We start from the raw sequence: 57,671 nt of genomic DNA on the forward strand, positions 1-57,671 counted from the left end.
GCGCGGATGCCGGCGAGCGGCAGCTTCTCGACGGGTTTGCCGAGCAGACAGCCGGCGGCCCGGCCGAGCCAGGCGGCGTGCAGACGCTCGGGCCCGAGGGACACGGCCCGGGTGCGGGGCGCCGGCCAGCGTGGGCAGGCGGCCCGGATCGCGGACAGGGCGGTCGGCTCGTCGCCCGCCAACGGGCTCTCCCGTCCGCCCAGTTCGTCGAGCAACTGCCCGGCGAGCACGCGCAGCCCGCGCGGCGCGGGAGGCCGGGAAGCGCCCGCGCGCTCCGGGGCGGGGGCGCCGCCGGCCGCGTACCAGCGCCGCTCGATGTCCCCGGCGTCCCGGCCGTCCTGCGCCGCCTGCCGCAGTTCGTGCCCCACCAGGTCCTCGGGCTGGACCCATGTCAGCCGTACGGTCACCGCTCGCCCGCCAGCGAGGCGAACGCCGCTTCGTGCGAGCGGCGCCGGGCCGTGTCCCGTGCGAAGATCTCGCGGGCGACCTCCGTCAGCGTCCGCGCCGGGGCGTGCAGGTCGAGCCGGCTGGCCTCGGCCACCGTCTTCGCCCAGGCCTCGGGGATCGCCTGCTCCCCGTGGAGGGCGCCCGCGAGGGCGCCGCTCATCGTGGCGATCGAGTCGCAGTCGCGCCCGTAGTTGACCGAACCGAGCACCGAGAGCCGGTAGTCGCCCCCGCCGACGAGCAGCATGCCGAGCGCGATCGGCAGCTCCTCGACGGAGTGCAGCCGGGACGGGCGGCGGGCGCCGAGCGAGGGGTCGCGGTAGTGCGGGCCGACGGTGTCGAACGGGGCCACGGCGGCGCGCAGCGGGGCCAGCGCCGACTCGAAGTCCGAGTAGCGCCCCGCCGTCTCGCACACCGCCTCGATCGCCGAGCGGGTGCCGTCCTTGGCGAGCGCCAGGCAGGTCCCGACGACGGAGGCGGGTGTGGCACCCGGGGCGCAGGCGGCGGCGACGCCCGCGGCGAGCACCCCGGCCGCCTCCCGTCCGTACGAGGACTGATGGGCCCCCGCCACGTCCAGTGCCTCCGCGTACGCGGCCTCGGGGTGGGCGGCGTTCACCAGGCCCACCGGGGCCATGTACATCGCCGCCCCGCAGTTGACGATGTTCCCGGACCCCGCCTCACGGGGATCGGCGTGCCCGTAGTGCAGGCGCGTGACGATCCACTTCTCGGCGAGGAAGATCCGCTGCAGGGGGAGCGCCTCCGCCTCCAGCTCGGGGATCCAGCGGGGACGGGACATCAGGTCCGGTACGAGGTGGTCCGCCACGGAGTACGCGTCGAGGTGGTCGCGGACCGCGCCGTAGACCCGGACCAGCGCGTGCGTCATGAGGGTGTCGTCGGTGACGTGCCCGTCGCCCTTGTGGTACGGGGCGATGGGGCGCGCGGTCCGCCAGTCGTCCCCGTGCCAGGGGCCGACGACGCCGGTCACCCGGCCGCCGTGGCGCTCGGCGATCTGCTCCGGGGTCCAGCCTTCGACGGGTCCGCCGAGCGCGTCACCGACGGCCGCGCCGACGAGCGCGCCGGTGATGCGGTCATCGAGAGTGAGTGCCGTGGTGGTCGTGCCTGCCGTGGACGATGCGGGCGGTTTGGGTGTCATGACGGAATTGTCCACCCGGAGTGGCCGGTTCCGTGGCTGCCAGAAGCCCGGCGAGTTCCATGAGATCGGTGCCGGCGAACCGGGGCAGCGCGCATCCCGCCAACGTGCGGCAGGCCTCCCGCCAGCCCGCGGGGACGGTGTCGATCCCACCCAGCGCGCCGGTCAGCGCCCCGGCGAGTGCGGGTGCGGAGTCGGCGACCCGGGACAGGCAGGCCGCCGCGGGGACGGCCTGGGCGATGTCGCCCCGCGCGGCGGTGGCCAGCGCGAGGGCGACCGGCACGGTCTCCGCGGCGGCGATGCCGTAGCTGTAGACGTGGTCGACGATCTGGTGCTCCAGCACGGGGACGAGGGCGAACGCGCCCGCCGCCTCGTCCCCGAACTCCCGTGCCAGACGCACCGCGTGCACGGCGTTGCGGGCGATCTCGGTGCCGTCGGGGAGCCGGTCGAGCGCCGCGTTCACCATGGTGTCGATGTCCGCCCCGGCCAGGGCCACGGCGATCGCGGCGGCGACGGCGCGGGCGCCGTGCACGCCGTCGCCGTCCTGGGTGTACCGGGCGTCGAACTCGGCGAGCCCGGCGGCGGCCGTGGGATCACCGGGGTGCGTGACCGCGAGGACGGCTGCCCTGACGCAGGCCGCGTCGTCGAAGTAGTGCGGATTGTCGTGCCCGGTGGCCGGAGGACGCAGCCCGGCCGCCAGATTTCCGAGCCCGGCCCGCACGGAGATCCGGGCCCGGAGCGGCAGGACGGCGGACTCCACCTCGGGAGCCCGGGCGCTGGCGGCGGCGACCTCGGCGGCCAGGGCGTTCCACGAACGGTCGATCGCGTCCCGCATCCGGTGGCCTGGGGAGAGCCCGGGCGCGTGGTCGGCGGCGGCGGCCAGCACGGTCCGGGCGGCGAACGCGGCCCACTCGGCGTCGTCGGACGGGCCGAGCCGCAGCGGCTCGGGCGGCTGGTTGAGGGCGATGGGCACGGGGAGCGTGGTCGTCGCGTTCTGCTCCGCGAAGGTGTCCAGTTCCCGGGTCAGCCGCCGGGTCCACTCGGGCATCCGCGCCGCCCGGTGCCGGGCGGCGGGCCAGCCGGCGGCGTCCCCGGCCGCCAGCCCGAGCAGCAACCCCTCGATCCGCGCCTGCCGGCCGGGGGAGGGGCGCCGCCGTCCACCGGGTGCGGCCTCCGTCCCGCGCTCCGTCCCGGCCGTGCGGCCGGGCGGGGGGCGGTCGGCCGGTTCGGCGGTGATGCGGAGACCGAGGGGGGTGGGAGCGGCGCCCGGTGAGCCGGTGGAGCGGGTGAGGGGGGCCTCCGGGGCGGGAGACGGGCGGCCGGCGGGCCGGGGGGCCGCGGTCATCGTGCGGTCTCCCGGTCGCCGGCGGCCGGCCCGCCGGCTGGCATGGCGGACGGCGGGACCCCGGGCCTCCGCCGGGGCGGGCCGCCCTCGCCGCCCGGCGGCTCGTACCGGACGAAGGAGAGAGCCGGCCGCCCTTCCGGCATGCCGGCCGGTGAGGGCGGCCTCCGCGACGGTTCCTCCCCGGCGGACTCCCGTGCGCCGGCTTCCCCCGGACCGGGCCCTGCCGTGCCGGACTCCCCGGTGCCGGGCCTCTCCCCGTCCTGGGACGTGACGGCGGAGGGGTCGCCGGACCGGGGCGGGGCCCCCGGTGGCGGCTCGGTGTCGTCCGGAGTCAGCAGTTCCGCGATGTCCAGCACGTGGTGGCCCCGCATGGACGGCAGACAGCTGCCCCGGACCGGGCCGATCGCCGACGCCCATGCGCGCGGGATGGCCGACGCCCCGTGCAGGGCGCCGGCCAGCGCGCCGGCCACCGCGGCCGTGGTGTCGGCGTCCCGCCCCATGTTCACGGCCGTCAGCACCGCCGCGCGGAAGTCGCCGCGCGCCGCCGTGAAGGCCCCGAAGGCCAGGCCCACCGCCTCCGGGGCCAGGTCCGTCCACGGATAGCCGCCGATCACCACCGCGGAGCGCACCGCCCGCTCCGCCGTCAGCCGGTCCGGGTACGAGCGCTGCGCGGCCGTCACCGCCCGCCGCAGCGAGCGGGCCGTCCACGAGTCCATCGGTACGACCGAGAGCGCGGCGGCGATCACCGACGCCGGCCCGGCCCCCACCATCGCGGCGGCCACCCCCGCCGCGACCGCCTGACCTCCGTAGATGCCCTCGCCCTCATGGCTGACCCGCCCGTCGACGGCCACCAGCCGGGCCGCCTCCGCGGGCCGGCCCGCAGCGAAGACGCCGAACGGTGCGGCCCGCATCGCGAGCCCGTCGCTCCACGCGTGCCGGTGCTGCGCCGAGATCGGTGCGGCCAGGCCCCTGCGCAGGTTCTCCAGCGTGCCGCGCTCGCTGAAACCCGCCCCCCGGAACGGGCCCTCGTCCAGGTCGGCGATCCAGTGGTGCCAGGCCCGCTCCACGTGGGAGACCGTCAGAGCCGAACCGTGCCGCGCCAGCAGCAGCCCCGAGAAGATCGCGTACTCGGTGTCGTCCGTCCCCGCCGGGTCGTCGCTGACGAAGCCCTCGATCCGGCCCCACCGGCGGCGGATCTCGGACGGGCGCAGGTTCTCCGCCGGGGCGCCGAGCGCGTCCCCCACCGCGAGCCCCAGCAGAGCGCCCCGCGCCCGGTCGGCCCTGCCACCCGGCCCGCTGCCCGTCGGTGGCTCCACCGGACTGCCCGCCCTCAGCTCCATCGCGTCGACCCTTCGCTCGCACCGGGCGGTTCACCGCCTGTGCGATCCGTTCCACGCGAGGCCCCGCGCGAGCCGGTTCCGGCGAGAAAGCGGCCACACGGCTGACGCGGCCCGGGCAGCTCCCGAGGCAGGTAAGTACGGCCTTCCTTGCTGGCGGGAGGCGTTTTTCGTGCGTACTTTCGAGGGTGTTGAACGGGGGCGGAACGTCGAAAGCCCGTTCCGGAGAATGGGGAGAGCTGTGGCCATCATCGAGACCGACGCCGTACTGCACGAGGCGCACCGGGACAATCACACCCACCGTGACGTGAACGGCGGCTGGCTGCGGCCCGCGGTCTTCGGTGCCATGGACGGCCTGGTCTCCAACCTCGCCCTGATGACCGGCGTCGCCGGCGGAGCTGTCTCCCACCAGACCATCGTCATCACGGGCCTGGCGGGTCTGGCCGCGGGCGCGTTCTCCATGGCGGCGGGCGAGTACACCTCCGTCGCCTCGCAGCGCGAACTCGTCGAGGCCGAGCTCGACATCGAGCGGCGCGAGCTGCGCAAGCACCCCAAGGACGAGATGCGGGAGCTCGCCGCACTGTACGAGTCCCGCGGGGTCGAGCCCGCGCTCGCGCAGGAAGTCGCGCGGCAGCTGTCGAAGGATCCCGAGCAGGCGCTGGAGATCCACGCCCGCGAGGAACTCGGCATCGACCCCGGCGACCTGCCCTCCCCGCTCGTCGCCGCCGTGTCGTCCTTCGGCGCCTTCGCGCTGGGCGCCCTGCTGCCCGTACTGCCGTACCTGCTCGGGGCCACCGCACTGTGGCCCGCCGTGCTGCTCGCGCTGATCGGCCTGTTCGCCTGCGGTGCGGTGGTGTCCAGGGTGACGGCGCGCAGCTGGTGGTTCAGCGGACTGCGCCAGCTCGTGCTCGGCGGGGCTGCCGCGGCGCTCACCTACGGCCTGGGCACCCTCTTCGGTGTCGCGGTGGGAAGCTGAGGACGTTCCCGGTTGTTCAACCGCTTGTGGTGTCCGCCCGCCCGGGTCCTCATCCGGGTGTGACGTACGTCTTGGCGCAGGTCCCTGGGCGGATCGGCCGCTGCGGCCGTAAAATGAGACACTATGCAGTGCTACACATAAGTAGCCGTTACTCGGCGGTTTCAATTCCATGACCGCGGGGCAATAGCCGTAGACCGCAGGCAACGACGCCTGCTCTCTGCGGTTTCTCCGGACTGTGATCCGTACGGGTCCTTCCGATCGCGACCACCGACGCCACGGCTCCGTGGTGTCCGCATGTTGGAACGACCTATCCGCTTTTTGAGAAGCGTTCCATCATGTAACCTGCACGAAATTTCGCAGAGGGCCAACGTCGTCCCTCGGCACAGCACATGCCACGACGACGACGGGAGAGCCGATGCGTTCCGACGCCTGGTCGCCCATGGACGGTCGCCCCGTTCAGCAGGGGATGTACGACCCCCGTAACGAGCACGACGCCTGTGGCGTCGGGTTCGTGGCCACTCTGACCGGTGTGGCCAGCCATGAGCTGGTCGAGCAGGCGCTGACCGTACTGCGCAACCTCGAACACCGCGGCGCCACCGGATCCGAGATCGACTCGGGTGACGGCGCCGGCATCCTTCTTCAGGTTCCGGACGCCTTCCTGCGCGAAGCGGTCACGTTCGAGCTCCCCGAGGCCGGCACGTACGCCGTCGGCATCGCCTTCCTGCCCGCGGACGAGTCGACCCAGTCCGTCCGGCAGATCGAGAAGATCGCCGCCGAAGAGGGCCTCGACGTCCTCGGCTGGCGTCAGGTCCCGGTCACCCCGGACATCCTCGGCAACGGCGCCCGCGCCACCATGCCCGAGTTCCGCCAGCTCGTCGTCGCCGACGGCACGAGCAGCGGCATCGCGCTGGACCGCAAGGCGTTCGTCCTGCGCAAGCGCGCCGAGCGTGAGGCCGGGGTGTACTTCCCGTCGCTCTCCGCGCGCACGATCGTCTACAAGGGCATGCTCACCACCGGGCAGCTGGAGCCGTTCTTCCCGGACCTCTCCGACCCCCGTTTCGCCACCACGGTCGCGCTGGTCCACTCCCGCTTCTCCACCAACACCTTCCCGAGCTGGCCGCTCGCACACCCGTACCGCTTCGTCGCGCACAACGGCGAGATCAACACGGTCAAGGGCAACCGCAACTGGATGAAGGCCCGGGAGTCCCAGCTCGCCTCGAGCCTCTTCGGCGAGGCGCAGCTCGACCGGATCTTCCCGGTCTGCACCCCGGACGCCTCGGACTCGGCCTCCTTCGACGAGGTACTGGAACTGCTCCACCTCGGCGGGCGCTCCCTTCCGCACTCGGTGCTGATGATGGTGCCAGAGGCCTGGGAGAACCACGCCTCCATGGACCCGGCCCGGCGCGCCTTCTACCAGTACCACTCCACGATGATGGAGCCCTGGGACGGCCCGGCCTGCGTCACCTTCACCGACGGCACCCAGGTCGGCGCGGTCCTCGACCGCAACGGCCTGCGCCCCGGCCGCTACTGGGTCACCGACGACGGCCTCGTCGTCCTCTCCTCCGAGGTCGGCGTCCTGGACATCGACCCGGCCAAGGTCGTCCGCAAGGGACGCCTCCAGCCCGGCAAGATGTTCCTCGTCGACACCGCCGAGCACCGCATCATCGAGGACGACGAGATCAAGGCGTCCCTGGCCGCCGAGAACCCGTACGAGGAGTGGCTGGAAACCGGCGAGATCGAACTCGAGGACCTCCCCGAGCGCGAGCACATCGTCCACACCCACGCCTCCGTCACGCGCCGCCAGCAGACCTTCGGATACACCGAGGAAGAGCTCCGCGTCCTCGTCGCCCCGATGGCCCGCACCGCCGGCGAGCCCCTCGGCTCCATGGGCACCGACTCACCGATCGCCGCGCTCTCCGAGCGCCCCCGGCTGCTCTTCGACTACTTCACCCAGCTGTTCGCCCAGGTCACCAACCCGCCGCTGGACGCCATCCGCGAGGAGCTCGTCACCTCGCTGCGCTCCACGCTCGGCCCCCAGGGCAACATCCTGGAGCCGACCGCGGCGACCTGCCGCAACGTCGCGCTGCCCTTCCCGGTCATCGACAACGACGAGCTGGCCAAGCTCATACACATCAACGCCGACGGCGACATGCCGGGCATGAAGGCCGCCACCCTGGCCGGCCTCTACCGGGTCGGCGGCGGCGGTGAGGCCCTGGCCGCCCGCATCGAGCAGATCTGCACCGAGGTCGACGCCGCCATAGAGGACGGCGCCCGCCTGATCGTGCTGTCCGACCGGCACTCCGACGCCGAGCACGCGCCGATCCCCTCGCTGCTGCTCACCTCGGCCGTCCACCACCACCTCATCCGCACCAAGCAGCGCACCCAGGTGGGCCTGCTGGTCGAGGCCGGTGACGTCCGCGAGGTCCACCACGTCGCCCTGCTCATCGGCTACGGCGCCGCCGCCGTCAACCCGTACCTGGCGATGGAGTCCGTCGAGGACCTCGTCCGCGCCGGCACGTTCATCGAGGGCATCGAGCCCGAGCAGGCCATCCGCAACCTCATCTACGCCCTCGGCAAGGGCGTCCTGAAGGTCATGTCCAAGATGGGCATCTCGACCGTCGCCTCCTACCGCGGCGCCCAGGTCTTCGAGGCCGTCGGCCTGGACGAGGCCTTCGTCGCGCAGTACTTCAACGGCACCGCCACCAAGATCGGCGGCGCCGGACTCGACGTCGTCGCCAAGGAGGTCGCCGCCCGTCACGCCAAGGCGTACCCCGCCTCCGGGATCTCCGCATCGCACCGCGCGCTGGAGATCGGCGGCGAGTACCAGTGGCGTCGCGAGGGCGAGCCGCACCTGTTCGACCCCGAGACGGTCTTCCGGCTCCAGCACGCCACCCGCAACCGCCGGTACGACATCTTCAAGAAGTACACCGGCCGGGTGAACGAGCAGTCCGAGCGCCTCATGACGCTCCGCGGTCTGTTCGGCTTCAGGTCGGGCCGCGAGCCGATCTCCATCGACGAGGTCGAGTCCGTCTCCGACATCGTCAAGCGCTTCTCCACCGGCGCCATGTCGTACGGCTCCATCTCCCAGGAGGCGCACGAGACCCTCGCCATCGCCATGAACCAGCTGGGCGGCAAGTCCAACACCGGTGAGGGCGGCGAGGACGCGGACCGGCTGTACGACCCGGCACGCCGCTCCTCCATCAAGCAGGTCGCCTCCGGCCGCTTCGGTGTGACCAGCGAGTACCTGGTCAACGCGGACGACATCCAGATCAAGATGGCGCAGGGCGCCAAGCCCGGCGAGGGCGGCCAGCTGCCCGGCCACAAGGTCTACCCGTGGGTCGCCAAGACCCGGCACTCCACCCCGGGTGTCGGCCTGATCTCGCCCCCGCCGCACCACGACATCTACTCCATCGAGGACCTGGCTCAGCTGATCCACGACCTCAAGAACGCCAACCCGGCGGCCCGCATCCACGTGAAGCTGGTCTCCGAGGTCGGCGTCGGAACGGTCGCCGCGGGCGTCTCCAAGGCCCACGCGGACGTCGTCCTCATCTCCGGCCACGACGGCGGCACGGGCGCGTCCCCGCTCACCTCGCTCAAGCACGCGGGCGGCCCCTGGGAGCTCGGCCTCGCCGAGACCCAGCAGACCCTGCTGCTCAACGGCCTGCGTGACCGGATCGTCGTCCAGACCGACGGCCAGCTCAAGACCGGCCGCGACGTCGTCATCGCCGCGCTGCTGGGCGCCGAGGAGTTCGGTTTCGCGACCGCGCCGCTCGTCGTCTCCGGCTGCGTCATGATGCGCGTCTGCCACCTCGACACCTGCCCGGTCGGCATCGCCACCCAGAACCCGGTCCTGCGCGACCGGTTCTCCGGCAAGGCCGAATACATCGTCAACTTCTTCGAGTTCATCGCCGAAGAGGTCCGCGAGATCCTCGCCGAGCTCGGCTTCCGCACCATCGAGGAGGCCGTCGGCCACGCCGAACTCCTCGACACGGACCGGGCCATCACGCACTGGAAGGCACAGGGCCTCGACCTCGCGCCCCTCTTCCACGTGCCCGAGCTGGCCGAGGGCGCGGTGCGCCACCAGATCGCCGAACAGGACCACGGCCTGGCCAAGGCCCTCGACAACGAGCTGATCAAGCTCGCCGCCGACGCCCTCGGCGCCGACAGCGCCGAGACCGCCCAGCCCGTCCGGGCCCAGATCGCGATCCGCAACATCAACCGCACCGTCGGCACCATGCTCGGCCACGAGGTGACCAAGAAGTTCGGTGGTGCGGGCCTGCCCGACGACACCATCGACATCACCTTCACGGGCTCCGCGGGCCAGTCCTTCGGAGCGTTCCTACCGCGCGGTGTCACCCTGCGCCTGGAGGGTGACGCCAACGACTACGTCGGCAAGGGCCTGTCCGGCGGCCGTGTCGTCGTCCGCCCGGACCGCGGGGCCGACCACCTCGCCGAGTACTCCACCATCGCGGGCAACACCATCGCCTACGGTGCGACCGGCGGCGAGCTCTTCCTCCGCGGCCGGACCGGAGAGCGCTTCTGCGTCCGCAACTCCGGTGCCACCGTCGTCTCCGAGGGCGTGGGCGACCACGGCTGCGAATACATGACCGGCGGTCACGCGGTCGTCCTCGGCGAGACCGGACGCAACTTCGCCGCAGGCATGTCGGGGGGCATCGCGTACGTCATCGACCTGGACCCCGACAACGTCAACACCGGCAACCTCGGTGCCGTCGAGGCGCTCGACGAGGTCGACGAGCAGTGGCTGCACGACGTCGTGCGCCGCCACCAGGAGGAGACCGGTTCCACGGTCGCCGAGAAGCTGCTTGCCGACTGGGACACCGCGGTGGCCCGGTTCCGCAAGATCATCCCGTCCACCTACAAGGCAGTGCTCGCCGCCAAGGACGCCGCTGAGCTCGCCGGTCTCTCCGAGCAGGAGACCACCGAGAAGATGATGGAGGCGGCGACCAATGGCTGACCCCAAGGGCTTCCTGACCACCGGACGCGAGGTCGCCAGGACCCGTCCCGTCGGCGAGCGCGTCAAGGACTGGAACGAGGTCTACGTTCCCGGTTCGCTGCTGCCGATCATCAGCAAGCAGGCCGGCCGCTGCATGGACTGCGGCATCCCGTTCTGCCACAACGGCTGTCCGCTCGGAAACCTCATCCCCGAGTGGAACGACTACGCCTACCGCGAGGACTGGTCCGCCGCGTCCGAGCGCCTGCACGCCACGAACAACTTCCCGGAGTTCACCGGGCGGCTGTGCCCGGCTCCCTGCGAGTCGGCGTGCGTGCTCGGCATCAACCAGCCGGCCGTCACCATCAAGAACGTCGAAGTCTCCATCATCGACAAGGCCTGGGACAGCGGCGACGTCACCCCGCAGCCGCCCGAGCGCCTCTCCGGCAAGACCGTCGCCGTCATCGGCTCCGGCCCGGCCGGACTGGCCGCCGCCCAGCAGCTGACCCGGGCCGGCCACACGGTCGTCGTCTACGAGCGTGCCGACCGCATCGGCGGCCTGCTGCGCTACGGGATCCCCGAGTTCAAGATGGAGAAGTCGCACATCAACCGCCGCATCGAGCAGATGCGCGCGGAAGGCACCAAGTTCCGCACGGAGACCGAGATCGGCCGTGACATCGACGCCGCGAAGCTGCGCCGCCGTTACGACTCGATCGTCATCGCCGCCGGAGCCACCGTCTCCCGCGACCTGCCCGTCCCGGGCCGCGAGCTGAACGGCGTGCACTTCGCGATGGAGTACCTCCCGCTCGCCAACAAGGTGCAGGAGGGCGACCTGACGGTCTCCCCGATCACCGCCGAGGGCAAGCACGTCGTCGTCATCGGCGGCGGCGACACCGGTGCCGACTGCGTCGGCACCGCCCACCGGCAGGGAGCGGCCTCCGTCACCCAGCTGGAGATCATGCCGAAGCCGGGCGAGGACCGTAACGCCAACCAGCCCTGGCCGACCTTCCCCATGCTCTACAAGGTCACCTCCGCGCACGAGGAGGGCGGCGAGCGGCTCTACTCCGTCTCGACCACCCACTTCGAGGGGGACGAGGACGGCAACGTCCAGTCGCTGCACCTGATCGAGGTGGAGTTCAAGGACGGCAAGCTGGAGCAGAAGGCCGGCACCGAGCGCGTCATCCCGGCGCAGCTCGTCACCCTGGCCATGGGCTTCACCGGCACCGACCAGGCCAACGGCCTCGTCCAGCAGTTCGGCCTCGAACTCGACGAGCGCGGTAACATCGCCCGTGACGAGGACTACGCGACCAACGTCGACGGCGTCTACGTCGCCGGTGACGCGGGCCGTGGCCAGTCCCTCATCGTGTGGGCCATCGCCGAGGGCCGCTCCGCGGCACGTGGCGTGGACCGCTTCCTCACCGGAGCCAGCGCGCTGCCGGCCCCGATCCGCCCGACGGACCGTTCACTGATGGTCTGATCACGGCACACGGACGTCCCGTACAACGGCGTACGGAACTGAACACGGCGCCCGCCCAGTCCCCGACCGGACCAGGGCGGGCGCTGTGGCGTGTCCGCGGTGGCCTCGGAGCCCCGGCCCGGTGCGGTCGGGCGTCCCTCAGGCGGCACCGGTCAGGGACGCCGTCCGCATGACCACCACCACGGCCAGCAGCCCGACCAGGACCGCCCCGCCGGCCAGCTGCATCGCGGAGGTCCGCAGCCTCGCCGGGGCGTAGGCGAGCCCGTAGGTCACCAGGCCACCCGTCAGGAGGCCGCCGAGGTGGCCCTCCCACGAGGTGAACGCGGCGGAGAGGACCATCCAGAGCAGGAAGCCGGCCATGAAGCGGTTGACCGCCTGCATGTCCCGGCCCAGGCGCCGGTTGATGACGTAGAAGGAAGCGGCCATCCCGAAGACCGCCCCGGACGCCCCGACCGCGGTGGTCTCCGGCGAGACCAGGTAGACCAGCACCGAACCGCCCACCGCGGACAGCAGGTACAGCGCCAGGTAACGCGCCCGGCCGAGTTGGCCCTCGACGACGCGGCCCACGTTCCACAGGGCGAGCATGTTGAAGACGAGATGCATCACCCCGAACGACGAGTCGGGCGGCAGATGCAGGAAGGCACCGGTCACCAGCCTGTACCACTCGCCGCCGGCCACCCCGATCAGGTCGAAGCCGGGGAACGTCTCCCCCTGGTAGTAGTACTGCCCGCCCGCCGGATCGACCAGCACCGCACCGAGCATCCCGAACCGGTCCACCGTTTCGGACCGCACCACCTCGACGACGTACGCGAGGACGTTGAGCGCCATCAGCGCGTACGTGACCACGGGGGCCGCGGCCATCGGCACCGCGCCGCCGAACAGGGAGCGGGCCTGACGGACCGAACGGTGCCCCTCCCGCACGCACTCCACGCAGTGATGGCCGACCGCGGCCTCGCGCATGCAGTCCGGGCAGATGTAGCGGTCGCAGCGCGTGCAGCGCACGTACGTCTCGTACGACGGGTGGCGGAAACAGGCGGTAGGGGCGGCCTCCATGGCCGGCTCCTTCGTTCGTGGACGGAGAGGAGGGGCCGCCGGGGCGGCGGCGCTCAAGATAGCGAACGTCCGGGGGGAGCCGGGCTCCGGGGGCCACAGGTGCCTTAAGCTCTGAAGTCCCGCCACCGGGGACGCAGTCGACGGCACGCCCGGCGACGAGGTGACCCGCCCCGCCGAGAACGCCCCGGATCGGAGACCGTCATGGCCGGCACGCCCGCCACCCCAGGTCCGGCCATCAGCCTGCGCAAGGTGCGGGAGACGGCGCCCGCGCTCGTCAGCCTGTACAAGAGGGCGCAGGACTCGCTGGAGAAGCACGGGATGAGCGGCGGACGGGCCGCCGTCTACCTCGTGCTCGACTACTCCGGCTCGATGCGGGAGTACTACAAGGACGGCAGCGTCCAGGCGCTGGCCGACCGGGTGCTGGGACTGTCGGCCCACCTCGACGACGACGGCCGGGTGCCCGTGATCTTCTTCTCCACCGGGATCGACGCCGTCACCGACATCGCCCTGGACGACCACCAGGGACGCATCGACACGATCGTGGCGGGCCTCGGGCACATGGGGAGGACCAGCTACCACGTGGCCATGGACGCCGTCATCGACCACTACCTCGACAGCGACCCGACCGCGCCCGCCCTCGTCGTCTTCCAGACGGACGGCGGGCCGATCAGCAAGCACGCGGCGGAACGCCATCTCTGCAAGGCGGCGAAACTGCCGCTGTTCTGGCAGTTCATCGGCTTCGGCGACAAGCGGAGCTCCCAGTTCGACTTCCTGCGCAAGCTCGACGAACTCGCCGTACCGGCCGAGCGCCCCGTCGACAACGCCGGCTTCTTCCACGCGGGACCGGACCCGCGCCGCGTCGGGGACCGTGAGCTGTACGACCGGCTGGTCGGCGAGTTCCCGCACTGGCTGGCGGCGGCGACGGCCCAGGGCATCGTCCGGTGACCGCGCGCGTACTGCGGGCGGCCGACCGCGGGGCCACGCCCTGGCGCAACGGCGGCGGAGTCACCCGGGACATCGCGGTTGCCCCCGAAGGGGCGGCGGCCGGGGCCTTCGACTGGCGCATCAGCCTGGCCGAGGTGGCCGGCGACGGCCCGTTCTCCCTCTTCCCCGGTATCGACCGCACCCTGACCGTCGTCGAGGGCGAGGGCATGGACCTCCTGGTCGGCGGCGAACACCACATCGTCGACGAGCCGCTGTGGCCCCACGACTTCCCGGGCGACAGGGAGACCCACGGCCGCCTCCTCCACGGCCCGGTCGTCAACCTCAACGTGATGTACCGCAGGGACCGCGTGCCGGCCTCGACCGCCGTCGTCCGGGGCTCGGTCCGGCTGATCCCGCCGGACGGAGGCACGGTGGTGGCCGTCGCACTGGAGGACGGCGCGGTGTTCGAGGGCGCGGCACCCGAGGGGGCGCCCGGCGGCGGTACGGACCTCCGGCTGCTCCGCCACGACGCCGTACTGGTCACCGGCGCTCCGGCGGGCGTCCTGCGCACGCACGGCTACGCGGCGGTGGTCACCCTCCCCGGCCGGTGACCCGTCACGCCGCTCCCGGCAGCCAGTGGTTGTGGACCGGCGACACGGCGGGACGCCCGGACGCCTGCGGCAGCCCCAGCCTCTCGGCGACCGGCATCATGCGCGTACCGAACGCGTCCATGGCCTCCTCGGACTCCCAGAGGTCGTAGATCTCCAGGCCCGTGTCCGTCCGCACACACACATGGGCTAGGCATCCGGCGAACGTGTCACCGGGAAGGGCGTGCAACTCGGCGTTGAGAGCGTCGTACTGCTCGGGAGTGGTACCGGACAGGACTGCGTGCATGAAGACTGCCATCTGAATCTCCTCGGGCGGGGGCCCTCCCGGCCGCCGGGGCGACGGCCTGCCCCCTCCAGCACACCACGCGCGCGAGCGGACGGCATCCGATCCGGTGACACCGCCCCGGCGCCCGGGATACACGACAGAGGGTGTCGTGATTACAGGGTTCCATGGCACCCATGACACCGAGTTCGTGGCACGCCTTCCACGCGGCGGAACCGGCTTTCGCCGATGCCGTGCAGAAACGCTTCCAGCAGTACAAGCACCATGTCCTGGCCACCGTCCGCGCGGACGGCTCACCCCGCGTCACCGGCCTGGAGGTGGAGTTCCGGCTCGACCACCTGTGGTTCGGCATGATGCCGAACTCCCGCAAGGCCCTGGACCTGCGGCGCGATCCACGCTTCGCCATCCAGGCCAACCCCGGTCCCGACGCGACCATGGCCGACGCGGACGTCCGGATCTCCGGCACCGCCGTGGAGGTGACCGACGCCGGCGTCCGGGCCCGCTTCGCCGAGCAGGTCACGCCTCCTGAACCGTTCCTCCTCTTCAGTGCCGAGCCGGCCGAGGTGGTCCGCACCGGACTGGACGGCGACGACCTCGTCATCCAGGTCTGGCGCCCCGGCCACCCGCTGCGCACCCTGCGCCGGACCGGCGACGACAGCCCGCCCCGCGAGTCGTGAGGTCCTGGCGGCCCCGGCAGCCATGCGGCCGGGGCCGCCCGCGGGACCGCCCGTCCGGCGCAGTGGTGTGCCCGGGATACTGCGGTTCCGCCACCCGCCGGTGGCCCAGGACCCACGCATGCGGCATTCCGGCGGGCGCCCGCTCGCCGAACATCCCGGACGGCCGCGATTCGCCATGCGGCGAAAGGCTCACAACCCTTGGGAGAACTGCGCGGGACGCCCTGCGGAACCTTTGCGGAACCCGCCGGGAACGGCCTCGCCGACCGCGCTGGTCAGCCGACTCCGCCACGCCGCGCGGAGGCGGACCTGCCGTTCGCCGACAGAACGTGCTACGGTTGCCGAGTTGCAGTTTTGGTACCCATGAACTTTATGTGCGCCTGACGGGAACCCTCCTCAGGCGCATTATTGTTTTCCGGCTTTCTCCGGATGGGGCTCAATGCGGCGACTTGGAATTCGTAAAGTGCGGATTCTCGGCACTGCACCTCTTTTAGGAGAATGACATGGCTACTGGAACCGTGAAGTGGTTCAACTCGGAAAAGGGCTTCGGCTTCATCGAGCAGGACGGCGGCGGCGCCGACGTCTTCGCCCACTACTCCAACATCGCCACCCAGGGCTTCCGTGAGCTCCAGGAGGGCCAGAAGGTCTCCTTCGACGTCACGCAGGGCCAGAAGGGCCCGCAGGCGGAGAACATCGTCCCGGCCTAATCGCCGGACGCGTACCTCGCAGCCGGGGCCCGCACCGTGAAGGTGCGGGCCCCGGTTTGTGCTGTCTCCGGCTCATCCTCCCGGTTCGTTCCGTTTCCGGGACACCTGCTCTGTGCTTGCATCCTGGGGCGCACATCAAGCAGTCCGCAGCAGTCGGCAGTAACCCCAGGAATCCCCCAGGAGGGCAATTCCGTATGACCCGCTCCGAACGCCAGGACCGACCGACCCGCAACCGCCCCACACGGGGGCGCGGACCGGACCGGGCACAGGCGACGAACACCCGCGGGGCCGGCAAGGCACCGGCCCGGCGCAAGCCCGCACCGCAGCAGGGCGGCGAATTCGCCCTGCCGGAAACCATGACTCCCGCACTGCCCGGCGTCGAGGCGTTCGCCGACCTGGACATGCCCGCCGCACTGCTGAAGACCCTCGCCGCGCAGGGTGTGACCGACCCGTTCCCGATCCAGGGCGCCACCCTGCCGAACTCGCTGGCCGGCCGGGACATCCTCGGCCGCGGGCGCACCGGCTCCGGCAAGACCCTGGCTTTCGGCCTGGCACTGCTGGCGCGTACCGCCGGCCGGCGCTCCGAGCCGCACGCCCCGCTGGCCCTGGTCCTCGTACCCACCCGTGAGCTCGCCCAGCAGGTGACCGACGCGCTGACGCCGTATGCGACGTCCGTGAACCTCCGGGTCGCCACGGTCGTGGGCGGCATGTCGATCAGCAGGCAGTCCGGGGCCCTGCGCCGCGGCGCCGAGGTGCTCGTCGCCACCCCGGGACGGCTCAAGGACCTCATCGAGCGCGGTGACTGCCGGCTCGACGAGGTCGCGATCACCGTCCTGGACGAGGCCGACCAGATGGCCGACATGGGCTTCATGCCGCAGGTCGTCGCCCTGCTCAAGCAGGTCGAGCCGGACGGGCAGCGGATGCTGTTCTCCGCGACCCTGGACAAGAACATCGACCGGCTGGTCAAGATGTTCCTCACCGATCCGGTCGTCCACTCCGTCGACCCGTCCGCCGGTGCCGTCACGACGATGGAGCACCACGTGCTGCACGTGGCGGACGAGACGGACAAGAAGGCCGTGGCCACCCGCATCGCCGCCCGCGAGGGCCGGGTGATCATGTTCGTGGACACCAAGCGCGCGGCCGACCGTTTCGCCAAGCGGCTCCTGGCCAGCGGCGTGCGGGCCGCCGCCCTGCACGGCGGCCGGTCCCAGCCGCAGCGCAACCGGACGCTGGACCAGTTCAAGACCGGGGAGGTCACCGCCCTGGTCGCGACGAACGTGGCGGCCCGCGGTATCCATGTCGACGACCTCGACCTGGTCGTCAACGTGGACCCGCCCACCGACCACAAGGACTACCTCCACCGCGGCGGGCGTACGGCCCGCGCCGGTGAGTCCGGCAGCGTCGTCACGCTGGTGCTGCCCGAGGAGAAGCGGGAGATGACCCGGCTGATGGCCGACGCGGGCATCGCTCCCCACACCACCCGGATCAAGTCCAGTGACGAGGAACTCACCCGGATCACGGGTGCCCGCGAGCCGTCCGGCATAGCGGTCGTCATCGAGGTGCCGCAGCCGGTACAGCCCAAGCCGCGTACGCGCGCCGGGGGTTCGGCTTCCGGCACGGGCGGTCCCGTCCGCTCGGGCAGCCGGGGCCGCGGCCGACGCGGTGGTTCGGGTGCCGGTGCGGGCGCGGGTGCCGCGCAGGGCGGCGGCACGGCGCGGGGTGACGCCGGACGCGGTGGCGCCGGACGCGGTGGCGCCGGCGGCGCGGGCGCTTCCGGCCGCGGGGCCGGAGCCGGCCGGGCCGGTGGCACCGGGCGCGGCAGTGCGCCCGGGCGGGGACGCCGGGCCGCCTGACCCGCATCGACGGGGTGCGCCGGCCGGTCACGGCCGGCGCACCCCGTCGGCGGGCCGGCACACCCGGTCGACCGGCCGCCGCACTCCGTCGGCGGGCCCGCACAGTCTGGCGGCACGCCCTAGATGTCCCCGTTCCCGGTCGGGTCCGACGGGCCCTCGTACTGACCGAGAGCCCACGTCGCGCGGCTGACGAGCCGCGAGTCCACCCGCGCGTCCAAGGGCTCGTGCACCGACCGGGGTCCCGGCACACCCACCGGCGCCCGCGCCAGCTCCCGCAGCAGCGGCACGGCCCGCGCGGCGAACGGCTTGGCACCGCCACGGAAGCCGAGCCGCGCCAGCACCTCCACACCGAGGAGCTGCCGCAGCGGATCGTCGCCGGCCGCCCAGGCGGCCGCCGCCTGAAACGTTTCCTCGTCGCCGCGCTCCCGCAACGCCCCGACGACCACGCGCCAGTTCTCCAGGCCGGGGCCCCCGTCGCGCAGCGCCCGTGCCGCCAGCTCCCCGAAGGGCGCCCGCAGGCCCAGCCCGGCCTCCAGGAGCGTCGCGATCGCGCCGTGTCCCGTCTGCCGGTCCAGCGACGCGTACGGCTCTCCGTCCCGCACCAGTTCGACGGTGACCGTCTCCGCGCCGTCCACCTGCGAACGGCGCACCCTGGCGTCGTCGTCGACGCCGTCCCCGTACATGGCGCGCAGGTCGTCGCGCAGTTCCCGCTCCACGTCCGGCGCCTGCGTGCGCCGTGCCTCCTCCAGCGCCCGCGCCAGATCGCCCGCGCCGTGCCGGAGCAGCGTCCGCACGGTGGCCACCGACCCCCGCCGGGCCGCGACCACCAGCGGGGACTCGCCCTGCGGGCCCGGCAGATCCGGGTCCGCGCCGTGCGCGAGCAGGATCTCCGCGACCCGCGCGTGGCCGAGCCCGACCGCCCAGCGCAACGCGGTGAAACCGAACTCCTCGCGCAGGTCGGGTCCGGCCCCCGCGGCCAGGAGCGCCTCGACGACGTCGCCATGGCCCCCGCACGCCGCCCCGCACAGCGGCAGGTCGCCCGCCTGCGGGCCACTCGCCCGGTCCGGATCCGCCCCGGCCGCGAGCAGCAACCGGACCGTGCCGGGCAGGTCCTCCACGGACGCCAGGTACAGCGCGGTGGTCCCCTCCTCGTCGCACGACTCGGCGGACGCACCCGCGCGCAGCGCCCGTACGACGGCGTTGTCACCGTCGTACAGCGCCGTGAAGAGGCTCCTCGCGCCCCCGGCCGGCTCGTCCGTCATGGTTCGACCCTACGACGGCCCCGGAGCCCGCCCGCATCAGGTGTCGCACTCCAGTACCGTGCCGCACAGCCCGCACCGGGCGCGTACCCGGCCCCGGACGGGAACCCGGATGCGCTGGTGACAGGTGGGACAGGCGAAGGAGACCCGCAGCCCGGCGGCTTCGCTCTCGAACCCGTACGGAACGGCCGGGTCCCGGTGTGCGCCCGGGTGTTCCCGGGCGTGCCGCCGGTCCTTCGCGTAACGACGGCGTCCCGCCCACCCCGCGGCCGTCAGCGGCGGCCGCCGCAGGTCGAGCAGGGCCCGCTCCCGGCCACGGACGTACGCCGTGTACGCCTGGGGGCTGGTGAACCAGACGGCCGGGTCCTCGTCGAAGAGCAGGGCCCGCTTGGCGAGGACGTATCCGAACTCCTCCGGTGTGAGGTAGCCCAGCTTCTGGCTGGAGTCCGCGTCCTGGCGGAAGGCGTCCAGCAGGAGCCAGCCCGCGCCGAGATAGGCCGTCACCGTGTCGGTGAGGATCTCGTTGTCCCGGGTCCCGGGGAACTCCAGGCCCAGCCGGTGCAGCAGGACATGGGTGATCTCGTGCGACAGGGCGGCCCCGATGTCCCTGCGGTGCGTACGGAAGCGGTCGTTGAGCTCGATGAAGTACTCGGGGCCCGCGGTCAGTTCGACGCCGGCGGCGTGCTCCATCGGCCGGAAACCGACGATGATCCGGGCCTCCGGCAGACGCAGGTGCCGCACCAGCGCGTGGGCGACCCGCTGCGCGCCGAGGTGCAGGTCGTCGACGTCGGAGAAGGCGGCGTCGGCCGGGACGAGGCTGGTGGCGTACCGGCCCACCCCGTCGGGGGAGATCCGCCGGTAGAGGGCGGTGATCGCGGACCGGACGGTGTCCAGGTGCGGGAACCCGTGGACGACGGGACCGCCGCCACCCGGGCTGTCCGCGCCGCCCGCGGCGCCGTTCACGCCGTTCACGTCGTTCACGTCCGGACCCCCATCTGTGACGCCCAAGGACCTTCACTGTAGGGGGACCCGTGGGGGAGCGGGCCGGTTGACCGGCCGGGGATCTTGGCCGGAAAGCCTGCCTTGTGTCATCGGTGATCGCTTCCCGATAATCGGACCGTTCTTGTCGGGAGCATGCCGAAAACCCTCGTGGTGGTGCCCGACCCGGACCCGCACGCCCGCACGCCTGCACCGACACCCCCCGTTCCCCACACGAAAGCAGGCAGTCAGTTGAAGCAGCTTCTGCGCGCGCTCAAGAGATGTTCCGTCATAGCCGCGGTGGCCCTCGCCACCATCAGCCTCCAGCCCTCCGGCGCCTCGGCGGCCCCCGCCCCCGTCGTCGGCGGCACCCGCGCCGCCCAAGGCGAATTCCCCTTCATGGTCCGGCTCTCCATGGGCTGCGGCGGCGCACTCTACGCCCCGAACATCGTGCTCACCGCCGCGCACTGCGTGAACGGGTCCGGTAACAACACCTCCATCACCGCCACGGCCGGCGTCGTCGACCTCCAGTCGTCCAGTGCCGTCAAGGTCCGGTCCACCAAGGTCCTCCGGGCCCCCGGCTACAACGGCTCGGGCAAGGACTGGGCCCTGATCAAGCTCGCCCAGCCGATCAGCCAGCCCACCCTGAAGATCGCTACCACCACCGCGTACGACACGGGCACCTTCACGATCGCGGGCTGGGGCTCGGCCACCGAGGGCGGAGCCCAGCAGCGCTACCTGCTGAAGGCGACCGTGCCCTACGTCTCCGACTCCGTCTGCCAGCAGTCCTACGGCAGCGACCTCGTCCCCAGCGACGAGATCTGCGCCGGATACGTCAGCACGGGCGGCGTGGACACCTGCCAGGGTGACTCCGGCGGCCCCATGTTCCGCAAGGACAACGCCGGAGCGTGGGTCCAGGTCGGCATCGTCAGCTGGGGCGAGGGCTGCGCACGCGCCGGCTACCCCGGCGTCTACACCCAGGTCTCGACGTTCGCCTCCGCCATCGCGTCCGCGGCAGCGACCCTATGACCCCCGCCCGGCCCGTCTGACCTGACCCGCCTGACCCGGCTCGCCCGACCCGGATCACCCCCGCGCATCCCCGGGGACACCCGTCCTGACGGGCGTCCCCGGGCCCAGCTCCACGAACGGGGCCCCGGCCTCCTCCAGCTCCAGCACCCACACCTCGTTGACACCCTCACGGAGCACCGGCCCCGGGACGTACAGCGTCCGCTGCGGTCCCGCCGACCAGTAGCGACCCAGACAGAACCCGTTCACCCAGACGAACCCCCGCACCCAGCCGGGCAGTTCCAGACCCGCGTGATCCGCCTCGGCCTCACCCCCCAGGCCGAAGGACCCCCGGAACAGACCCGTCGGCCCCGCCTCCCCGACACCTCCGAACCGCATCCCCGCCACCGCCCCCGGCACCTCGAAGGCATCCAGCCGCAACCCCCGGGCCCGCACCCCGTGCAGGAACTGCCGCTCGTGCAGCACCCCGCCCGTGATGCCCTTCGGCTCGCCCAGCCGCGGCCCGTAGTTCACCCGGCCCAGCGACTCCACCCACAGCTCCACCTGCGCCGGGCCCGCGACCGGCACGTCCAGCGTGTGGTCCTCCTCGGTCAGCACACCCGCCCGCACCCCGTCCACGTACACCACCGCCCGGTCCCGCAGCCCCGCGGCGCGCAGGGGGTACGGCTGCCGCGGACCGGGTACGTCCACCCGGTAGCGCACCACACCCCGGTCCACCCCCAGCTCCTCGAACGTGGGCGGCACACCGGACACCGGGCCCTCCGCATCGCCCAACGCCTCCAGCACACCCGCCAGCGGCACGCCCTGCGTCAACTCCACCCGCACCGTCCGCCCCAGCCCCACCGGCTCCGGCGGCAGCCCGGGCAACGGGCCCCGCGCGTACTCGGCCAGCACCTTCCGCATCTGCCAGAACTTCTCCGTGGGCCGCCCGTACTCGTCCACGGGCGCGTCGTAGTCGTACGACGTCACCGTCGCCGCCAGCGCCTGGTCCTGCAGCGGACCGCTCCGGTTCGCCCCAGCCCAGCCGGCGAAATTGGTTCCCCCGTGCGCCATGTACAGATTCACCGAAGCCCCGCACTCCAGCACCTCCCGCAACGCGTCCGCCGCCTCCGCCGGATCGCGTACGACAGGCCCGGCCCCCCAGTGCTCGAACCAGCCGCACCAGAACTCCATGCACATCAACGGCCCACGCGGCCGGTGACGGCGCACCACCTGGAACGCCTCGCGTGCGCCCGACCCGAAATTCACCGTGGCCAGCACACCGGGCACCGAACCGCCCGACAGCATGTGATCCTCCGGACCGTCGGAGGTGAAGAGCGGAACCGTCACCCCGCACCGGCGCAGCAACCCCGCCAGGTCCTCCAGGTGCACCGGATCGGAGCCGTAACTCCCGTACTCGTTCTCCACCTGCACCATGACCACCGGGCCGCCCGTGCCGACCTGGCGCCGCACCACCTGCGGAAGCAGCTCACCGAACCAGCGCTCCACCGCCGCCGTGTAGCCCGCGTCCCGCGTCCGCACCCGGCGGCCGAACCGCCCCGTCACCCACGCGGGCAGCCCCCCGTTCTCCCACTCCGCGCAGATGTACGGCCCCGGCCGCACGATCGCCATCAGCCCGGCACGCTCCGCCGCGTCCAGGAAACGGCCGAGCGCCCCCACGTCCCGGAACCCGCCCTCGAGAGGCTCGTGCCAGTTCCACGGCACGTACGTCTCCACACAGTTCAGGCCCATCGCACGCAGCATCGACAGCCGGTGGTCCCACTGCTCCTCATGCACCCGGAAGTAGTGCAGCGCCCCCGACAGCAGGCGCACAGGGCTGCCGTCCAGCCGGAAATCGTCGTCCCCCACGGTGAAGTCAGCCATCGCCCCGTACGCTCCTCTGCGCGAATCCATCGACTGACATCAGCCTCGCCCCCTGGTGCCAGGCCCGTCCATGGAGAAAGATCACTCCTGCTTGGACGCAGCACCCGACAGGAGGTGGGAAGCCGATGTACCACACCTGGATGCGCTTCTTCACACCCGGCGCGCACCACCACCGACTCGGACTGGCCTGCCTCGGGGTCGGTCTCCAGCACGGCGCCCTGCCCACCGTCGGACCGCGCACCCTCGACCATCACGTCGCCGTACTCGTCAACGCGGGCAGCGGCTGGTTCAGCGGAACCGACGGCCGCCGGACCGCCGTCACCGCCCCCAGCCTCATCTGGCTCACCCCCGGCACCCCCCACCACTACGGCGCCGACCCCACCGGCTGGGACGAGAGCTTCGTCGACTTCACCGGGCCCGCCGTCACCACCTACACCGAACTCGGCTACATCGAACCCGACCGCCCCCTCGTCCCCCTCACCGACACCTCCGGGCCACGCGCCGCCATCAGCCGCATCGTGCGCGCCGCACACCGCGGAAACCCCCTCCTGGACGTCGAAGCGGGCGCCGCCGTCCACGAACTGCTCGTATCGCTGCGCCGGGCACGCGCCGACACCGGCCCCGACGGCGACCCCGTACTCAAAGCCCTGGCACGCGACGCCTGCCGGCCCCTGTCCGTCGCCGAGCACGCCGCCCGCCACGGCATGACACCCGCGGAACTGCGCACCGCGGTGCGGCGCGGAGCCGGCTGCAGCCCCAAGGACTACCTCCTCGGCATCAGACTCGGCCGCGCCAAGGAACTCCTCGCCGCCACCGACCTGCCCGTCGCCGCCGTCGCCCGCCGCGTCGGCTACGACGACCCCGCCTACTTCTCCCGGCTGTTCGCCCGCCGCGTGGGCACGGCACCGGTCCGCTTCCGCGAACAACAGGGGCGCAGCGTCCCCGGCGGCTGGAGCGACCGTGTCCCGGACCCCGACCACCCACCGATGATCGCGCCCGGCTGATCAGGCTCTAAGCTCGCTGACCATGACCACGAGCGACATGGACGCGTCCGTCACCGCCGAGCTGAACCGACTGCGTGAGAGCATCGACAACATCGACGCCGCAGTCGTCCACATGCTCGCCGAGCGGTTCAAGGCCACCCAGCAGGTGGGCCACCTCAAGGCCGCCCACCACCTCCCGCCGGCCGACCCCGGCCCGCGAAGGCCGCCAGATCGCCCGGCTGAGGCAGCTCGCCGAGAGCGCCAAGCTGGACCCCGCCTTCGCCGAGAAGCTGCTCAACTTCATCGTGGCCGAGGTCATCCGCCACCACGAGCGCATCGCCGAGGAGTCCACCGGGGACGGCCCGGCCTCCGGCGCCTGACCTCCGCGGGGCCCGCGCCGAACCCCGGGCGCGTGCCCGCATCCCGGGCCCGTGACCCGAACCCTGGGCCCCGCGCCGCGACCGGTGTCCCGCGGCCCGGGCCGGTGTCCGCGGCCCGGACCGCGGAGCCCGCCGCACGGCCGGGCCCACGCCGTCAGCCCTGCGAGAAGTCACTGCACAGTTTCCGGCCCGTACGGCAGCATGGGCGCCATGTCCGTACTGACGCGCAACGAAGCGCAGACCCGTGCCCAGCTCCTCGACGTACACCGGTACACGATCGACCTCGATCTGACCACGGGGGAGGGCACCTTCGACTCCCGCACCGTCATCGGGTTCACCGCGACGGCGTCCGGTGACACGTTCGTCGAACTCAAGCCGGAAACACTGCGCTCCATCAGCCTCGACGGACAGCCCCTCGACCCCGCAGGCCTCGCCGGGAACCGTTACCCGCTCACCGGGCTCACCGCCGGCCCCCACGAACTACGCGTCGACGCCGCCATGCGCTACTCCCGCACCGGCGAGGGCATGCACCGCTTCACCGACCCCGCCGACGGTCACACCTACGTCTACACCCAGCTCTTCATGGACGACGTCCAGCGCGTCTTCGCCGCCTTCGACCAGCCAGACCTCAAGTCCGTCTTCGACCTCACCGTCACCGCACCCGAAGGCTGGACCGTCCTCGGCAACGGAACCGCCACCCGGTCCACCGAAGGCCACTGGTCGATCGCGCCCACCCCGCCGATCTCCACCTACCTCGTCGCCGTAGCCGCAGGCCCCTGGCACTCCGTCACCACCCACCACGCCGGCCTGCCCTTCGGCATCCACTGCCGCCGCTCGCTCGCCCCCCACCTCGACGCCGACGCCGACGAGATCCTCACCGTCACCCGCGCCTGCTACGACCGCTACCACGAGAAGTTCGACGAGCCCTACCCCTTCGACTCCTACGACCAGGCCTTCGTCCCCGAATTCAACGCCGGCGCCATGGAGAACCCCGGGCTCGTCACCTTCCGCGACGAATTCATCTACCGCTCCGCCGTCACCGACACCGAACGCCAGACCCGCGCCATGGTCATCGCCCACGAAATGGCCCACATGTGGTTCGGCGACCTCGTCACCCTCACCTGGTGGGACGACATCTGGCTCAACGAGTCCTTCGCCGAGTACATGGGCTACCAGACCCTCACAGAAGCCACCCGCTTCACCGACACCTGGGTCGACTTCGGCGTCGCCCGCAAGGGCTGGGGCTACGACGCCGACCAACGCCCCTCCACCCACCCCGTCGCCCCCGACCCCGACGCCGTCCCGGACACCGCCTCCGCACTCCTCAACTTCGACGGCATCTCCTACGCCAAGGGCGCGTCCGCTCTGCGCCAACTCGTCGCCTGGCTCGGTGAGAAGGACTTCCTCAGCGGCATCAACACGCACTTCGCCCGCCACAGGTTCGCCAACGCCACCCTCGCCGACTTCATCGACAACCTCGCCGCCGCCACCGACCGCGACGTCCACGCCTGGGCCGCCACCTGGCTCCGCACCACCGGCATCGACACCCTCAGCGCCCACGTCGAGGACACCCCGCGCGCCTGGACCCTCACCGTCGACCACGACGGCACCCGCCCCCACCGCATCGCCGTCGGCACCTACGACCACACCCTCGACACCCAGTCCGGTGCCGCCCAGCTCGTCCTGCGCGACCGCTTCGAACTCGACATCCCCCAGACCGGCACCCCCACCGCCCTGCCCGGCCGCCGCCCCGCTCTCGTCGTCCTCAACGACGACGACCTCACCTACGCCAAGATCCGCCTCGACCCCGCCTCCTGGGACACCGCTCTCACCGGCCTCTCCCACATCCCCGACCCCCTCACCCGGGCACTCCTGTGGAACACCGCCCGCGACATGGTCCGCGACGGTGAACTCCACCCCACCGCCTACCTCACCGCCGCCCGCACCCACCTCCCCCGTGAAACCGACCTCGCTCTCGTCCAGGGCGTCCTCGGCTTCGCCGCCGCCCACATCGCCGATCGCTACCTCACCCCCCACGACCGCCCCGCGGCCCTCGCCACCCTCACCAGCCTCTGCCGCGACCTCCTGCGCCGCACCGAGGGCCTCACCGCCAAGGACTGGGAACAAGGCCCCGGCACCGCCCGGCCCGGCAGCCCCGACCCCGGCCTCCGCCTCACCGCCGTACGCCACTTCATCGACGCCGCCACCCAGCCCGCCGCCATACAGGACTGGCTCGGCGAAGGCACCGTCCCCGGCGGACCGGAACTCGACCCCGAACTCCGCTGGCGCATCCTCACCCGCCTCGCCGTCCTCGGCGCCACCGACGAAGCGGCCATCGCCCGCGAACTCGGCCAGGACCCCAGCGCCACCGGACAGGAAGGCGCCGCCCGCTGCCGGGCCGCCCTCCCCACCCCCGAAGCCAAAGCAGCCGCCTGGCAGGCGATGTTCACCGACGACACCCTCTCCAACTACCTCTTCACCGCCACCGCCCAAGGCTTCTGGCAACCCGAACAGAGCGAACTCCTCCAGGACTACGTCGCCCGCTACTACCCCGACGCCACCGCACTCGCCGCACGCCGCGGCCCCGCCATGGCCGAAGCCGCCGGACGCCACGCCTTCCCCGTCCACGCCGTCGACACCCACAACCTCCAACTCGGCGACGACGCCCTTCACGACGAGACCCTCACGCCCGCCCTGCGCCGCAAACTCATCGACCAGCTCGACGACCTGCGGCGCGCCCTCGCCGTCCGCAACGCCCACTGACCCACCCCGCCGACCCCGCGCACACCGGCACCCGCCGGCCCGGAACCCGCGCGACCCGCACCCGCACCCCGGGCGCCCCCGCCGCCCCCGCTGCCCCGTGCCCGGCCCCCGACACCCCCGAGGGCCGGGCACAGCCATGCGAGCAGCGCACGCCTATACCAGCCACCCGTCCCGCACCCCACCCGCACCGGACAGCAGTACCCCTTTCGGGTTCAGATCGTTGGGCTCTTCGGCCGCACCCACCGCAAAGCGGACAAGCTGGCACGACCGCCCCCGCGCACCCGAAGGACCACACCACCCATGCCCACCCCACCCCTCGCCGGAGGAACCGCAGGCCCCACCCACCTGCGCCCCCTGCTCGACACCGTGCTCACCGCCCTCCACCACGGGGCCACCCGCCGCGACGGCCCCCTCCCCGCAGGCGGCCCCACCACCGTCACCCAGCACATGCGCGACGCCACGCACCCGCTCATCCCCGACCACGGAACCGGCGCCCACCACGCCCTGCGCACCCTGGTCACCGCACTCGCCGAAGGTGCCGCGGACCCAGCACACCCCCACTGCGCCGCCCACCTCCACACCCCGCCCCTCGCCCTCGCCGCCGCGGCCGACCTCGCCGCGTCAGCACTCAACCCCTCCATGGACTCCTGGGACCAGGCCCCCGCCGCCTCCGCCCTCGAAGCCACCCTCACCACCGCGCTCGCCACCGAGATCTACCCCCACGCCCCACGACCCGACGCCCTCATCACCACCGGCGGCACCGAAGCCAACCAACTCGCCCTCCTCCTCGCCCGCGAGCGCCACGGGCCCGTACAGACCATCTGCGCCGCCAACGCCCACCACAGCATCACCCGCGCCGCCTGGCTCCTCGGCCTGCCCAGCCCCGTCGTCATCCCCGCCCCCACCGGCGTCATGGACCCCACCGCCCTCCACGACGCCCTCACCCGCCTAGACGGCCCACTCCTCGTCACCGCCACCGCCGGCACCACCGACACCGGGGACATCGACCCCCTCACCCACATCGCCGACCTCACCACCACCCACGGCGCCGAGCTCCACATCGACGCCGCCTACGGCGGCCCCCTCCTCTTCAGCCCGACCCACCGCACCAAACTCACCGGCCTCCACCGCGCCCACAGCGTCACCTTGGACCTGCACAAACTCGGCTGGCAACCCGCGTCCGCCGGCATCCTCGCCGTCCCCGACCACCACGACCTCGACGCCCTCCACCACCACGCCCCCTACCTCAACGCCGACGACGACACCGACGCAGGACTCCCTGATCTCCTCGGCCGCTCACTGCGCACCACCCGCCGGCCCGACGCCCTGAAAATCGCCGTCACCCTCCAAGCACTCGGCCGAGACGGGCTCGCCGACCTCATCGACCGCACCCTCGCCGCCGCCCACCACCTCGCCCGCATCATCACCGAGACCCCCACCCTCGAGCTCTACGCACACCCCCCCATCAGCACCGTCCTCTTCCGCCCCACCGACGCCGACGACACCACCGTCGCCGCCATCCGCCGCACCCTCCTCACCGAAGGCCACGCCGTGCTCGGCCGCGCCCGGGCCGGCGGCCGCCTCTGGCTCAAAGCCACCCTCCTCAACCCCCACACCACCCCCCAGGACCTCCACCGGCTCACCACCCTCGTCACCCACGCGGCCACCGCCCTCACCGAAGGAAGCACCCCCCGATGACCGACCGGACCGACCGGACCGACCGGCCCGCCTCCCGCCCCGACCGCCCCCACGACCTCATCGGCATCGGCATCGGCCCCTTCAACCTCTCCCTCGCCGCCCTCGCCCACAGCACCCCCCACCCCCTCACCACCGCCTTCTACGAACAGAACCCCGCCTTCCACTGGCACCCCGGCCTCCTCATCGACGGCGCCACCCTCCAAGTCCCCTTCCTCGCCGACCTCGTCACCCTCGCCGACCCCACCAGCCCCTGGAGCTTCCTCAACTACCTCCGCACCCGCGAACGCCTCTACCCCTTCTACTTCGCCGAGCGCTTCCACATCCACCGCACCGAATACGACGCCTACTGCCGCTGGGTCAGCCGGCAACTCCCCACCCTCCACTTCAGCCACCAGGTCGACGCCATCCGCTGGAACACCGACCGCTCCCTCTTCGAAGTGGACTTCACCCAACTCGACCCCCACGGAGAAGCCGAAGCGCTCGGCCGCGCCCACACCCGCCACATCGCCCTCGGCGTAGGCACCGAACCCTTCGTCCCCGAACCCCTGCGCCCCCTCGCCGAAGCACCCGCCGTCCCCGTCATCCACTCCGCCGACTACCTCCACCACCGCGAGAGCCTCCTCGACGCCGGCCACATCACCGTCATCGGATCCGGCCAGTCGGGCGCCGAAATCTTCCTCGACCTCCTCCGCGCGCGCCCCCGAGGGGCCGAACGGATCCACTGGCTCGCCCGCACCCCCGCCTTCGCCCCCATGGAGTACTCGAAACTCGGCCTCGAACACTTCACACCCGACTACACCCGCTACTTCCACGCACTCCCCGAAGCCGTACGTGACACCCTCGTCCCCAGCCAATGGCAACTCCACAAAGGCATCGACACCGACACCATCACCGCCATCCACGACGAGCTCTACCGGCGCACCCTCGACGGCGGCTGGCCCGACGCCACCCTCACCCCCGGCGTCCACGTCCGCACGGCAGGCAGAGTCTCCGGCACCCGCATCGAACTCCACCTCGAACACACCCAGGAGGCCACCCGCACCCGCCTCACCACCGACGCCGTCGTCCTCGCCACCGGCTACCGCGAACGCCCCCTCGACACCCTCCTCACCGCCCTCGCCCCCCACATCCGCCGAGACGCCTCCGCCCGCCCCCGCATCGACGAGACGTACCGCCTCGACCTCGACCCCGCCATCACCGGCCACATCTACGTACAGAACGCCGAACGCCACACCCACGGCGTCGGCGCCCCCGACCTCGGCCTCGCCGCCTGGCGCAGCGCCACCATCCTCAACGACCTCACCGGCACCACCCCCTACCCCCTCCCGCACCGCACCGCCTTCACCACCTTCGGCCTCACCCCCCACCACGAACCCAGAATCCCGGGACAGAACACCGGACCCAGCTCCCTCACCCACGGCCGCTGACACACAGCGGCGGCGGCCGCCCCCTCACCAGGGAACGGCCGCCGCCACCGGACACGCCACGGTGCGACACACACGCCGCACCCACGCACTAGAACACCGGCACACCCTCACGCGTCAGCCGCCAGTCCACCGAAGCGAACTCAGCCGGATTAACCGAACCCTTCGCCTGCACCCACCCGATGATCGTGTTCCGGATCTCGTCCGAATTCGCCCACAGCTGCTTCGCACCCGGCACGTGCGGGAAATTGCCCCCACCGCTCGCCCGGTAGTTGTTCACCGCGAACACGAACTGCGCCGCCGGATCGACCGGCTTCCCCTCGAACGACAGACCCACGATCCGCGAACCCACCGGCTTCGCGATGTCGATGTCGTACGTCACGCCCGAGACCACGTCGTAGTTGTAGTCCGGGATGTTCTCCGCGTTCGTCAACTTCGACGTGTCCACCGGCGCCCCCGCAGCCGTCCGCACGTAGTACTTCGCCGAGTACTCCAGGTAGTCCTTCAGTTGCGCACCCGTCAGGAGCCGGGCCTCCAGCGTGTTCTCGAACGGATACAGCCCCGCCGCGTCCTTGATCGTCACCTCACCGGCCGGGATCGCCGCCGTACGTGAGAAGCACGCCGCCTGAGACAGCACCGGCAACGCCGCGTACTCCCCACCCGCCAGCGCCGTCCTCACCGTCTCCGCCTGCACCAGATTGATCAGATCGATGACCGGTTCGTCCTTCCACGGAGCGTCCACCGTCGACATCGACGCCACCGACGTACCGATCACCTGATTCACGTACGCCACCACCTTCGTGTGCTCGTCACCGAGCAACGACGTGATCCGGGGGTCCTCCGCCACCGTGTTCGAGTTCAGGACCTCCGCGCCGACCTTCTCGACGACCCAGCGGCCCTTCTCCCACACCAGGTCGAAGTCGAACAGCGTCAGCCGCTGCCCCCACTTCAACGGCTCCGACAGGACGACCTGCTTGCCCGTCGCCTTGTTCGTCACGAAGTACTCGGGAATCTCCGAGTGCGCATGACCCACCAGAATCGCATCGATCCCCGGCACCTGCTCCGCCACCAGACCCGCCGCGTTCTCCACGTACGGCAACTGGTCCCCGTACGACGACGTACCCGACGAACCCGAATGCGCCGACACGATCACCACGTCCGCACCCATCGAACGGAGCTTCGGCACCCACTTCGCCGCCTGCTCCTCAAGACCCGGGAACACCATCTTCCCGCCCACGTTCGCCTTGTCCCAGATCGCGATCCCAGGATTCGTCAGCCCCAGAACCGCCACCCGCACATCACGCCCGTGCGGCGTACGCATCCGCTTGATCACATATGGGGCGAACGCCGGCCGCAACGTCTTCGCATCCAGCGCATTCGCACCCAGCAGCGGGAAATCACACTGCTCCTCGAACTTCCGCAGCACCGGAATGCCGTAATTGAACTCATGATTGCCGAGCGCGGCGGCGTCGTAGCCGATCTTGTTCATCGCCTGCGCCATCGGATGCACCGGACCGCGCCGCGCCGTGATCGGATCGATCTTCGCGTAGTAGTACGACAGCTGAGTGCCCTGGATGGTGTCACCCGCGTCGATCAGCAGGGTGTTCCGGCGTCCCCGCTCCGCGCGGATCTGCTCCACCAGCGTCGAGATCTTCGCCAGACCGACGTCGTTGTGCGCCTTGTCGTCGAACTCCCTGTCCGTGAAGTAGTCCCAGTTGAAGACATTGCCGTGCAGGTCCGTCGTGCCCATCACGGTGAACGAGTACCGCTTCGCCGGACGCCCGTGCCCGTGCCCCTTCTGCTCGGCGGCCCCGGCAGGCCCCGCGACGGCCCCGCCGGCCAGTGCCGCACCCGCACCGGCGACAGCCGAACGGCCCAGAAACGTCCTACGGTTCAACGGCATACCTGACTCCTCGTCCAGACGAACAACGCGCGTAGATTCTGACCTGGCCACCACCCCCCGCAACACCCTGCGCAGGTTTCGATCTGATGACCGCCGGCCGCATCGCGGCACCGCACGACCCTTCGGGACGCCCCCGCCCGGCCGGACAAGCACACGAATCACCCGCCGGAGAATGCTCATCGGAGCGCCCCGCCGCACAATTCAACACTTGTCAAAAACCTTTCACCCAAAGGTTGTTGCCCTGTCATGCAGAGCCAATTACCTACCCGTAGGTAAGGTCTAGGCTCGAACCATGCGCCGAGCCAAAATCGTTTGCACCCTGGGACCCGCAACCGACACATACGAGCAGATCAAGGCACTCGTCGAAGCGGGAATGGACATTGCCCGCCTCAACCTCAGCCACGGCACCTACGCCGAACACCGAGCGCGATACGACTACGTACGCGCAGCGGCCGAGGAGACCGGACGCAGCGTAGGAATCCTCGCCGATCTTCAAGGTCCGAAGATCCGCCTCGGCCGCTTCGCCGAAGGCCCCGTACTCCTTGAACGCGGCGACGACTTCACCATCACCGTCGAACCGATGGAAGGCGACCGCCACACCTGCGGCACCACCTACGACGGCCTCGCCACCGACGTCACCCCCGGCGAACGCATCCTCATCGACGACGGCCGCGTCACCCTCGAGGTCACCGAAGTCGACGGACCCCGCGTCCACACCACCGTCATCGAGGGCGGGATGGTCTCCGACCATAAGGGACTCAACCTCCCCGGCGTCGCCGTCTCCGTCCCCGCCCTCTCCGAGAAGGACGTCGACGACCTCCGCTGGGCCCTGCGCACCGGCGCCGACATCATCGCCCTCTCCTTCGTGCGCAGCGGACGCGACATCGACGACGTCCACCGCATCATGAAGGAGGAGGACCGCCACCTCCCCGTCATCGCCAAGGTCGAAAAACCCCAGGCCGTCGACAACATCGACGACATCGTCGCCGCCTTCGACGGCATCATGGTCGCCCGCGGCGACCTCGGTGTCGAGATGCCCCTGGAACAGGTACCCATCGTCCAGAAGCGCGCCATCAAGCTCGCCAGGCGCAACGCCAAGCCGGTCATCGTCGCCACCCAGATGCTCGACTCGATGATCGACAACTCCCGTCCGACCCGTGCCGAGGCCTCCGACGTCGCCAACGCCGTCATCGACGGCACCGACGCGGTGATGCTCTCCGGCGAGACCAGCGTCGGCAAGTACCCGACGGAGACGGTCCGCACGATGGCCCGCATCGTCGAAGCGGCCGAGGAGGACATCCTCGCCAAGGGTCTCCCGCCCCTCACCGACCACAACAAGCCCCGCACCCAGGGCGGCGCGGTCGCCCGCGCCGCAGCCGAGATGGGCGATTTCCTCGGCGCCAAGTTCCTGGTGGCCTTCACCCAGAGCGGCGACACCGTCAAGCGCCTCTCCCGTTACCGCTCCCCGATCCCGCTCCTCGCCTTCACCCCGGACCGGGCCACCCGTGCGCAGCTGAACCTCACATGGGGTGTGGAGACCTTCCTCGGCCCGCACGTGGAGTCGACGGACGCGATGGTGGCGCAGGTGGACGAGGAACTGCTGCGGATCGGCCGCTGCCGGAAGGGCGACGTCGTCGTCATCACGGCGGGCTCCCCACCCGGAGTCGCCGGCTCCACGAACCTGGTGCGGGTGCACCACATCGGCGAGGAGGACAGCCCGGAGTGACGGGCGTCAGTACTTCGGCCCGGCGTGAGCGTCCATGAGGGCGACGGACGCCCGTCGGGCTACGGAGGGGCCGGTACGGAAGCGCCGGGCCGTGCCCGGATCAAGGGAGCGTGTGAACATCCGCTCGACCTTGGAATCTGAGGAAAAAGTGCCCCGAGTCGGACTCGAACCGACACTGGATGGGTTTTGAATCCATTGTCTCTGACCAATTGGACTACCGGGGCGTGCTGAATCGAAGGTTTACCTCGACCCGCCGATGATCCAGCTTATCGTAGCTAGGTAGGCTCTTGGGAGCAGCACCCCTGTCCTGATCGAGGAGCCCCGTGACCACGCCCGAGTCGCACGAGCCCGTTACCGCCGACGACGACAAGTCGCACGTCCCGCCGCTGACGACCCGTGTCGTCATCGCCGAGGACGAGGCACTCATTCGCCTCGACCTCAAAGAGATGCTGGAGGAAGAGGGCTACTCGGTCGTCGGCGAGGCCGGGGACGGGCAGCGGGCCGTGGAGCTGGCCCGGGAGCACCGGCCGGACCTCGTGATCCTCGATGTGAAGATGCCGGTCCTCGACGGGATCTCCGCCGCCGAGAAGATCGCCGAGGAGTCCATCGCCCCGGTCCTGATGCTCACCGCGTTCTCGCAGCGCGACCTCGTGGAGCGGGCCCGGGACGCCGGGGCGATGGCGTACCTGGTGAAGCCGTTCAGCAAGAGCGACGTGGTTCCGGCGATCGAGATGGCCGTGTCGCGGTTCGCCGAGATGAAGGCGCTCGAGGGCGAGATCGCGGACCTTTCTCAGCGGCTGGAGACCCGGAAGCTGGTGGACCGGGCGAAGAGCATCCTGCAGACGGATTACGGTCTCTCCGAGCCGGCGGCGTTCCGCTGGATCCAGAAGACGTCGATGGACCGGCGGATGTCCATGCAGCAGCTCGCCGAGGCCCTGATCGAGGACGCCGAGGAGAAGAAGAAGGCGGCCGAGTAGGCCGGTGCACCTACGGAGGAAGGCCCGCCCCCCGGTTCGTCCGGGGCGCGGGCCTTCCTCCGTGCGGGTGGGTCAGTCCTCGCCGAGGTAGGCCTTGCGGACCGACTCGTCGTGGAGCAGGTCCGCGCCGGTGCCGGAGAGGACGATCTTGCCGACCTCCATGACGTGGCCCTGATCCGCGAGGGAGAGGGCCGCCTGGGCGTTCTGTTCGACGAGCAGGATGGTGGTGCCCGCCGCCTTGAGCTCGACGATGGTCTCCATGATCTTCTGCATCATGATCGGGGAGAGACCCATGGAGGGCTCGTCGAGCATGAGCAGCTTGGGCTGGGACATGAGGGCGCGTCCCATGGCGAGCATCTGCTGCTCGCCGCCCGAGAGGGTGCCGGCTGCCTGCTTCCGTCGTTCTCCGAGGATGGGGAAGAGGTCGTAGGCGCGCTGGACGTCCTTCTCGATGCCCGCCTTGTCCTTGCGGAGGAAGGCGCCGAGCTGGAGGTTCTCGGTGATGGTGAGGCGGGGGAAGATGTGGCGGCCCTCGGGGGAGTGGGCGAGGCCCAGCGCCACGATCTTGTGCGCGGGGATGCCGGAGAGGGGTTTCCCGTCGAAGAGGATCCGGCCGCCGGAGGGCTTGAGGAGGCCGGAGAGGGTGCGCAGGGTGGTGGTCTTGCCCGCACCGTTGGTGCCGATGAGGGTGACGACCTGGCCGGCTTCGACGCTGAAGGAGATTCCCTTGACGGCTTCGATCTTGCCGTAGGCGACCCTGAGGTCCTCGACCTCGAGCAGTGCGGTCACTGGCCTTCCCCTTCTGTGCTGGTGGTGCGCTGCGCTTCGTCCGCCTTCGGCGTCCGGGCTTCGGCGATGTGCGCCGCCCCGGGGGTCGCCGCCGCTTCCGTGCCCTCGGCCTCCGCTTCGGCCTCGGAGCCGGCCCCGGGCGCGGTGCCGGCTTCGGGGGCCGGTGCCGGCGCGGGCACCGCGGCGGGGGCGCCGGTCTTCTCGGGGGTGTCCCCTTCGAAGGGGGTGCCGAGGTAGGCGGCGACGACGCGTTCGTCACCCTGGACGACGGCGGGTGTGCCTTCGACGAGCTTCTCGCCCTGCACGAGGCAGGCGACGCGGTCGCAGAGGTTGAAGATGAAGCGCATGTCGTGCTCGATGACGAGTACGGCGATGCCCATGTCCCGGATGGCGAAGATGAGTTCCTCGGTGACGCGGGTTTCCTGCGGGTTCATGCCGGCGGTGGGCTCGTCCAGGAGGAGGAGGCCGGGGTCGCTGGCGAGGGCGCGCGCGATCTCCAGCTTGCGCTGGTCCCCGTAGGGGAGGTTGCGTGCGAGGTGGTCGGCCTTGTCCTGCAGGCCGATGAACTCGAGGAGTTCCATGGCGCGTGCGTGGGAGGCGGCTTCGGCCCTCTTGAACCCGGGGCCGCGCAGGAGTGCGGACCAGAGGCCTTCCTTGGTCCTGGTGTGGCGTCCGACGAGAACGTTCTCCAGGACGGTCATGTTGGCGAAGAGCCGGATGTTCTGGAAGGTGCGGGCGATGCCTGCCTGGGTGACGAGGTGGGGCTTGGGCGGCAGGACGGTGCCCTTGTAGCGGACCGTGCCCTCGGTGGGGACGTAGAGGCCGGTGAGGCAGTTGAAGAAGGTGGTCTTGCCCGCACCGTTGGGGCCGATGAGGCCCACGATCTCGCCCGCGTTGACCTTGAGGTCCACGTCGCGTACGGCGGTGAGGCCGCCGAAGCGCATGGTGACGCCGCCGGCGTCCAGGACGGGCGCGGTGGTTTCGGTGGTGGTCGTCATGGTGTTCACGCCCCCGCCTTCACGGTGCCGACGCCGGATCCGGGGAGGGTGCCCCCGGGTGTGTCGAGTTGGCCGGTCTCGTGGTATTCGAGCTGGGCGCGCCGGTTGGCGATGAGGCCTTCGGGGCGGAAGCGCATCAGCAGGATGAGTGCGAGGCCGAAGCCGAGGAGCTGGTAGTCCTGGAGGAACTGCAGCTTCGCGGGGATCATGTACAGGAGCGTGGCGCCGATGAGGGGTCCGCTGATCGTTCCCATGCCGCCGAGGATGACCGCGGCGAGGAGGAAGGCGGAGTTGGGCGGCACGGGGCCGGCGAAGACGTACATCTCCGGGACGACGGTGCTCTGTACGTGGGCCTGGACGGTGCCGGCGAGGCCGGCCAGAGTGGCGCCGAGGGCGAAGGCGATGAGCTTGACGCGGAAGCCGTTGATGCCCATGGCGGTGGCGGCGGTCTCGTCCTCGCGGATGGCGACCCAGGCGCGGCCGATGCGGGAGCTGCCTGCGCGGCTGAAGACGAGGACCACGAGGATCATCGCGAGCAGCATGAGCAGGTAGTAGTTGGCGTATCCGCCGAGTTCGAAGCCCAGGACGGTGTGGGATTCGCCGAAGTCGTATCCGAAGAAGACGAGGTCGGGGATGTTGGGTACGCCGTTGGGGCCGTTGGTGATCTGGGGTCCGGAGACGCCGTCGAGGTTGCCGACGGTGATGCGGAAGATCTCGCCGAAGCCGAGGGTGACGATGGCGAGGTAGTCGCCGCGGAGGCGGAGGGTGGGTGCTCCGATGACGACGCCGAAGATCAGCGAGACGGCTGCTCCGGTGAGGACTGCCGCCCAGAAGGGGAAGTGGACGTCGAAGGCGGATGCGGTGGTGCCGGAGACGAGCGCGGCGGTGTAGGCGCCGACGCCGAGGAAGGCGACGTATCCGAGGTCGAGGAGTCCGGCGAGGCCGACGACGATGTTCAGGCCGAGTGCGACGGTCGCGAAGATGAGGATGTTGACCGCGATGAGGGTGTACTGGTCGGTGCTCTGGGTGAAGGGGAAGGCCGCGGCGGCGACGAAGGCGGCTGCCACGGCAATGGAGCGGTACTTCGTGGTGAGGGCCGAGAGCCGGGCCATGATGCCGGATGCGAACAGGGCGCCGACGGCGAAGCCCGCGGTGATCATGTAGCCGGTGAAGAGCTCGGCGTACTCGGTGTCGATGCCGTAGGTGACGACGAAGAGGCCGATGCCGAAGGCGGCGACGATGATGAGGATCTCTGCCCAGGAGGGGAGAGCCTTGGGGCGTGCGGCCTTGCGGGTGTCGTCGGGGAGGAGGAAGGCGACGAGCGGGATGGCGGAGGCCACCGCCGCGACGAAGCCGCCGGGTTCCAGGTTGACGACGCCGCCGAGTTCCACGGTGATGGCGATGACGGTGAACCAGGTGGTGCCGAAGGCGCCGAGGGCGAGGAACCGCAGGGCCTTGGTGGTGCCGGTGGGGGCGATCCAGCGGAGGCCACGGATGTCGAGGGCGGCGAGTGCGTACAGGAGTACGAGGACGCCCGCGACGAGGGTGAGGACCTGGAGGCCGCCGGGGTAGCCGTAGACGGTGAGGTCGCCGGGGAACTCGTCGGTGTAGGTCCAGGACATGAAGGTGCTGGCGATGGTCGCGATGCCGCCGAGAGCGGTGAGGCGGCGCAGGCCGGCGGTCCGCGAGCCGGTGGCGGCAGCGGCGGTGTTCAGTGTGGTGTCCGTTGTCATGGCTCTCACGCCCGATCCGCGACGCGCTCACCGAGCAGGCCCTGTGGCCTGACGAGGAGGACGACGATGAGAAGTACGAATGCCCAGACGTTGGCCCAGGCGCCGCCGCCGAGCTGCTGCATGCCGGGGATCTCCTCGATGTAGGCGATCGAGAGGGCTTCGGCGAGGCCGAGGACGACTCCGCCGACCATGGCTCCGTAGATGTTGCCGATGCCGCCGAGTACCGCGGCGGTGAAGGCCTTGAGCCCGAGGAGGAAGCCCATCTCGAAGTTGATCTGGCCCTTGTCGAGTCCGTAGGCGACGGCTGCGATGGCGGCGAACGCGGCTCCGATGGCGAAGGCCATCACGATGATGCGGTCGGTGTTGATGCCCATGAGCTTGGCCGTGTCGGGGTCCTGCGCGGTGGCCTGCATCGCGCGGCCGCTGCGGCTCTTGGCGACGAACATGCCGAGGGCGAGCATGCAGAGGGGGGCGAGGACGAGGATGAAGGCGTCGGCGCGCTGGAGGTAGAGGTTGTCGAAGATCTTGAACGACTCGCCCTGGAACTCCGGGAAGCTGCGCGGCTTCTTGGCGTCGGGGTAGAAGCCCCAGACAAGCTGCTGGAGGACGATCGAGAGGCCGATCGCGGTGATGAGCGGGGCCAGGCGGGGTGCACCGCGCAGGGGGCGGTAGGCGAAGCGTTCTGCCGCTGTGGCTACGGCGACGGAGGCGATCGCGCCACCGATGATCATGAGGGGTATGACCACCATCAGCGATGTCCCGCTGGGCAGTGCCAGGTAGGTGGTGAGGGCGCCGAAGCCCCCGATCATGAAGATCTCGCCGTGGGCGAAATTGATGAGCTGGACGATGCCGTACACCATGGTGTACCCGATGGCTATGAGGCCATAGAGCGCGCCGAGTGCGAGACCGTTGGCCAGCTGTTGCGGCAGTTCGTTCACCGCAGTGCCTCCGATGAGCTTGTCGGATATGACACCGCGCGAGGGCGCTGTTTGCGCCCTCGCGCGGTCAGGAGCATGTGCTGTGGGCGTGCTGGGTGATCAGTCCTCGAACGTGGCGCTCTTGACGTCCTTCCAGGCACCCTTCTTGACCTCGTAGACGGTGAGCTGCTTGTTGGTGGTGTCACCGAACTCGTCGAAGGAGACCTTGCCGGTCACGCCGTCGAAGGAGACCTTGGCCATGGCCTCGGTGACCTTGGCGCGGGCGTCCTCGGGGAGCTTGCCGTCGTTCTCGGCGACGACGGCCTTGACGGCCTGGATGATGGCCCATCCGGCGTCGTAGGAGTAGCCGCCGTAGGCCGCGAAGGGGTCCTTGTAGCCGCCGGCGCTGTAGTCCGCGATGAACTGCTTGGCGGTCGGGAGGGCCTCGACGGGGTAACCGACGGAGGTGGCGAAGTCACCGTCGTTGGCCTCACCGGAGGCGCTGATGAAGGCCGGGTCGTAGATGCCGTCGCCACCCATGGTGGGGATCTTGGCGCCGGTCTTCTTGATCTGGTCGGAGAGGAGGCCGCCCTCGGGGTACTGGCCGCCGTAGTAGACGGAGTCGGCGCCGGAGCTCTTGACCTTGTCGGCGGTGCTGGAGAAGTCGGTCTCCTTCACGGTGACGTGGTCGGTGCCGACGACCTTGCCGCCGAGGCGGGTGAACTCCGCGGAGAAGATCGCGGCGAGGCCGGCGCCGTAGGTCTGCTTGTCGTCGACGACGTAGACCTTCTTCTTCTTGGCGTCGTTGAACAGGTACTGGGCGGCGAACTTGCCCTGGACGACGTCGGTGGCGCAGGTGCGGAAGTACGTCTTGAAGACGCGCTTGGAGTCGCCCTTGCCCCAGTTGTCGCCCTGGCTGAGGGCGGGGTTGGTGTTCGCGGGGGAGACCTGGGTGAGGTCTGCCTTCTCGAAGACGCCCTGCATGGACTGGGCGACGCCCGAGTTCAGCGGGCCGACTGCTCCGAGGACGTCCTTGTTGCCGACGAGCTTGGTGGCGTTGGCCTGCCCGGAGGCGGGGACGGCCTGGTCGTCGAGGGCCTCGATCTTGAACTCGACGCCGGGGACTTCGTTGTTCTTGTTCGCGGTCTTGGCCGCGAGGTCCACGGAGTTCTTGATGCCCTGGCCGAGCGCCGAGAGGGATCCGGTCAGGGGGGCGTCCACACCGATGACGACGGTGGTCTTGCCGCCGCTGTCGCCGCTGCCCTTGCTGTCGTCGTCGCGCGATCCGCAGGCGGTGAGGGTGAGTGCACCGGTGGTGAGCACTGTGGTGAGGATGATCAAAGAACGGTGTCGCACGAAAGGTCCTTTCCCTGGCGCGGCCTCCTCTGCATGAGGTGCCGTGACTACGCCGGGCTGTACTGGTCGATACAGGGGCCGTGCCGCAGCCACGCCCGGCGGCGCGGTGACTGGCCGTGACTCTAAGGGCAGGTGGAGGGGTGCGGGACGGGTCCGGTGATGATGTGACTGTCTTGTTATGCCATGGGGAAGGCTTGATGGTCGCAACGTGGACATGTGCGGCTTTTCCGCGGATGCCGAAGTGACCGCATGGTGAGAACGCGCAGCTCTGCTAAGGGGCTTGGGGTGATCTTGGTGCTGTCGCACGAAACGGGGCGCAAAGGACGCGGTGCGACTGCCCGGCGGCGGCGGCCGACGGTGGGCGGCCCATTTTCATGTATTGCACACTTGTTACTCAGTGTTACATCTGGAGGATGTGTGCGTGCCCTGGTGATGAATGGTGTTGCTGCTGAAGTGGGTCATGGAACGGCCGCGCAGGTCAACCCTGTTGACCGTCCGTGTCCGTCAACCGGGCCTTCCGGTCTCGGATATGGGTCTGCCCGGTCCGGAATGCGGTGCGATTCCGGCCGGGCAATGGTGTGTTGACAGGGGAGGGTCAGTCCGCGGCGGGCCTGGGGGCGTCGCGGAGCAGGCAGGTCAGGCGGGCGGTGCAGACCCGCTTGTCGTGCTCGTCCGTGATGACGATCTCGTACGTGGCGGTGGAGCGGCCGCGGTGTACGGGGGTGGCGACGCCCGTGACGAGGCCGCTGCGGGCACCGCGGTGGTGGGTGCAGTTCAGGTCGACGCCGACGGCGATCTTGGTGGTGCCGCCGTGCAGCATGGAGCCGACGGAGCCGAGGGTCTCGGCGAGGACGGCCGAGGCGCCGCCGTGGAGGAGACCGTAGGGCTGGGTGTTGCCCTCGACCGGCATGGTGCCCACGACGCGCTCGGCGGAGGCCTCGACGATCCGTACCCCCATGCGCTCGCCGAGGTGCCCGGCGGAGAAGAGTGCGGGGAGGTCGACGCCGAGTGCGGCGTACTCGTCGATGATCTCCTGGGGGAACGTGGGTGCGGTGTGCTCGCCCATGGCGTCCTGCTCCGATCGTCTGCGGTCGTTCGTGCTGTGTGCACTGTTCTTATCAGACGGGTGAGCGGACGCTTAGTGGGTGAGGGGGTTGGGGGCCGGTGCTCAGCTCCGCTCGAACCGGACGACGACCGACTTGCTGGCAGGGGTGTTGCTGGTGTCGGCGGTGGCGCCGAGCGGGACGAGGACGTTCGTCTCCGGGTAGTACGCGGCGGCGCAGCCGCGTGCGGTGGGGTAGTGGACGACGCGGAAGCCGGGTGCGCGACGCTCGACGCCGTCCTTCCACTCGCTGACGAGATCGGTGTAGGAGCCGTCGGCGAGTCCGAGCCGGCGGGCGTCGTCGGGGTTGACCATGACGATGCGGCGGCCGCCCTTGATGCCGCGGTAGCGGTCGTCGAGTCCGTAGATGGTGGTGTTGTACTGGTCGTGGGAGCGCAGCGTCTGCAGCAGGAGCCTGCCTGCCGGGAGCTCGGGGTACTCGACGGGCGCGGCGGTGAAGTTGGCCCGGCCGGTGGCGGTGGGGAAGCGGCGTTCGTCCCGGGGGGCGTGGGGGAGGGAGAAACCGCCCGGGCGGGCGACGCGGGCGTTGAAGTCCTCGAAGCCGGGGACCACGCGGGAGATGCGGTCCCGGATCGTGGCGTAGTCCTTCTCGAAGTCCTCCCAGGGCGTGGTGGAGCCGGGCCCGAGGACGGAGCGTGCGAGGCGGGCGACGATCGCGGGCTCGGAGAGCAGGTGCGGGCTCGCGGGGGTGAGGTTGCCGCGTGAGGAGTGGACCAGGCCCATGGAGTCCTCGACGGTGACGAACTGCTTCCCGCCCGCCTGGACGTCCTTGTCGGTGCGGCCCAGGGTCGGCAGGATCAGGGCGCGGGTGCCGGTCACGGCGTGCGAGCGGTTGAGCTTGGTCGACACGTGGACCGTGAGGCGGGCCCGGCGCATCGCGGCTTCGGTGACGGCGGTGTCGGGTGTGGCCGCGACGAAGTTGCCGCCCATGGCGAAGAAGACCTTGGCGTCGCCGTCGCGCAGCGCCTGGATGGACCGTACGACGTCGTAGCCGTGGTGGCGGGGCGAGGTGATGCCGAACTCCCTGTCCAGGGCGTCGAGGAAGGCGGGGGCGGGGCGTTCGAAGATGCCCATGGTGCGGTCGCCCTGGACGTTGGAGTGGCCGCGTACGGGGCAGACGCCGGCGCCGGGCCTGCCGATGTTGCCGCGCAGGAGGAGGAAGTTGACCACTTCGCGGATGGTGGGCACGGAGTGCTTGTGCTGGGTGAGGCCCATGGCCCAGCAGACGATGGTGCGCTCGGAGCCGAGGATCATGGCGAGCGCCTGCTCGATGGACTCGCGGTCCAGGCCGGTGGCGAGGAGCGTCTCGTCCCAGTCGGCGGCGCGGGCGGCCTCGGAGAATTCCTCGTATCCGTGGGTGTGCGCGGCGACGAAACCGGTGTCGACGGCTCCGTCGGTCTCCAGGATCAGTTTGTTGAGGAGCCGGAAGAGGGCCTGGTCGCCGCCGATGCGGATCTGGAGGAAGAGGTCGGTGAGCGCGGCGCCCTTGACCATTCCGCGGGCGGTCTGCGGGTTCTTGAAGCGCTCCAGGCCGGCTTCGGGCAGCGGGTTCACCGAGATGATCTTCGCTCCGGCGGACTTGGCCCGTTCGAGGGCGGACAGCATCCGGGGGTGGTTGGTGCCCGGGTTCTGCCCGGCGACGATGATCAGATCGGCCTGGTGGAGGTCTTCGAGGCTGACGCTGCCCTTGCCGACGCCGATGGTCTCGGTGAGTGCGGATCCGGACGACTCGTGGCACATGTTGGAGCAGTCCGGCAGGTTGTTCGTGCCGAACTCGCGGGCGAAGAGCTGGAGGAGGAACGCGGCCTCGTTGCTGGTGCGGCCGGAGGTGTAGAAGAGCGCCTCGTCGGGGGAGGCGAGCGCGGTCAGCTCCTCGCCGATGATCTCGAAGGCGCGCTCCCAGGTCACAGCCTCGTACCGGTCGGCGCCCTCGGGCAGGTACACGGGTTGCGTGATGCGGCCCTGCTGGCCGAGCCAGTAGCCGCTGCGGGTGGCGAGGTCGGCGAGGGGGTGGGCGGCGAAGAAGTCGGGGGTCACGCGGCGCAGGGTGGCTTCCTCGGCAACGGCCTTGGCGCCGTTCTCGCAGAACTCCGCGGAGTGCCGCTTGTCGCCCTCGGGCCAGGCGCAGCCGGGGCAGTCGAAGCCGTTCTTCTGGTTGACCTTGAGGAGGGTCCGCGCGCTCCGGCGCACGCCCATCTGCTGCTGGGCGACGCGCAGGGAGTGGGCGACGGCGGGCAGCCCTGCGGCTGCGTGCCGGACCGCTTCGACCTGCGGCGCGTCCTGGACCGGGTCACCGGTCGGGGGCTTGGTGGCCATGGTGCTCCCCTTCGTCTTCGCTTCCGCCCCCGATCCTGTCACGCACGCGGGCGAACTCGTCGTGAGGGAAGCCGGGGGAGGGCGCCGGTCCGGGACGGGCCCGGCGGGGGGACGTGGCAGGAAGCGGCGTGCGGTGGGCCGGGCGGCGGGCGGTCCGGATTGTCAGTGGTCCGTGGCAGGATCGGGGGCGTGGCTGAGACGGCATCGAAGAAGACGGCAGACAATCGACCGCGACTGCTCCTGATGGACGGGCACTCCCTGGCGTACCGGGCGTTCTTTGCGCTGCCCGCGGAGAATTTCACGACGGCGACGGGGCAGCCGACGAATGCCGTGTACGGCTTCATGTCGATGCTGGCGAACACGCTGCGTGACGAGGCGCCCACGCATTTCGCGGTGGCGTTCGACGTCTCCCGCAAGACGTGGCGCGCTCAGGAGTTCCCTGAGTACAAGGCGAACCGTTCCAAGACCCCGGACGAGTTCAAGGGGCAGGTCGAGCTGATCGGCGAGCTGCTGGACGCGATGCGCGCGGACCGGTTCGCGGTGGACGGGTTCGAGGCGGACGACGTGATCGCGACGCTGGCCACGCAGGCCGAGGCGGCGGGGTTCGAGGTGCTGATCGTCACCGGTGACCGCGACTCCTTCCAGCTGATCACGGAGAACGTGACGGTGCTGTACCCCACGAAGGGCGTCTCGGAGCTGACGCGCTTCACCCCGGAGAAGGTGCAGGAGAAGTACGGGCTCACGCCGAGCCAGTATCCGGACTTCGCGGCGCTGCGCGGGGACCCGTCGGACAACCTGCCGGGCATCCCGGGTGTGGGGGAGAAGACGGCCGCGAAGTGGATCAACCAGTTCGGTTCGTTCGCGGAGCTGGTGGAGCGGGCCGACGAGGTCAAGGGCAAGGCGGGCCAGAATTTCCGGGACCACCTGGACGCCGTGAAGATGAACCGTGTGCTGACCGAGATGGTCCGCGACGTGGAGCTGCCGAAGACGCCCGCCGCCCTGGAGCGGGCGCCGTACGACCGCACGGCGGTCACCGGTGTGCTGGACATCCTGGAGATCCGTAACCCGAGCCTGCGTGAGCGGCTGCTCGCCGTCGACCCCGGGGCCGCCGAGGCGCAGGCACCGCAGCCCGCGGCCGGTGTCGCGCTGGACGGCGTGGTGCTGGGGGAGGGCGAGGTCGCCCCGTGGCTGGAGGCCCATGGGCACCAGCCCCTCGGTGTCATGACGGTGGACACCTGGTCGCTGGGTACGGGCACGGTCACGGAGATCGCGCTGGCCGCCGCCGACGGGGCGGCCGCCTGGCTGGACCCGGCCGAACTCGGTGAAGCGGACGAGCGGGCACTCGCCGCCTGGATCGCGGACCCGCAGCGGCCCAAGGTCCTGCACAACGCCAAGAACGCCCTGCGGGTCTTCCCCGAGCAGGGCTGGCAGCTCGAGGGTGTCTCCATGGACACCGCGCTCGCCGCCTATCTCGTCAAGCCGGGCCGCCGTTCCTTCGCCCTGGACGCGCTGGCCGTGGAGTACCTCGGCCGTGAGCTGGCCCCGGCCCCCTCGGCCGACGGGCAGCTGGCCTTCGGCGCGGACGACCGCGCCGAGGCCGAGGCGCTGATGGCCCAGGCGCGGGCCGTGCTGGACCTCGGTGAGGCGTTCACGGTGCGGCTGAAGGAGGTCGGCGCCACCGATCTGCTGCACGACATGGAGCTGCCGACCTCGATCATGCTGGCCCGTCTGGAGCGGCACGGCATCGCAGCCGACCGGGCGCATCTGGAGGGCATGGAGCAGCAGTTCGCGGGCGCCGTGCAGCAGGCGGTGAAGGAGGCGCACGCCGCGGTGGGCCGCGAGTTCAACCTCGGCTCGCCCAAGCAGCTCCAGGAAGTCCTCTTCGGAGAGCTCGCGCTGCCCAAGACGAAGAAGACGAAGACCGGTTACACGACGGACGCCGATGCGCTGGCGTGGCTGGCGGCGCAGACCGAGCACGAGCTGCCGGTCATCATGCTGCGCCACCGCGAACAGGCGAAGCTGCGGGTCACGGTCGAGGGCCTGATCAAGACGATCGGTGCGGACGGCCGTATCCACACCACGTTCAACCAGACGGTCGCGGCGACCGGGCGGCTCTCGTCCACCGACCCGAACCTGCAGAACATCCCGGTGCGCACGGACGAAGGGCGGGCCATCCGCCGGGGCTTCGTCGTCGGTGAGGGCTTCGAGACGCTGATGACGGCCGACTACAGCCAGATCGAGCTGCGGGTCATGGCGCACCTCTCCGAGGACGCCGGCCTGATCGAGGCCTTCACCTCGGGGGAGGATTTGCACACCACGGTTGCCTCACAGGTGTTCGGCGTCGACAAGTCGGCGGTCGACGCGGAGATGCGCCGCAAGATCAAGGCCATGTCGTACGGGCTGGCCTACGGTCTTTCCGCGTTCGGTCTCTCCCAGCAGCTGAACATCGAGGCGGGCGAGGCCCGCAGACTGATGGACACCTACTTCGAGCGGTTCGGCGGCGTCCGCGACTATCTGCGCAGGGTCGTGGAGGAGGCGCGGTCCACCGGGTACACGGAGACGATCCTCGGCCGGCGCCGGTATCTGCCCGACCTGAACAGTGACAACCGCCAGCGGCGTGAGGCGGCGGAGCGGATGGCGTTGAACGCGCCGATCCAGGGGACGGCCGCGGACATCGTGAAGGTTGCGATGCTGCACGTGGACCGGGCGATGACCGAGGCGCGGCTGACCTCACGGATGCTGCTCCAGGTGCACGACGAAATCGTCCTGGAAGTCGCGAAGGGCGAGCGGAAGCAGGTCGAGGAGATCCTGCGCCGAGAGATGTCCACGGCGGTGGAGCTGCGCGCCCCGCTGGACGTGTCGGTCGGGGTCGGCTCGGACTGGGAGTCGGCCGCGCACTGACCGCGCTCAGGCGGCGTCCTTGCCGGCAGGACGGGCCCGAGCGGTCTCCGCTCCGGGCCCGTCCGCCGGTAGTGCGCCGGGCTGTCCGCGCAGCCGCATCCACACCCCGTACAGCAGGAGTCCGACGGCGAGTCCCGCCCCCGCGCCGAAACAGGCGGTCGGGATGATGTCGAGCAGGGTGTCGATGTGCCCGAAGTGGGCGTACCAGCGGGCACATCGGTGGAGGACGCCGAGGAGTACGCACAGGACGAGCAGCGCGCACGCGAACCGGCGTTCCACCCGGCCCAACACGGGTACGGACCGGGGTGCCGGGCCGGGCCCCGCCTGCCGCAGGCCGGTGCAGGTGAACCAGGCGAGGACGGTCAGGGCCACGGCCGAACTCCCGTACTGGACGAGCTGGAAGACCGGATGGCCGCCGAGGCTCCGGCCGAGCACCGGGATCAGCTCCGTGCCCCACCGGTCGTGGTGGGTGAAGGCGTCCCACACGACGTGGGTGCCCGAGCCGATGACGGCGGACAGGACGAACCACGCGGTCCCGGGGAGCGCAGGGCGGCCGGGTACCCGGGGCCGCCCACGCAGGAAGGTGTACACGCGTCCCCGCGAGGCGGCCGGCAGCAACGCCACCAGTGGTTCGCGCAGCAGCAGCCAGAGAGCCACCAGCACACCGGTGATGAGCACGTCCACGGTGAACACCCCCCACGCGGAGTGGGTCACCGTGCCGAACTCCATGGCCCCCGGGACGGCCGTGTCGGCGTAGTAGGTCGCATCGGGTGCGAACGAGCCTGCGACGAGCGCGGAGGCGACGAGGGGACCCCGGCCCGTCCCGGACCGGCGGATCCCCGGGAGCACGGCAGCGGCGTGGCTGAGCGTGAACGGCATGGCGGCAAGTATGCGTGAGCGGCCGTCACCCGGCCCGCGGCCCCCGGCCCGTGGGCCCGCCCGCCCCCCGGCCGGCGCTGCGGCTCCCGCCTCGTGGGCCCGTCGCCGTGGCTCCCGTCTCGTCGCCTCCGCACCGTGGCCCGGTACCGGCCACCTGTGCCGGTCCCCCTGCGCAGGGGGACCGTTGCGGCAGCCGGCACAGGGCCGCGTCCGTACGGGTATTGGAGCCGGGGTACTCGTACCGGTCGCCCGTACCGGTCATCCGGACCAGCCGTCTCGGGACCGCGGGTGACCCGCAGGGGAACTTCTGGGCAGTTCAGGAACCAGGCCGCCGGCCGGAACGTGAAGAGTCGGTAAGAAGCGGTCGCAGGCCGGTGTTGCGGCGGCATGGGTTGCCGTAGGGTCGCCTGAGTCCTCGCGCTGGGGAGCGCGAACAGCCGTCGACGGGGAGGGACCAGAACGTATGGCAGCGCAATTCGGCCGCCGGCTGCGCAGGGGGGCCACCACCACCGCGGTGGCAGCGGCCGCCGTGGCGGCCCTTTCCGCCTCGCAGGCCCCCGGGGCGCCATTCGCCGAGAGCGCGGCGGGCGGTGACCAGGCGGCAACCGGTTCCACCCCCGCCGGCGAAGGCGACGGCGCGGCCACCGGCAACTCGCCGTACTACACGGACCTGCCCCCGCTCAACACGCCCAACAAGCCCGGCGCGTCCGTGAATCTGCCGGTGACCGGCAGTGCGGAGTCGGGCATACCGGCCTCCATCCTGGCCGCGTACCAGAAGGCCGAACGGGACCTCGCGGGCACCGACGCCGCCTGCCGTCTGCCGTGGCAGCTCCTCGCCGCGATCGGCAAGGTCGAGTCCGGGCAGGCCCGCGGGGGCAAGGTCGACGCCAACGGCACCACGTACTCCCCGATCCTGGGCCCCGCCCTGAACGGCCAGGGTTTCGCCCTCATCAAGGACACCGACGGCGGTGCGTACGACGGGGACGCCACCCACGACCGCGCCGTCGGCCCGATGCAGTTCATCCCGCAGACCTGGGCCACCTGGGGGCAGGACGGCAACGGTGACGGGCGCAAGGACCCCAACAACATCTACGACGCGGCTCTCGCCGCCGGACGCTACCTCTGCGCGGGCACACGCGACCTGGCCCAGGCGGCCGACCTCGACCGGGCGGTCCTGAGTTACAACCACTCGCAGGAGTACCTGCGCACGGTGCGTTCCTGGTTCGACTTCTACAACCGCGGCACCCACGAGGTCCCGGACGGCACAGGAGTGCTGCCCGCCACCCCGGCCACCAGCTACACCCCCTCGCCCTCACCCTCGCCGACGCCTCCCCGCACACCGAGCCCGGCGCCCAGCACCCCGCCCGCGGGCGGGGGCGGCTCCTCCGGCCCGGCGCCGAAGCCGACGCCTCCCGCCGAGCCGAAGCCGCCGGCCGAGCCCAGGCCGCCGGCCACCGTGCCGTCCCCGACGCCCACGCCCACGCCGCCGGAGAGGTTCGGCAGCCTCGAGAACGCGGGCACCGGTGCCCTCACGGCCACCGCGGGCGAGGCTTTCGCCGAGCGCGTCACCGTGCGGGCGAAGAGCAGCCTCGGCGCCCCGCTCGGCGGGACGCAGGTCACCTTCACCGTCACCGGTGACACGGACGCGCGCTTCCCCGGGGGGAGGACCACGGTCACACTGTCCACCGCGGCCGACGGCGAAGTCAGCTCCCCGGTCCTGACGGCGGGTGAGAAGACGGGCGCGTTCCAGGTGACGGCCGTCGCGGGCACCGCCGCTCCGCGCACCCTCACCTTCACGGCCAACGTCACCGCCCGGCAGGCCGACACCATCGCCCGTACCGACGACAAGGCCCTCACGGCCACCGCGGGCACCGCCTTCGCCGCCAGGGTCGAGGTCAAGGCCACCTACAAGGGCGTGGGTGTCGCGGGCACCGCCGTGACGGCAACGATGATCACCGAGGGCGGGACGCCCGCCGGGAGCGGTAAGGGTCCCTACTTCCAGGACGCGTCCGGCGGCCCCGTCCGCACCCTGGACCTGACGACCGGCGCCGGCGGAGTCCTGCTGCTCCCGCAGATTTTCGCCGGCGACGAGACGGGCACGTTCACGCTGCGGCTCACCACCGCGAGCGGTGCCACGGTCACCGTGGAGCTCACGGTCGAGGCGCCCGCCGCCTGACCCGTACGGGCGGGGGTGCGACCGGTTCCGCCGGTCGCACCCCGTCCCTCATTCGCGGCGCAGCCGCGCCGAGGTGTAGCGGGTCGCCGCCACCGTCGTCGGATCCTCCGGCCACGGGTGCTTCGGGTACCGGCCGCGCAGTTCGGCCCGTACGGCCTTGTAGCCCTCCCGCCAGAACGACGCCAGGTCCGCCGTCACCGCCGCGGGGCGCCCGGCGGGGGACAGCAGGTGCACCAGGACGGGCACGCCGGCGACCCGGGGCGTCTCCCGCAGTCCGAAGAGTTCCTGCAGTTTCACCGCGAGCACGGGCTGCTCACCGCCGTACTCCACCCGGATCCTGGAGCCGCTCGGCACCTCGAGGCGCTCCGGGGCGAGCTCGTCCAGCCGGGTGGCCTCACCCGTCGACCACGGCAGCAGCCGCCGCAGCGCCTGTCCGGCGTCGATCCGGGCCAGGTCCGCCCGGCGCCCGGCCCGCGACAGCTCCGGCTCCAGCCACTCCTCGGCACGAGCCGTCAGCGCGGCGTCCGACACGTCCGGCCACGGCGCCGCCAGGACCCGGTGCAGGAACGCGAGCCGCAGCCGCAGCTGCTCGCTGTCCCGGGTCCACCGCAGCAGACCCGGCCCTTCGCGGCGCAGGCCCTCCAGCAGCGCCGCACGCACCAGGTCCGGCGCCGGCCGCCGCAGCGCACGCGCCGACAGCTCGACCGCGCCCAGCCGCTCCACGGAACGCGCCACCACGTCACCGTCCACCCAGCGGACCTCCTCGCCCGAGAAGCCAAGGTGCCCGGCGGCCAGCCGTGCCGTGTCCTCGTCGATGACCGCCGCCAGCCGCACCCGGGCCGACGCGGAGTGCGCCGGACGGTCGGCGACCGCGACGGCCAGCCACGGGGCACTGCGCAGCCCCGAGCCGTCGCGGAGCTCGGCGCCCGTGCCCGACGCCATGAGGAAGGCCCCCTCGCCCCGGGCCCGCGCCACCCGCTCCGGGAACGCGAGGGCGGCGACCAGGCCGGCAGCCGTGTCGTCCGTACCGGCCCCTGAGCCGCCCCCGCCCGAGGCACCGTCGCCGGCGGACGAGAGTCTGCGCACCTCCTGCCGCCACCGCGCCGCGTAGGCGTCCCCGCCGCGCCGGGCCGTGCGCAGCGCGGCCGCGAGGTCGTCGCCGTAGGCCCGCGGCGGCTCCTCGCTCAGCAGCGCCACCACCTCCGCGGCGCGCCGCCCGCCCACCTCCTCGGCGCCGTCCAGCAGGGCGCGGGCCAGCCGGGGGTGCAGGCCCAGCCGGGACATCCGTACGCCCCGGCCGGTCACCCGCCCCGCGGCGTCCACCGCGCCGACCGCCGTCAGCACCTCCCGGGCGGCGGCCATGGCCCCGGCCGGCGGCGGATCGAGCAGCGCGAGTCCGGAGGCGTCCGGATCACCCCAGCACGCCGCCTGCAGCGCGAACGCCGTCAGGTCGGCCACCCGGATCTCCGGGGACGGGAAGCGGGCGAGCCGCCCGTCCTCGGCCTGCTCCCAGCAGCGGTACACGGTGCCCGGCGCCTCGCGCCCCGCCCGGCCCGCACGCTGGCGTCCCGCCGCCTGCGAGGCCCGTACGGTCGTCAGCGCGCTCAGCCCGCGTGCATGATCGGTCCGCGGCTCCCGGGCCAGCCCGGAGTCGACGACGGTCCGCACCCCGGGCACGGTCAGGGACGACTCGGCCACGGAGGTGGCCAGGACGACCCGGCGCCCCTGGGAGGACCCGGCCAGCACCGCGTCCTGGACGGCCGCAGGAGCGCGCCCGTGGACCTGGAGCACCTCGGCCGCCACCCCCTCGAGCTGCCCGGCCACCCGGCCGATCTCGCCGACGCCCGGCAGGAAGCAGAGCACGTCACCGTCCCGCTCGGCGAGGGCCCGGCGCACCACCGCGGCCACGTGCGTCAGCAGGGCGGGGTCCACCCTCATCCCGTGCGGCGGCCGCACCGGGACGGCCGGCGGGGCCCACACCACCTCGACCGGATGGGAGACGCCCGGCGCCTCGACGACGGGAGCGCCGCCCAGCAGCCGCGCCCAGCCCTCGGCGTCCGTGGTCGCCGACGCCGCGACGAGACGCAGGTCCGGCCTGAGCGCAGCCCGGACGTCGAGCAGGAACGCGGCGACCGTGTCCGCGTCCAGATGGCGTTCGTGGCACTCGTCGATGATCACCACGTCGACACCGGCGAGCTCCTGGTCACGCTGCAACCGCTGGAGCAGCACCCCGGTGGTCACGACCTCCACCACCGTCCCGCGCCCCACCACACGCTCGCCGCGCACCGTGAAGCCGACCCGGGCGCCGGGCTGCTCCCCCAGGAGCCACGCCATCCGGCGTGCCGCAGCCCGGGCCGCGATGCGCCGGGGCTCGGCGACGAGCACGCGGCGCACCGGCCGGCCGCCGGTCAGTCCGGCGAGCACCAGGGGCACGAGGGTCGTCTTGCCGGTGCCGGGCGGTGCGCAGAGCACCGCCACGCCCCGGTCGTCCAGTGCCTGCTCCAGGGCCGGGACAGCGGTGCGTACGGGCAACTGCTCGAGGGCGTCGGTGCGGATCACGCCCCCAGTCTCGTACGCCGCCGCTTCACCAGGTCCGGCGGTCCCGCTCGCAGACGAAGATCGCCGTCCCGGGGATGAGGTTGCCGCGCAGGGGGGACCAGCCGCCCCATTCCTGGGTGTTCCAGGCCGGCCACTCCGGCTCCACCAGGTCGACCAGCCGGAAGCCGCCCGCCACCACGTCGCGCACCCGGTCGCCGAGCGTCCTGTGGTGCTCCACGTACACCGCGTCGCCCCGCTCGTCCTGCTCCACGTACGGGACGCGGTCGAAGTAGGAGGCGGCGACGGAGAGCCCCTGGGGGCCGGGCTCGTCGGGGAACGCCCAGCGGATCGGGTGGGTCACCGAGAAGACCCAGCGGCCCCCGGGGCGCAGCACCCGGTGCACCTCCCGGAAGACCTGTACCGGGTCGGCGACGAAGGGCACCGCGCCGTAGGCGGAACACGCCAGGTCGAAGGCGCCGTCGCGGAACGGGAGCCGTCCGGCGTCGGCCTCCACGAGGGGGACGCCCCCGCCGATCCGCAGCGCGTGCTGGAGCTGGCGGTGGGAGAGGTCCAGTGCCACGGGGCGGGCGCCCTGGGCGGCGAGCCAGCGCGAGCACTGGGCCGCACCGGCGCCGATCTCCAGGACGTCCCGTCCCTCGAGTGCCGACGCGGGGCCCAGCAGGCCGGCCACGGCCTCGTCGAGGCCCTCGGGGCCCCATACGAAGCGGTCGTCCCCGAGGAAGGCCCCGTGGTCGCTCTGGTACTCGTCGGCGTTCCGGTCCCACCAGCCGCGACTTGCCCGGCTGCTCTCCACCTCACCGGCTTCCCGGCGGGTCGCTTCAGGTTCGGAGTCGTAGGTCTCTTGGCTCATCGTGCCCGTCGTTGTAGTTTGCCTTCACCCGCCGCGTGCGCTGCCCTCCCGGGGCGTACCGGTCAGTACGTCCGCGTGCGCGCCACTCGTCCGGCTGAGGCCGATGTGGCGTCGGTGAACGTGAGTTGTGCCGGGATCGGGGCGTTGTGCCCCGGGTGTGCGCCTTCGCGCATTGACCCTGTCCGGCTGCCCCCGTATGCTACAAGTTGCGCTGCGAGCCTGCGCGCCTCAGACCTAGCAGGCCGCGCTCGCGTCTGTTGCATGTCCCCTCGGTTGTCGAGGTGCCTCCCGATCCCGGGGCAGGTGCTTTCCAGGCTGTCCGGCGTCTGCAGAGGCGATACGGGCTTTCGGCGTAGCAGTACCTACGACTCACTGTCCGTACCGGAGCCCTTTCCCACATGACGAGCAGCACCGAGACCACCGCCACCACTCCGCAGGTTGCGGTCAACGACATCGGCGACGCGGACGCGTTCCTCGCGGCGATCGACGAGACGATCAAGTACTTCAACGACGGCGACATCGTTGACGGTGTCATCGTCAAGGTTGACCGGGACGAGGTTCTCCTCGACATCGGTTACAAGACCGAAGGCGTCATCCCGAGCCGCGAGCTCTCGATCAAGCACGACGTCGACCCGAACGAGGTCGTCAAGGTCGGCGACGAGATCGAGGCCCTGGTTCTCCAGAAGGAGGACAAGGAAGGCCGCCTGATCCTCTCGAAGAAGCGCGCTCAGTACGAGCGTGCCTGGGGCACCATCGAGAAGATCAAGGAAGAAGACGGCATCGTCACCGGTACCGTCATCGAGGTCGTCAAGGGTGGTCTCATCCTCGACATCGGCCTCCGTGGCTTCCTCCCGGCGTCGCTCGTCGAGATGCGTCGTGTCCGCGACCTCCAGCCCTACGTGGGCAAGGAGCTCGAGGCCAAGATCATCGAGCTGGACAAGAACCGCAACAACGTGGTCCTGTCCCGCCGTGCCTGGCTCGAGCAGACCCAGTCCGAGGTGCGCCAGACGTTCCTCACCACCCTGCAGAAGGGTCAGGTCCGCTCCGGCGTCGTCTCCTCGATCGTCAACTTCGGTGCCTTCGTGGACCTGGGTGGCGTCGACGGTCTCGTGCACGTCTCCGAGCTCTCCTGGAAGCACATCGACCACCCCTCCGAGGTTGTCGAGGTCGGCCAGGAAGTCACCGTCGAGGTCCTCGACGTCGACATGGACCGCGAGCGCGTCTCGCTGTCGCTCAAGGCGACGCAGGAAGACCCGTGGCAGCAGTTCGCCCGTACGCACCAGATCGGGCAGGTCGTTCCCGGTAAGGTCACCAAGCTCGTTCCGTTCGGTGCGTTCGTGCGCGTCGACGAGGGCATCGAGGGTCTGGTCCACATCTCCGAGCTGGCCGAGCGCCACGTGGAGATCCCGGAGCAGGTCGTCCAGGTCAACGACGAGATCTTCGTCAAGGTCATCGACATCGACCTCGAGCGCCGTCGCATCAGCCTCTCGCTGAAGCAGGCCAACGAGGCCTTCGGTGGCGACCCGGCCTCGGTCGAGTTCGACCCGACGCTGTACGGCATGGCCGCGTCGTACGACGACCAGGGCAACTACATCTACCCCGAGGGCTTCGACCCCGAGACCAACGACTGGCTCGAGGGCTTCGAGGCGCAGCGCGAGGTCTGGGAGACCCAGTACGCCGAGGCGCAGCAGCGCTTCGAGCAGCACCAGGCCCAGGTCATCAAGTCCCGCGAGGCCGACGAGGCTGCCGCTGCCGAGGGCGCTGCCGCCCCGGCGGGCGCTGCCCCGGCTGCCTCCGGTGGCAGCGGTGGCGGTTCCTACTCCTCGGAGTCGGCGGACAACTCCGGCGCCCTGGCGTCGGACGAGGCACTGGCCGCCCTGCGCGAGAAGCTGGCCGGCGGCCAGAGCTGACGCTCTGATCCCGGTCGCTCATCGGCTGCGGTAGCTGGAGAGCTGTGAGTGAGGCCCGCTCCCTTCGGGGGGCGGGCCTCACCCGTGTCCGGACGCGGTGCGGTGCTCAGGGCGTCACGGCGATGTTCGTCAGCCCCTTGCCGCCGGTGACGGTGTTGCTGCCGTACACGGTGGTGCGGCAGTCGGTGGTCTGGTTGGTGACCTTGACGGCGAGCCGGGTGGGGCCCGTGGCGCCCGTCAGGTCCGAGGCGTTGTTGCGGAAGACCGTGCCGCATCCCCAGCCGCTCTGCTGGGTGTGCGTCTCGTAGCCGTTGTCGGTCGTGCGGACGCCCTTGTTGTCCTCGACCAGGACGCCGTTGCCCTTCACGTCGACCCAGGAGTCGTCGTAGTTGGCGCCGGTCAGGCCGTCGCCGTCGAACGTGTTGCCGATGATCTTCGCTCCGGTCGTGCCTTCCTTGATGTCGACGTTCTCGCCGCCGACCCCGGGGCCGATGATGTTGTTCAGGATCTGGACGCCGTCGCTCCGGTCGGTGAGGTCCCCGGCGGTCCCCACGTACACGCCCTCACCCATGCCGCGTCCGTCGTGCCCCGTGTCGTGGATGCGGGAGTTCCTGATCACGCCGTTCCTACTGGACTTGCGGAAGTGGACGCCCTCCATGTCGAGGTCGTGCACGGTCACCGAGTCGATGACGACGCCGTCGGCGGCGTCGGCCATGATGCCCTTCTGGCCGCCGGTGACGGTGATGCCGTGGACGGTCCAGTAGGAGGCACCGTTGAGGTGCAGACCGTAGCCACCACCGGCCGTGAGGACGGCCCTGCCCGATCCGGTGAGCGTGATCCGGGCGGCGGGGGTGGCCGGGGTGGTCGCCTTGAAATTCCCGGTGTAGGTGCCGTCGGCGAGCCGGATCGTGTCACCGGGGGCCGCCGCCGCGAGCGCCGCCTTGAGCTGGGCCGCCGTGGCCACATCGACGACCGTCGCGGCCTGTGCGCCGCCGGCCGAGGCGAGGGTCAGACCGCCGACGGCGCACGTCGCGGCCAGCAGGGCGGGAACGAGTGTGCGGGTGCGCATGGGAGTGCCTTCCCGTCGTAGGGTGCGGTGGTTCATACCTGAACGGGGGCGAGAACCAGCGTCCGCTGCCCCGGTGACCGTAAGGAGAGGGCGTGGGCATGTCAAGGTCTGGACCAATGCGCAGGCCTTGCGTCCCGGGTGAAACCCGCGAGGCGGACGGGCAACTGACGGGCCGTGACACGCGCGCGTCGTGAACAGGGCGTGCCCGCCGGGATGTTCACCGGCACCGGCACCGGAGCGCGGAGACGGGCACCGGTACCGGAGCGCGGAGGTGGGCGCGGGCCTGTCCCGGGCCCGCTGCCCGTCCTGCGTCCTGCGGACGGCGGCGAGTGGACCCCCGTCGGCCACGGCAACTGCGGCTCCCGGGCCGACGCGTACGCTTCCCCCTCGCCCCGCCGTACACCCGCCTCCTCGCGCGAGGAGTGAAAGCTGCGCGGCCGGGAATGCCATGGCCGTGCGGGGTGTTCTTGTCCAGGAACACGAGGAGGAGCGGTAACCGTGCCTGATCCGCAGAGTTTGTACGAATGGGAGCCGAAGGGCCTGGCCGTCGTCGACATGGCGCTCGCCCAGGAGTCGGCCGGCCTGGTCATGCTCTACCACTTCGACGGGTACATCGACGCGGGCGAGACCGGCGAGCAGATCGTCGACGGCCTGCTCGAGACGCTGCCGCACCAGATCGTGGCCCGCTTCGACCACGACCGGCTCGTGGACTACCGCGCGCGCCGCCCGCTTCTGACCTTCCGGCGCGACCGCTGGACGGCGTTCGAGGCTCCGACGCTGGACGTCCGCGTGGTGCAGGACGCCACCGGAACGCCCTTCCTGCTGCTGTCGGGGCCCGAGCCCGACGTCGAGTGGGAGCGGTTCGCCGCCGCCGTCGAGCAGATCGTCGAGCGGCTCGGCGTCCGCCTCGCGGTCAACTTCCACGGCATCCCGATGGGCGTCCCGCACACCCGCCCCGTCGGCATCACCCCGCACGGCAACCGCACCGATCTCACGCCCGGGCACCGCAGTCCGTTCGACGAGGCGCAGGTTCCCGGCTCCGCCGAGGCACTCGTCGAGTACCGGCTGATGGAGTCGGGCCACGACGTCCTCGGCGTCGCTGCCCACGTGCCGCACTACGTCGCCCGGTCCGCCTACCCGGACGCGGCGCTCACCGCGCTGGAGACGATCACGGCGGCGACCGGACTGGTCCTGCCGACGGTGGCGCACACGCTGCGCACGGAGGCCCACCGGACCCAGACCGAGATCGACCGGCAGGTCGGCCAGGGCGACGAGGAGCTCGTCGCCCTCGTCGAAGGGCTCGAGCACCAGTACGACGCCGTCGCGGGGTCCG

At 71.3% G+C, this 57,671-nt stretch carries 40 protein-coding genes, 1 tRNA gene and 1 pseudogene (2 of these 42 cut by a window edge); 20 read left to right on the forward strand and 22 right to left on the reverse strand.

All coding sequences use genetic code 11. The features are described 5' to 3' along the window. The 4 genes in view from QFZ58_RS27155 to QFZ58_RS27170 are tightly spaced (each overlapping or abutting the next) and all read right to left on the reverse strand, a layout consistent with a single transcriptional unit that may run on beyond the window. Positions 1–407, reverse strand: the 5' portion of a protein-coding gene (locus QFZ58_RS27155) for an ADP-ribosylglycohydrolase family protein (RefSeq protein ID WP_307127525.1). The gene continues 961 nt to the left of window position 1, outside the view; the window shows 407 of its 1,368 coding nt (coding positions 1–407); the start codon lies at positions 405–407; its stop codon lies off the left edge, out of view. Next, positions 404–1,597, reverse strand: coding sequence for an ADP-ribosylglycohydrolase family protein (locus QFZ58_RS27160; RefSeq protein ID WP_307127526.1), 1,194 nt, complete (start codon positions 1,595–1,597; stop codon positions 404–406). Before QFZ58_RS27160 ends, QFZ58_RS27155 begins: the two co-directional genes overlap by 4 nt. Then, positions 1,533–2,939 carry an ADP-ribosylglycohydrolase family protein gene (locus QFZ58_RS27165; RefSeq protein WP_307127527.1) on the reverse strand — a complete coding sequence of 469 codons (1,407 nt, stop codon included), beginning with the start codon at positions 2,937–2,939 and terminating at the stop codon, positions 1,533–1,535. Before QFZ58_RS27165 ends, QFZ58_RS27160 begins: the two co-directional genes overlap by 65 nt. Next, the gene (locus QFZ58_RS27170; protein WP_307127528.1) at positions 2,936–4,279 is read right to left on the reverse strand and encodes an ADP-ribosylglycohydrolase family protein; all 1,344 of its coding nucleotides are present in this window, start codon (positions 4,277–4,279) and stop codon (positions 2,936–2,938) included. Before QFZ58_RS27170 ends, QFZ58_RS27165 begins: the two co-directional genes overlap by 4 nt. A gap of 238 nt (positions 4,280–4,517) precedes the next feature. Between QFZ58_RS27170 and QFZ58_RS27175 the strand changes: the two genes are divergently transcribed. The 3 genes from QFZ58_RS27175 (at position 4,518) to QFZ58_RS27185 (ending at position 11,680) form a co-directional block, all read left to right on the forward strand. Beyond that, entirely contained in the window at positions 4,518–5,252 is a 735-nt protein-coding gene (locus QFZ58_RS27175) for a VIT1/CCC1 transporter family protein (protein ID WP_307127529.1), read from the forward strand. Positions 5,253–5,667: 415 nt separating this feature from the next. After that, positions 5,668–10,227: a glutamate synthase large subunit gene (gltB, locus tag QFZ58_RS27180; protein ID WP_307127530.1), complete on the forward strand. Its 4,560-nt coding sequence runs from the start codon at positions 5,668–5,670 to the stop codon at positions 10,225–10,227. Further along, on the forward strand, positions 10,220–11,680 hold the full coding sequence (locus tag QFZ58_RS27185; RefSeq protein ID WP_307127531.1) for a glutamate synthase subunit beta: 1,461 nt from the start codon (positions 10,220–10,222) through the stop codon (positions 11,678–11,680). Before gltB ends, QFZ58_RS27185 begins: the two co-directional genes overlap by 8 nt. Before the next feature lie 138 nt (positions 11,681–11,818). Here the strand turns inward: QFZ58_RS27185 and QFZ58_RS27190 are convergent, their stop codons facing one another. Further along, positions 11,819–12,733 carry a rhomboid family intramembrane serine protease gene (locus QFZ58_RS27190; protein WP_307127532.1) on the reverse strand — a complete coding sequence of 305 codons (915 nt, stop codon included), beginning with the start codon at positions 12,731–12,733 and terminating at the stop codon, positions 11,819–11,821. Between the two features lie 201 nt (positions 12,734–12,934). Here QFZ58_RS27190 and QFZ58_RS27195 point away from each other — a divergent pair, with 201 nt between their 5' ends. Continuing rightward, on the forward strand, positions 12,935–13,678 hold the full coding sequence (locus QFZ58_RS27195) for a VWA domain-containing protein (RefSeq protein ID WP_307127533.1): 744 nt from the start codon (positions 12,935–12,937) through the stop codon (positions 13,676–13,678). Continuing rightward, positions 13,675–14,268, forward strand: a complete 594-nt coding sequence (locus tag QFZ58_RS27200; RefSeq protein WP_307127534.1) for a HutD family protein — start codon at positions 13,675–13,677, stop codon at positions 14,266–14,268. Before QFZ58_RS27195 ends, QFZ58_RS27200 begins: the two co-directional genes overlap by 4 nt. A gap of 4 nt (positions 14,269–14,272) precedes the next feature. Here the strand turns inward: QFZ58_RS27200 and QFZ58_RS27205 are convergent, their stop codons facing one another. Further along, a complete protein-coding gene (locus QFZ58_RS27205) occupies positions 14,273–14,563 on the reverse strand; it encodes a hypothetical protein (protein ID WP_307127535.1) in 291 nt (96 codons plus the stop codon). Positions 14,564–14,724: 161 nt separating this feature from the next. Between QFZ58_RS27205 and QFZ58_RS27210 the strand changes: the two genes are divergently transcribed. From QFZ58_RS27210 to QFZ58_RS27220, 3 genes are all read left to right on the forward strand, one after another. After that, a complete protein-coding gene (locus QFZ58_RS27210) occupies positions 14,725–15,225 on the forward strand; it encodes a pyridoxamine 5'-phosphate oxidase family protein (protein WP_307127536.1) in 501 nt (166 codons plus the stop codon). A gap of 500 nt (positions 15,226–15,725) precedes the next feature. Continuing rightward, entirely contained in the window at positions 15,726–15,929 is a 204-nt protein-coding gene (locus QFZ58_RS27215; RefSeq protein WP_015607926.1) for a cold-shock protein, read from the forward strand. A 194-nt stretch (positions 15,930–16,123) separates the two neighbouring features. Further along, the gene (locus QFZ58_RS27220) at positions 16,124–17,782 is read left to right on the forward strand and encodes a DEAD/DEAH box helicase (RefSeq protein WP_307127539.1); all 1,659 of its coding nucleotides are present in this window, start codon (positions 16,124–16,126) and stop codon (positions 17,780–17,782) included. A 119-nt stretch (positions 17,783–17,901) separates the two neighbouring features. On the opposite strand, the gene QFZ58_RS27225 is transcribed toward QFZ58_RS27220, so the two are convergent. Together QFZ58_RS27225 and QFZ58_RS27230 are read right to left on the reverse strand one after the other, a co-directional pair. Continuing rightward, a complete protein-coding gene (locus tag QFZ58_RS27225) occupies positions 17,902–19,044 on the reverse strand; it encodes an ankyrin repeat domain-containing protein (protein ID WP_307127540.1) in 1,143 nt (380 codons plus the stop codon). A 36-nt stretch (positions 19,045–19,080) separates the two neighbouring features. Next, the gene (locus tag QFZ58_RS27230; RefSeq protein ID WP_373428595.1) at positions 19,081–20,022 is read right to left on the reverse strand and encodes a hypothetical protein; all 942 of its coding nucleotides are present in this window, start codon (positions 20,020–20,022) and stop codon (positions 19,081–19,083) included. A 249-nt stretch (positions 20,023–20,271) separates the two neighbouring features. Here QFZ58_RS27230 and QFZ58_RS27235 point away from each other — a divergent pair, with 249 nt between their 5' ends. Beyond that, positions 20,272–21,048 (forward strand): trypsin-like serine protease, encoded by a 777-nt coding sequence (locus tag QFZ58_RS27235; RefSeq protein ID WP_307127541.1) that lies wholly within the window; start codon positions 20,272–20,274, stop codon positions 21,046–21,048. A gap of 54 nt (positions 21,049–21,102) precedes the next feature. Here QFZ58_RS27235 and QFZ58_RS27240 read toward each other — a convergent pair whose 3' ends face one another. Then, the gene (locus tag QFZ58_RS27240; protein ID WP_307127542.1) at positions 21,103–22,908 is read right to left on the reverse strand and encodes a beta-galactosidase family protein; all 1,806 of its coding nucleotides are present in this window, start codon (positions 22,906–22,908) and stop codon (positions 21,103–21,105) included. A 125-nt stretch (positions 22,909–23,033) separates the two neighbouring features. On the opposite strand from QFZ58_RS27240, the gene QFZ58_RS27245 reads away from it, so the two are divergent. The 5 genes and pseudogenes from QFZ58_RS27245 (at position 23,034) to QFZ58_RS27265 (ending at position 30,159) form a co-directional block, all read left to right on the forward strand. Beyond that, a complete protein-coding gene (locus tag QFZ58_RS27245) occupies positions 23,034–23,912 on the forward strand; it encodes an AraC family transcriptional regulator (RefSeq protein WP_307127543.1) in 879 nt (292 codons plus the stop codon). Positions 23,913–23,934: 22 nt separating this feature from the next. Next, positions 23,935–24,271, forward strand: a pseudogene (locus QFZ58_RS27250) (chorismate mutase). A 210-nt stretch (positions 24,272–24,481) separates the two neighbouring features. Next, positions 24,482–27,034: an aminopeptidase N gene (gene pepN / locus QFZ58_RS27255; RefSeq protein ID WP_307127544.1), complete on the forward strand. Its 2,553-nt coding sequence runs from the start codon at positions 24,482–24,484 to the stop codon at positions 27,032–27,034. 300 nt (positions 27,035–27,334) lie between these two features. Next, entirely contained in the window at positions 27,335–28,732 is a 1,398-nt protein-coding gene (locus QFZ58_RS27260; RefSeq protein WP_307127545.1) for a pyridoxal-dependent decarboxylase, read from the forward strand. Then, entirely contained in the window at positions 28,729–30,159 is a 1,431-nt protein-coding gene (locus tag QFZ58_RS27265; RefSeq protein ID WP_307127546.1) for a lysine N(6)-hydroxylase/L-ornithine N(5)-oxygenase family protein, read from the forward strand. The genes QFZ58_RS27260 and QFZ58_RS27265 overlap by 4 nt, the downstream gene beginning before the upstream one ends. A gap of 88 nt (positions 30,160–30,247) precedes the next feature. Here the strand turns inward: QFZ58_RS27265 and QFZ58_RS27270 are convergent, their stop codons facing one another. Continuing rightward, the gene (locus QFZ58_RS27270) at positions 30,248–32,059 is read right to left on the reverse strand and encodes a bifunctional UDP-sugar hydrolase/5'-nucleotidase (protein WP_307129008.1); all 1,812 of its coding nucleotides are present in this window, start codon (positions 32,057–32,059) and stop codon (positions 30,248–30,250) included. Between the two features lie 292 nt (positions 32,060–32,351). Here QFZ58_RS27270 and pyk point away from each other — a divergent pair, with 292 nt between their 5' ends. Further along, a complete protein-coding gene (gene pyk, locus QFZ58_RS27275; protein WP_307127547.1) occupies positions 32,352–33,785 on the forward strand; it encodes a pyruvate kinase in 1,434 nt (477 codons plus the stop codon). Positions 33,786–33,934: 149 nt separating this feature from the next. Here the strand turns inward: pyk and QFZ58_RS27280 are convergent. After that, positions 33,935–34,009: transfer RNA gene (locus QFZ58_RS27280), tRNA-Leu, on the reverse strand. Positions 34,010–34,108: 99 nt separating this feature from the next. On the opposite strand from QFZ58_RS27280, the gene QFZ58_RS27285 reads away from it, so the two are divergent. Then, complete coding sequence (locus QFZ58_RS27285) at positions 34,109–34,762, forward strand: ANTAR domain-containing response regulator (protein ID WP_307127548.1); 654 nt, start codon at positions 34,109–34,111, stop codon at positions 34,760–34,762. A 72-nt stretch (positions 34,763–34,834) separates the two neighbouring features. Here QFZ58_RS27285 and QFZ58_RS27290 read toward each other — a convergent pair whose 3' ends face one another. The 7 genes from QFZ58_RS27290 to QFZ58_RS27320 all read right to left on the reverse strand — a co-directional run bounded on the left by QFZ58_RS27290 (position 34,835) and on the right by QFZ58_RS27320 (position 43,994). After that, on the reverse strand, positions 34,835–35,551 hold the full coding sequence (locus QFZ58_RS27290; protein ID WP_307127549.1) for an ABC transporter ATP-binding protein: 717 nt from the start codon (positions 35,549–35,551) through the stop codon (positions 34,835–34,837). Then, positions 35,548–36,558, reverse strand: a complete 1,011-nt coding sequence (locus QFZ58_RS27295) for an ABC transporter ATP-binding protein (protein WP_373428596.1) — start codon at positions 36,556–36,558, stop codon at positions 35,548–35,550. The genes QFZ58_RS27290 and QFZ58_RS27295 overlap by 4 nt, the downstream gene beginning before the upstream one ends. After that, entirely contained in the window at positions 36,555–38,282 is a 1,728-nt protein-coding gene (locus tag QFZ58_RS27300) for a branched-chain amino acid ABC transporter permease (protein ID WP_307129010.1), read from the reverse strand. Before QFZ58_RS27300 ends, QFZ58_RS27295 begins: the two co-directional genes overlap by 4 nt. Before the next feature lie 5 nt (positions 38,283–38,287). Continuing rightward, positions 38,288–39,220 (reverse strand): branched-chain amino acid ABC transporter permease, encoded by a 933-nt coding sequence (locus tag QFZ58_RS27305; RefSeq protein ID WP_056783852.1) that lies wholly within the window; start codon positions 39,218–39,220, stop codon positions 38,288–38,290. Positions 39,221–39,319: 99 nt separating this feature from the next. Then, positions 39,320–40,555, reverse strand: a complete 1,236-nt coding sequence (locus tag QFZ58_RS27310) for a branched-chain amino acid ABC transporter substrate-binding protein (protein WP_307127550.1) — start codon at positions 40,553–40,555, stop codon at positions 39,320–39,322. Between the two features lie 595 nt (positions 40,556–41,150). Then, complete coding sequence (locus QFZ58_RS27315) at positions 41,151–41,621, reverse strand: PaaI family thioesterase (RefSeq protein ID WP_307127551.1); 471 nt, start codon at positions 41,619–41,621, stop codon at positions 41,151–41,153. 102 nt (positions 41,622–41,723) lie between these two features. Next, on the reverse strand, positions 41,724–43,994 hold the full coding sequence (locus tag QFZ58_RS27320; protein ID WP_307127552.1) for an FdhF/YdeP family oxidoreductase: 2,271 nt from the start codon (positions 43,992–43,994) through the stop codon (positions 41,724–41,726). Between the two features lie 189 nt (positions 43,995–44,183). Between QFZ58_RS27320 and polA the strand changes: the two genes are divergently transcribed. Beyond that, entirely contained in the window at positions 44,184–46,895 is a 2,712-nt protein-coding gene (gene polA / locus QFZ58_RS27325; protein ID WP_307127553.1) for a DNA polymerase I, read from the forward strand. A gap of 6 nt (positions 46,896–46,901) precedes the next feature. Here the strand turns inward: polA and QFZ58_RS27330 are convergent, their stop codons facing one another. Beyond that, a complete protein-coding gene (locus tag QFZ58_RS27330; RefSeq protein ID WP_307127554.1) occupies positions 46,902–47,774 on the reverse strand; it encodes a DUF4184 family protein in 873 nt (290 codons plus the stop codon). 463 nt (positions 47,775–48,237) lie between these two features. On the opposite strand from QFZ58_RS27330, the gene QFZ58_RS27335 reads away from it, so the two are divergent. Next, positions 48,238–49,950 carry a lytic transglycosylase domain-containing protein gene (locus QFZ58_RS27335; protein ID WP_307127555.1) on the forward strand — a complete coding sequence of 571 codons (1,713 nt, stop codon included), beginning with the start codon at positions 48,238–48,240 and terminating at the stop codon, positions 49,948–49,950. 48 nt (positions 49,951–49,998) lie between these two features. On the opposite strand, the gene hrpB is transcribed toward QFZ58_RS27335, so the two are convergent. Both hrpB and QFZ58_RS27345 read right to left on the reverse strand, forming a co-directional pair. After that, complete coding sequence (hrpB, locus tag QFZ58_RS27340) at positions 49,999–52,509, reverse strand: ATP-dependent helicase HrpB (protein ID WP_307127556.1); 2,511 nt, start codon at positions 52,507–52,509, stop codon at positions 49,999–50,001. 25 nt (positions 52,510–52,534) lie between these two features. Then, positions 52,535–53,359, reverse strand: a complete 825-nt coding sequence (locus tag QFZ58_RS27345; protein WP_307127557.1) for a class I SAM-dependent methyltransferase — start codon at positions 53,357–53,359, stop codon at positions 52,535–52,537. Positions 53,360–53,757: 398 nt separating this feature from the next. Between QFZ58_RS27345 and rpsA the strand changes: the two genes are divergently transcribed. Continuing rightward, positions 53,758–55,269 carry a 30S ribosomal protein S1 gene (gene rpsA, locus QFZ58_RS27350; RefSeq protein ID WP_014156844.1) on the forward strand — a complete coding sequence of 504 codons (1,512 nt, stop codon included), beginning with the start codon at positions 53,758–53,760 and terminating at the stop codon, positions 55,267–55,269. 106 nt (positions 55,270–55,375) lie between these two features. On the opposite strand, the gene QFZ58_RS27355 is transcribed toward rpsA, so the two are convergent. Continuing rightward, positions 55,376–56,338 (reverse strand): right-handed parallel beta-helix repeat-containing protein, encoded by a 963-nt coding sequence (locus QFZ58_RS27355; protein WP_307127558.1) that lies wholly within the window; start codon positions 56,336–56,338, stop codon positions 55,376–55,378. Positions 56,339–56,836: 498 nt separating this feature from the next. Between QFZ58_RS27355 and QFZ58_RS27360 the strand changes: the two genes are divergently transcribed. Then, positions 56,837–57,671, forward strand: partial view of a PAC2 family protein gene (locus QFZ58_RS27360; RefSeq protein WP_307127559.1) — the 5' portion only. The gene runs 104 nt beyond the window's last position; the window shows 835 of its 939 coding nt (coding positions 1–835); its start codon is at positions 56,837–56,839; its stop codon lies off the right edge, out of view.

The organism is Streptomyces sp. B1I3 (assembly GCF_030816615.1).
Taxonomy (GTDB): Bacteria; Actinomycetota; Actinomycetes; order Streptomycetales; family Streptomycetaceae; genus Streptomyces.

What these genes read in the sequence shown, in the direction of transcription:
- QFZ58_RS27225 (WP_307127540.1), bottom strand. Translation starts at nt 19,044, where the DNA reads ATGACGGACGAGCCGGCCGGGGGCGCGAGGAGCCTCTTCACGGCGCTG.
- QFZ58_RS27265 (WP_307127546.1), top strand. Translation starts at nt 28,729, where the DNA reads ATGACCGACCGGACCGACCGGACCGACCGGCCCGCCTCCCGCCCCGAC.
- pepN (WP_307127544.1), top strand. Translation starts at nt 24,482, where the DNA reads ATGTCCGTACTGACGCGCAACGAAGCGCAGACCCGTGCCCAGCTCCTC.
- QFZ58_RS27195 (WP_307127533.1), top strand. Translation starts at nt 12,935, where the DNA reads ATGGCCGGCACGCCCGCCACCCCAGGTCCGGCCATCAGCCTGCGCAAG.
- QFZ58_RS27320 (WP_307127552.1), bottom strand. Translation starts at nt 43,994, where the DNA reads ATGGCCACCAAGCCCCCGACCGGTGACCCGGTCCAGGACGCGCCGCAG.
- QFZ58_RS27210 (WP_307127536.1), top strand. Translation starts at nt 14,725, where the DNA reads ATGACACCGAGTTCGTGGCACGCCTTCCACGCGGCGGAACCGGCTTTC.
- QFZ58_RS27315 (WP_307127551.1), bottom strand. Translation starts at nt 41,621, where the DNA reads ATGGGCGAGCACACCGCACCCACGTTCCCCCAGGAGATCATCGACGAG.
- rpsA (WP_014156844.1), top strand. Translation starts at nt 53,758, where the DNA reads ATGACGAGCAGCACCGAGACCACCGCCACCACTCCGCAGGTTGCGGTC.
- QFZ58_RS27170 (WP_307127528.1), bottom strand. Translation starts at nt 4,279, where the DNA reads ATGGAGCTGAGGGCGGGCAGTCCGGTGGAGCCACCGACGGGCAGCGGG.
- QFZ58_RS27240 (WP_307127542.1), bottom strand. Translation starts at nt 22,908, where the DNA reads ATGGCTGACTTCACCGTGGGGGACGACGATTTCCGGCTGGACGGCAGC.
- QFZ58_RS27160 (WP_307127526.1), bottom strand. Translation starts at nt 1,597, where the DNA reads ATGACACCCAAACCGCCCGCATCGTCCACGGCAGGCACGACCACCACG.
- QFZ58_RS27245 (WP_307127543.1), top strand. Translation starts at nt 23,034, where the DNA reads ATGTACCACACCTGGATGCGCTTCTTCACACCCGGCGCGCACCACCAC.
- gltB (WP_307127530.1), top strand. Translation starts at nt 5,668, where the DNA reads ATGCGTTCCGACGCCTGGTCGCCCATGGACGGTCGCCCCGTTCAGCAG.
- QFZ58_RS27355 (WP_307127558.1), bottom strand. Translation starts at nt 56,338, where the DNA reads ATGCGCACCCGCACACTCGTTCCCGCCCTGCTGGCCGCGACGTGCGCC.
- QFZ58_RS27335 (WP_307127555.1), top strand. Translation starts at nt 48,238, where the DNA reads ATGGCAGCGCAATTCGGCCGCCGGCTGCGCAGGGGGGCCACCACCACC.
- QFZ58_RS27215 (WP_015607926.1), top strand. Translation starts at nt 15,726, where the DNA reads ATGGCTACTGGAACCGTGAAGTGGTTCAACTCGGAAAAGGGCTTCGGC.
- QFZ58_RS27190 (WP_307127532.1), bottom strand. Translation starts at nt 12,733, where the DNA reads ATGGAGGCCGCCCCTACCGCCTGTTTCCGCCACCCGTCGTACGAGACG.
- QFZ58_RS27185 (WP_307127531.1), top strand. Translation starts at nt 10,220, where the DNA reads ATGGCTGACCCCAAGGGCTTCCTGACCACCGGACGCGAGGTCGCCAGG.
- QFZ58_RS27165 (WP_307127527.1), bottom strand. Translation starts at nt 2,939, where the DNA reads ATGACCGCGGCCCCCCGGCCCGCCGGCCGCCCGTCTCCCGCCCCGGAG.
- QFZ58_RS27330 (WP_307127554.1), bottom strand. Translation starts at nt 47,774, where the DNA reads ATGCCGTTCACGCTCAGCCACGCCGCTGCCGTGCTCCCGGGGATCCGC.
- QFZ58_RS27220 (WP_307127539.1), top strand. Translation starts at nt 16,124, where the DNA reads ATGACCCGCTCCGAACGCCAGGACCGACCGACCCGCAACCGCCCCACA.
- QFZ58_RS27260 (WP_307127545.1), top strand. Translation starts at nt 27,335, where the DNA reads ATGCCCACCCCACCCCTCGCCGGAGGAACCGCAGGCCCCACCCACCTG.
- QFZ58_RS27270 (WP_307129008.1), bottom strand. Translation starts at nt 32,059, where the DNA reads ATGCCGTTGAACCGTAGGACGTTTCTGGGCCGTTCGGCTGTCGCCGGT.
- pyk (WP_307127547.1), top strand. Translation starts at nt 32,352, where the DNA reads ATGCGCCGAGCCAAAATCGTTTGCACCCTGGGACCCGCAACCGACACA.
- QFZ58_RS27345 (WP_307127557.1), bottom strand. Translation starts at nt 53,359, where the DNA reads ATGAGCCAAGAGACCTACGACTCCGAACCTGAAGCGACCCGCCGGGAA.
- QFZ58_RS27300 (WP_307129010.1), bottom strand. Translation starts at nt 38,282, where the DNA reads ATGACAACGGACACCACACTGAACACCGCCGCTGCCGCCACCGGCTCG.
- QFZ58_RS27205 (WP_307127535.1), bottom strand. Translation starts at nt 14,563, where the DNA reads ATGGCAGTCTTCATGCACGCAGTCCTGTCCGGTACCACTCCCGAGCAG.